This is a genomic window from Streptomyces sp. NPDC001816 (assembly GCF_042892235.1).
GTDB lineage: Bacteria > Actinomycetota > Actinomycetes > Streptomycetales > Streptomycetaceae > Streptomyces.
On sequence record NZ_JBIATY010000001.1, the window covers coordinates 853,483 to 909,319 of the forward strand.

51 protein-coding genes, 1 tRNA gene and 5 pseudogenes (2 of these 57 running past the window's edge) are annotated in these 55,837 nt (G+C 69.5%); 31 read left to right on the plus strand and 26 right to left on the minus strand.

Features of this window, described 5'->3' with window-relative positions; translation table 11 throughout:
- From ACFYZZ_RS03870 to ACFYZZ_RS03885, 4 genes and pseudogenes are all read left to right on the plus strand, one after another.
- A pseudogene (locus ACFYZZ_RS03870) lies at nt 1-950 on the plus strand (PP2C family protein-serine/threonine phosphatase); it begins 225 nt to the left of the window's first position.
- 133 nt (nt 951-1,083) lie between these two features.
- Nucleotides 1,084-1,497, plus strand: a complete 414-nt coding sequence (locus tag ACFYZZ_RS03875) for an ATP-binding protein (protein WP_389172002.1) — start codon at nt 1,084-1,086, stop codon at nt 1,495-1,497.
- 535 nt (nt 1,498-2,032) lie between these two features.
- Nucleotides 2,033-2,106 (plus strand) — tRNA-Met (locus ACFYZZ_RS03880).
- A gap of 692 nt (nt 2,107-2,798) precedes the next feature.
- Nucleotides 2,799-3,614, plus strand: a complete 816-nt coding sequence (locus ACFYZZ_RS03885; protein ID WP_389171162.1) for an IS5 family transposase — start codon at nt 2,799-2,801, stop codon at nt 3,612-3,614.
- 48 nt (nt 3,615-3,662) lie between these two features.
- Here ACFYZZ_RS03885 and ACFYZZ_RS03890 read toward each other — a convergent pair whose 3' ends face one another.
- A complete protein-coding gene (locus ACFYZZ_RS03890; RefSeq protein WP_389171165.1) occupies nt 3,663-4,346 on the minus strand; it encodes a GNAT family N-acetyltransferase in 684 nt (227 codons plus the stop codon).
- Nucleotides 4,347-4,653: 307 nt separating this feature from the next.
- Between ACFYZZ_RS03890 and ACFYZZ_RS03895 the strand changes: the two genes are divergently transcribed.
- Both ACFYZZ_RS03895 and ACFYZZ_RS03900 read left to right on the plus strand, forming a co-directional pair.
- The gene (locus tag ACFYZZ_RS03895) at nt 4,654-5,058 is read left to right on the plus strand and encodes an ATP-binding protein (RefSeq protein WP_389171168.1); all 405 of its coding nucleotides are present in this window, start codon (nt 4,654-4,656) and stop codon (nt 5,056-5,058) included.
- A 5-nt stretch (nt 5,059-5,063) separates the two neighbouring features.
- Nucleotides 5,064-5,312 carry a hypothetical protein gene (locus ACFYZZ_RS03900; RefSeq protein ID WP_389171171.1) on the plus strand — a complete coding sequence of 83 codons (249 nt, stop codon included), beginning with the start codon at nt 5,064-5,066 and terminating at the stop codon, nt 5,310-5,312.
- A 184-nt stretch (nt 5,313-5,496) separates the two neighbouring features.
- On the opposite strand, the gene ACFYZZ_RS03905 is transcribed toward ACFYZZ_RS03900, so the two are convergent.
- Nucleotides 5,497-7,182 carry a ribonuclease J gene (locus ACFYZZ_RS03905; protein WP_351607156.1) on the minus strand — a complete coding sequence of 562 codons (1,686 nt, stop codon included), beginning with the start codon at nt 7,180-7,182 and terminating at the stop codon, nt 5,497-5,499.
- A gap of 643 nt (nt 7,183-7,825) precedes the next feature.
- Between ACFYZZ_RS03905 and ACFYZZ_RS03910 the strand changes: the two are divergent.
- Nucleotides 7,826-8,053: pseudogene (locus ACFYZZ_RS03910) on the plus strand (transposase); the annotation flags it as partial.
- A 136-nt stretch (nt 8,054-8,189) separates the two neighbouring features.
- Nucleotides 8,190-8,461 (plus strand): annotated as a pseudogene (locus ACFYZZ_RS03915) (4-hydroxy-2-oxovalerate aldolase); the annotation flags it as partial.
- A gap of 81 nt (nt 8,462-8,542) precedes the next feature.
- On the opposite strand, the gene ACFYZZ_RS03920 reads toward ACFYZZ_RS03915, so the two are convergent.
- From ACFYZZ_RS03920 to ACFYZZ_RS03945, 6 genes are all read right to left on the minus strand, one after another.
- Nucleotides 8,543-9,247 carry a hypothetical protein gene (locus ACFYZZ_RS03920; protein WP_389171174.1) on the minus strand — a complete coding sequence of 235 codons (705 nt, stop codon included), beginning with the start codon at nt 9,245-9,247 and terminating at the stop codon, nt 8,543-8,545.
- A gap of 72 nt (nt 9,248-9,319) precedes the next feature.
- Nucleotides 9,320-9,667: a DoxX family protein gene (locus ACFYZZ_RS03925; RefSeq protein WP_389171176.1), complete on the minus strand. Its 348-nt coding sequence runs from the start codon at nt 9,665-9,667 to the stop codon at nt 9,320-9,322.
- The gene (locus ACFYZZ_RS03930; protein WP_389171178.1) at nt 9,664-11,697 is read right to left on the minus strand and encodes an acetoacetate--CoA ligase; all 2,034 of its coding nucleotides are present in this window, start codon (nt 11,695-11,697) and stop codon (nt 9,664-9,666) included. The genes ACFYZZ_RS03925 and ACFYZZ_RS03930 overlap by 4 nt, the downstream gene beginning before the upstream one ends.
- Nucleotides 11,698-11,713: 16 nt before the next feature.
- Nucleotides 11,714-13,315: a bifunctional 3-(3-hydroxy-phenyl)propionate/3-hydroxycinnamic acid hydroxylase gene (locus ACFYZZ_RS03935; protein WP_389171181.1), complete on the minus strand. Its 1,602-nt coding sequence runs from the start codon at nt 13,313-13,315 to the stop codon at nt 11,714-11,716.
- Nucleotides 13,312-14,250, minus strand: a complete 939-nt coding sequence (locus tag ACFYZZ_RS03940) for a fumarylacetoacetate hydrolase family protein (protein ID WP_389171184.1) — start codon at nt 14,248-14,250, stop codon at nt 13,312-13,314. Before ACFYZZ_RS03940 ends, ACFYZZ_RS03935 begins: the two co-directional genes overlap by 4 nt.
- On the minus strand, nt 14,247-15,392 hold the full coding sequence (locus ACFYZZ_RS03945) for a VOC family protein (RefSeq protein ID WP_389171187.1): 1,146 nt from the start codon (nt 15,390-15,392) through the stop codon (nt 14,247-14,249). The genes ACFYZZ_RS03940 and ACFYZZ_RS03945 overlap by 4 nt, the downstream gene beginning before the upstream one ends.
- A 138-nt stretch (nt 15,393-15,530) precedes the next feature.
- Here ACFYZZ_RS03945 and ACFYZZ_RS03950 point away from each other — a divergent pair, with 138 nt between their 5' ends.
- Nucleotides 15,531-16,169, plus strand: a complete 639-nt coding sequence (locus tag ACFYZZ_RS03950) for a TetR/AcrR family transcriptional regulator (RefSeq protein WP_389171190.1) — start codon at nt 15,531-15,533, stop codon at nt 16,167-16,169.
- Here the strand turns inward: ACFYZZ_RS03950 and ACFYZZ_RS03955 are convergent.
- The 3 genes from ACFYZZ_RS03955 to ACFYZZ_RS03965 all read right to left on the minus strand — a co-directional run bounded on the left by ACFYZZ_RS03955 (nt 16,135) and on the right by ACFYZZ_RS03965 (nt 21,321).
- Nucleotides 16,135-16,785 (minus strand): TetR/AcrR family transcriptional regulator, encoded by a 651-nt coding sequence (locus tag ACFYZZ_RS03955; protein ID WP_389171193.1) that lies wholly within the window; start codon nt 16,783-16,785, stop codon nt 16,135-16,137. The two genes, ACFYZZ_RS03950 and ACFYZZ_RS03955, sit on opposite strands and share 35 nt — an antisense overlap.
- A 108-nt stretch (nt 16,786-16,893) precedes the next feature.
- Complete coding sequence (locus ACFYZZ_RS03960; RefSeq protein ID WP_389171196.1) at nt 16,894-17,940, minus strand: zinc-binding dehydrogenase; 1,047 nt, start codon at nt 17,938-17,940, stop codon at nt 16,894-16,896.
- Nucleotides 17,941-18,099: 159 nt separating this feature from the next.
- Nucleotides 18,100-21,321 carry a cytochrome P450 gene (locus tag ACFYZZ_RS03965; protein ID WP_389171199.1) on the minus strand — a complete coding sequence of 1,074 codons (3,222 nt, stop codon included), beginning with the start codon at nt 21,319-21,321 and terminating at the stop codon, nt 18,100-18,102.
- Nucleotides 21,322-21,569: 248 nt separating this feature from the next.
- Here ACFYZZ_RS03965 and ACFYZZ_RS03970 point away from each other — a divergent pair, with 248 nt between their 5' ends.
- The 6 genes from ACFYZZ_RS03970 to ACFYZZ_RS03995 all read left to right on the plus strand — a co-directional run bounded on the left by ACFYZZ_RS03970 (nt 21,570) and on the right by ACFYZZ_RS03995 (nt 27,133).
- Nucleotides 21,570-22,223: a TetR/AcrR family transcriptional regulator gene (locus ACFYZZ_RS03970; RefSeq protein WP_389171201.1), complete on the plus strand. Its 654-nt coding sequence runs from the start codon at nt 21,570-21,572 to the stop codon at nt 22,221-22,223.
- A gap of 287 nt (nt 22,224-22,510) precedes the next feature.
- Entirely contained in the window at nt 22,511-24,019 is a 1,509-nt protein-coding gene (locus tag ACFYZZ_RS03975) for an MFS transporter (protein WP_389171204.1), read from the plus strand.
- Nucleotides 24,020-24,256: 237 nt separating this feature from the next.
- Nucleotides 24,257-24,541 (plus strand): hypothetical protein, encoded by a 285-nt coding sequence (locus ACFYZZ_RS03980; RefSeq protein WP_389172004.1) that lies wholly within the window; start codon nt 24,257-24,259, stop codon nt 24,539-24,541.
- Nucleotides 24,514-24,738, plus strand: coding sequence for a TetR-like C-terminal domain-containing protein (locus ACFYZZ_RS03985; protein ID WP_389171207.1), 225 nt, complete (start codon nt 24,514-24,516; stop codon nt 24,736-24,738). Before ACFYZZ_RS03980 ends, ACFYZZ_RS03985 begins: the two co-directional genes overlap by 28 nt.
- 957 nt (nt 24,739-25,695) lie before the next feature.
- Nucleotides 25,696-26,763 carry a S1 family peptidase gene (locus ACFYZZ_RS03990; RefSeq protein WP_389171209.1) on the plus strand — a complete coding sequence of 356 codons (1,068 nt, stop codon included), beginning with the start codon at nt 25,696-25,698 and terminating at the stop codon, nt 26,761-26,763.
- A gap of 34 nt (nt 26,764-26,797) precedes the next feature.
- Nucleotides 26,798-27,133, plus strand: coding sequence for a hypothetical protein (locus ACFYZZ_RS03995; RefSeq protein WP_389171212.1), 336 nt, complete (start codon nt 26,798-26,800; stop codon nt 27,131-27,133).
- Between the two features lie 382 nt (nt 27,134-27,515).
- Here ACFYZZ_RS03995 and ACFYZZ_RS04000 read toward each other — a convergent pair whose 3' ends face one another.
- From ACFYZZ_RS04000 to ACFYZZ_RS04015, 4 genes are all read right to left on the minus strand, one after another.
- Nucleotides 27,516-27,923 carry an SsgA family sporulation/cell division regulator gene (locus ACFYZZ_RS04000; protein ID WP_389171214.1) on the minus strand — a complete coding sequence of 136 codons (408 nt, stop codon included), beginning with the start codon at nt 27,921-27,923 and terminating at the stop codon, nt 27,516-27,518.
- A gap of 468 nt (nt 27,924-28,391) precedes the next feature.
- Nucleotides 28,392-28,721, minus strand: a complete 330-nt coding sequence (locus tag ACFYZZ_RS04005; RefSeq protein ID WP_389171217.1) for an NIPSNAP family protein — start codon at nt 28,719-28,721, stop codon at nt 28,392-28,394.
- A 40-nt stretch (nt 28,722-28,761) separates the two neighbouring features.
- The gene (locus ACFYZZ_RS04010; protein WP_389171219.1) at nt 28,762-29,184 is read right to left on the minus strand and encodes an SsgA family sporulation/cell division regulator; all 423 of its coding nucleotides are present in this window, start codon (nt 29,182-29,184) and stop codon (nt 28,762-28,764) included.
- A 244-nt stretch (nt 29,185-29,428) separates the two neighbouring features.
- Entirely contained in the window at nt 29,429-29,842 is a 414-nt protein-coding gene (locus tag ACFYZZ_RS04015; protein WP_389171222.1) for a hypothetical protein, read from the minus strand.
- A 635-nt stretch (nt 29,843-30,477) separates the two neighbouring features.
- Between ACFYZZ_RS04015 and ACFYZZ_RS04020 the strand changes: the two genes are divergently transcribed.
- The 4 genes from ACFYZZ_RS04020 to ACFYZZ_RS04035 all read left to right on the plus strand — a co-directional run bounded on the left by ACFYZZ_RS04020 (nt 30,478) and on the right by ACFYZZ_RS04035 (nt 34,501).
- Complete coding sequence (locus tag ACFYZZ_RS04020) at nt 30,478-30,696, plus strand: ferredoxin (protein ID WP_386576192.1); 219 nt, start codon at nt 30,478-30,480, stop codon at nt 30,694-30,696.
- Complete coding sequence (locus ACFYZZ_RS04025) at nt 30,693-32,096, plus strand: NAD(P)/FAD-dependent oxidoreductase (RefSeq protein WP_389171225.1); 1,404 nt, start codon at nt 30,693-30,695, stop codon at nt 32,094-32,096. Before ACFYZZ_RS04020 ends, ACFYZZ_RS04025 begins: the two co-directional genes overlap by 4 nt.
- A gap of 61 nt (nt 32,097-32,157) precedes the next feature.
- Nucleotides 32,158-33,432: a cytochrome P450 gene (locus tag ACFYZZ_RS04030; protein WP_389171227.1), complete on the plus strand. Its 1,275-nt coding sequence runs from the start codon at nt 32,158-32,160 to the stop codon at nt 33,430-33,432.
- A gap of 25 nt (nt 33,433-33,457) precedes the next feature.
- Nucleotides 33,458-34,501, plus strand: a complete 1,044-nt coding sequence (locus ACFYZZ_RS04035; RefSeq protein WP_389171229.1) for an NAD(P)-dependent alcohol dehydrogenase — start codon at nt 33,458-33,460, stop codon at nt 34,499-34,501.
- On the opposite strand, the gene ACFYZZ_RS04040 is transcribed toward ACFYZZ_RS04035, so the two are convergent.
- Nucleotides 34,485-35,258 carry an AI-2E family transporter gene (locus ACFYZZ_RS04040; protein ID WP_389171231.1) on the minus strand — a complete coding sequence of 258 codons (774 nt, stop codon included), beginning with the start codon at nt 35,256-35,258 and terminating at the stop codon, nt 34,485-34,487. The two genes, ACFYZZ_RS04035 and ACFYZZ_RS04040, sit on opposite strands and share 17 nt — an antisense overlap.
- A gap of 287 nt (nt 35,259-35,545) precedes the next feature.
- On the opposite strand from ACFYZZ_RS04040, the gene ACFYZZ_RS04045 reads away from it, so the two are divergent.
- The 8 genes and pseudogenes from ACFYZZ_RS04045 (at nt 35,546) to ACFYZZ_RS04080 (ending at nt 46,223) form a co-directional block, all read left to right on the plus strand.
- On the plus strand, nt 35,546-36,598 hold the full coding sequence (locus tag ACFYZZ_RS04045; protein ID WP_389171234.1) for a diacylglycerol/lipid kinase family protein: 1,053 nt from the start codon (nt 35,546-35,548) through the stop codon (nt 36,596-36,598).
- A gap of 293 nt (nt 36,599-36,891) precedes the next feature.
- Complete coding sequence (locus tag ACFYZZ_RS04050) at nt 36,892-39,354, plus strand: SpoIIE family protein phosphatase (protein ID WP_389171236.1); 2,463 nt, start codon at nt 36,892-36,894, stop codon at nt 39,352-39,354.
- A gap of 67 nt (nt 39,355-39,421) precedes the next feature.
- A complete protein-coding gene (locus ACFYZZ_RS04055) occupies nt 39,422-41,860 on the plus strand; it encodes a SpoIIE family protein phosphatase (protein ID WP_389171239.1) in 2,439 nt (812 codons plus the stop codon).
- A 758-nt stretch (nt 41,861-42,618) separates the two neighbouring features.
- A complete protein-coding gene (locus tag ACFYZZ_RS04060; RefSeq protein ID WP_389171242.1) occupies nt 42,619-43,521 on the plus strand; it encodes an IS110 family transposase in 903 nt (300 codons plus the stop codon).
- A gap of 411 nt (nt 43,522-43,932) precedes the next feature.
- Nucleotides 43,933-44,190, plus strand: a pseudogene (locus tag ACFYZZ_RS04065) (CorA family divalent cation transporter); the annotation flags it as partial.
- Nucleotides 44,191-44,383: 193 nt separating this feature from the next.
- Nucleotides 44,384-44,929 (plus strand): DUF5994 family protein, encoded by a 546-nt coding sequence (locus tag ACFYZZ_RS04070; protein WP_389171244.1) that lies wholly within the window; start codon nt 44,384-44,386, stop codon nt 44,927-44,929.
- Nucleotides 44,930-45,180: 251 nt separating this feature from the next.
- Nucleotides 45,181-45,453 (plus strand): hypothetical protein, encoded by a 273-nt coding sequence (locus ACFYZZ_RS04075; protein WP_389172006.1) that lies wholly within the window; start codon nt 45,181-45,183, stop codon nt 45,451-45,453.
- 284 nt (nt 45,454-45,737) lie between these two features.
- Nucleotides 45,738-46,223 carry a DUF5994 family protein gene (locus tag ACFYZZ_RS04080; RefSeq protein ID WP_389171245.1) on the plus strand — a complete coding sequence of 162 codons (486 nt, stop codon included), beginning with the start codon at nt 45,738-45,740 and terminating at the stop codon, nt 46,221-46,223.
- A gap of 38 nt (nt 46,224-46,261) precedes the next feature.
- Here ACFYZZ_RS04080 and ACFYZZ_RS04085 read toward each other — a convergent pair whose 3' ends face one another.
- From ACFYZZ_RS04085 to ACFYZZ_RS04095, 3 genes are all read right to left on the minus strand, one after another.
- On the minus strand, nt 46,262-47,530 hold the full coding sequence (locus ACFYZZ_RS04085; protein WP_389171248.1) for an ATP-binding protein: 1,269 nt from the start codon (nt 47,528-47,530) through the stop codon (nt 46,262-46,264).
- A 154-nt stretch (nt 47,531-47,684) separates the two neighbouring features.
- The gene (locus ACFYZZ_RS04090; RefSeq protein WP_389171251.1) at nt 47,685-48,536 is read right to left on the minus strand and encodes a slipin family protein; all 852 of its coding nucleotides are present in this window, start codon (nt 48,534-48,536) and stop codon (nt 47,685-47,687) included.
- Nucleotides 48,537-48,659: 123 nt separating this feature from the next.
- Nucleotides 48,660-49,241 carry a DUF5994 family protein gene (locus tag ACFYZZ_RS04095; RefSeq protein ID WP_389171254.1) on the minus strand — a complete coding sequence of 194 codons (582 nt, stop codon included), beginning with the start codon at nt 49,239-49,241 and terminating at the stop codon, nt 48,660-48,662.
- Nucleotides 49,242-49,702: 461 nt separating this feature from the next.
- On the opposite strand from ACFYZZ_RS04095, the gene ACFYZZ_RS04100 reads away from it, so the two are divergent.
- Entirely contained in the window at nt 49,703-50,305 is a 603-nt protein-coding gene (locus ACFYZZ_RS04100) for a DUF5994 family protein (RefSeq protein ID WP_389171257.1), read from the plus strand.
- 5 nt (nt 50,306-50,310) lie between these two features.
- A complete protein-coding gene (locus ACFYZZ_RS04105) occupies nt 50,311-50,472 on the plus strand; it encodes a hypothetical protein (RefSeq protein ID WP_389171259.1) in 162 nt (53 codons plus the stop codon).
- A 116-nt stretch (nt 50,473-50,588) separates the two neighbouring features.
- Here the strand turns inward: ACFYZZ_RS04105 and ACFYZZ_RS04110 are convergent.
- The 7 genes and pseudogenes from ACFYZZ_RS04110 to ACFYZZ_RS04140 all read right to left on the minus strand — a co-directional run bounded on the left by ACFYZZ_RS04110 (nt 50,589) and on the right by ACFYZZ_RS04140 (nt 54,525).
- Nucleotides 50,589-51,455, minus strand: a pseudogene (locus ACFYZZ_RS04110) (PP2C family protein-serine/threonine phosphatase).
- A 305-nt stretch (nt 51,456-51,760) separates the two neighbouring features.
- The gene (locus ACFYZZ_RS04115; protein WP_099054839.1) at nt 51,761-51,916 is read right to left on the minus strand and encodes a DUF6131 family protein; all 156 of its coding nucleotides are present in this window, start codon (nt 51,914-51,916) and stop codon (nt 51,761-51,763) included.
- A gap of 85 nt (nt 51,917-52,001) precedes the next feature.
- Complete coding sequence (locus tag ACFYZZ_RS04120; protein ID WP_389171261.1) at nt 52,002-52,610, minus strand: alkaline shock response membrane anchor protein AmaP; 609 nt, start codon at nt 52,608-52,610, stop codon at nt 52,002-52,004.
- A 28-nt stretch (nt 52,611-52,638) separates the two neighbouring features.
- A complete protein-coding gene (locus tag ACFYZZ_RS04125; RefSeq protein ID WP_389171264.1) occupies nt 52,639-53,265 on the minus strand; it encodes a DUF6286 domain-containing protein in 627 nt (208 codons plus the stop codon).
- 112 nt (nt 53,266-53,377) lie between these two features.
- Nucleotides 53,378-53,785 (minus strand): Asp23/Gls24 family envelope stress response protein, encoded by a 408-nt coding sequence (locus ACFYZZ_RS04130; protein ID WP_389171266.1) that lies wholly within the window; start codon nt 53,783-53,785, stop codon nt 53,378-53,380.
- Entirely contained in the window at nt 53,782-53,949 is a 168-nt protein-coding gene (locus ACFYZZ_RS04135; RefSeq protein WP_389171268.1) for a hypothetical protein, read from the minus strand. Before ACFYZZ_RS04135 ends, ACFYZZ_RS04130 begins: the two co-directional genes overlap by 4 nt.
- An 84-nt stretch (nt 53,950-54,033) precedes the next feature.
- Nucleotides 54,034-54,525 (minus strand): Asp23/Gls24 family envelope stress response protein, encoded by a 492-nt coding sequence (locus ACFYZZ_RS04140; RefSeq protein WP_389171271.1) that lies wholly within the window; start codon nt 54,523-54,525, stop codon nt 54,034-54,036.
- Between the two features lie 155 nt (nt 54,526-54,680).
- Between ACFYZZ_RS04140 and ACFYZZ_RS04145 the strand changes: the two genes are divergently transcribed.
- Both ACFYZZ_RS04145 and ACFYZZ_RS04150 read left to right on the plus strand, forming a co-directional pair.
- The gene (locus tag ACFYZZ_RS04145; protein ID WP_389171273.1) at nt 54,681-55,256 is read left to right on the plus strand and encodes an RNA polymerase sigma factor; all 576 of its coding nucleotides are present in this window, start codon (nt 54,681-54,683) and stop codon (nt 55,254-55,256) included.
- Nucleotides 55,247-55,837: the 5' portion of a hypothetical protein gene (locus tag ACFYZZ_RS04150; RefSeq protein WP_389171275.1), read on the plus strand. 81 nt of this gene lie beyond the right edge of the window; the window shows 591 of its 672 coding nt (coding positions 1-591); its start codon is at nt 55,247-55,249; its stop codon lies off the right edge, out of view. The genes ACFYZZ_RS04145 and ACFYZZ_RS04150 overlap by 10 nt, the downstream gene beginning before the upstream one ends.

A 55,837-nucleotide genomic window follows, 5' to 3' on the forward strand; every position in this document is an offset into this window, starting at 1 on the left:
CTACGACTCCGTCCTGCGCAGCCAGCGCCAGCAGGTGGAACCGGACGGCCTGGGCGGGCGGCGGGTGATCTCGCCGGTGACCAACCGCGGCGACTGCATCGGTCTGCTGGAGGCGACGCTGCAGAACGCCGACGACACCGTGCTCGCCCAGATCGAGGACGCGGCGCACGCACTGGCCTACATCATCGTGACCGACCGCCGCTTCACCGACCTGTGTCACGTGGGCCGGCGCACCACCCGGCCCAGCCTCGCCGCCGAGATCCAGCACCAGCTGCTTCCCTCGGCCTCCTGTTGCGAGGCCCCCAGTTCACCCTCGCCGCCGGCCTGGTCCCGCCGACGACATCGGCGGGGACACATACGACTACACGCTCGATCGCGACACACTGCACCTGTCCATCACCGACGCCATGGGCCACGACACCCACTCCGCGCTGCTCGCCACGCTCCTGGTCGACGCTCTGCGCGGCGCCCGCCGCAGCGGTTGTGACGCGCTCCAGCAGGCTCAACGCGCCCATGAGGCCCTGCTGACTCACAGCCGTGGCCTGGCCACCGGCCAATTGCTGTGCATCAGCCTCGCGACGGGTACCTGCGAACTGGTCAACGCCGGGCATCCCTGGCCGCTGCGCCTGCGCAAAGGCGCCACTGAGGTCGAAGAGGTCCAGCTCGCGCTGCCACTTCCCTTCGGCGTGGCAGCCCCCGCCTCCTACCGTGTCCAGCAACTCCAGCTTCTCCCCGGCGACCGTCTGGTCCTGCTCACTGACGGCATGCAGGAACGGGGTGCAGGAGCCGTCGACCTGGCATCCCTCATGTGGGACACCCGCGCCTCACACCCCAGGGAGGCCGTGCGCAGCCTGACCACCGCGGTGCTGGATGCCTGTCGGGGAAACCTCAAGGACGACGCCACCGTCCTCATCCTGGACTGGCATGGTCCGCAGCGCGAAGGCGGGTAGAGCGCCAACGCCCGGCACGTTCCCCCGCAGCCGAGGTTCACGCCTTGCCCGCCAAACAATGGCCGCTGTGAGGGGATCAGGCCCAGTAGGGGAGGACGACACCGCGCCTGACGCCCGTGTTCTGCAGACCGCCATGGCCCTGGAGGGGGACGGCACCTGCATCGCCCAGGCTCGCCACCTGGCCGCAGGTTTTCTCGTCCACTCCCGGAGCGGGCAAGGCATACCGGTCTCGCAGCGTGCCGTGGACCTCACCCAGCTGGTGGTCGGCGAACTGGTCACCAACGCCCGCACGTGCGCGCCCGGACCCGTACTGATGGAACTGCGGATCACGGGCGAAGTGGTGGAGGTCGTCGTGTGGGACTCCGACCCGGTGCTGCCGGTGGCGCGGGCCTCGGACGCCGGCCGCGTCGGACACCACGGCCTGGAGATCGTAATGGCCGTCGCACAGGGCGTGGAAGCCCGGCGCGGGCCGGTCGGCAAACGCATCACCGCCCGCGTTGCGCTCGCTGACGTCCCCGGCCTGGCCGGCACCCGCGACAAACCCTAGGAATGATGTCGGCTACCGCAGCCTCGCCGGCGTTCACCATCACGACCGTCCCGGCTGCCACCGCTCGCTCCCTGCGGCAGCCTGGTGCAGGGCGTACTGCTGTGCGAGCGTGAAACCACTGCAATACGTGCGCCAGCAGGTCCTTGCGAGCGGCGGCACGGCGGAAGCACGCGGCATACAGTCGGAGGGTCCCCAAGGGATGCCGGTCCGCATGCGGACGAAGATCCCATTGATGACCTGCCGGTGCTCCATCCACCGGCCGCCTCGACCGGCACGGTGAGCCTGCTCGCCTTTGACAACGGGGGAAGGGCGCATGGACGTTACACCTGTCCGGCCTGGACCAGCAGCGCCGACCAGCTCATGGAGACCTTTCCAAGTGTGCCCGTCCTCCAACGGCACCCGAACTCAGAATCCGGATCCAGACCGGGTGAGCAGTGGCCACGTCGGTCGATCATGAGCAATCGGGCCCGCTTCGAGCGCAGGCGAAAGTCGATTGGGCCGATTCCGATCGGTGCCGTACAGTTCACCGTACCGACGCGGGGTGGAGCAGCTCGGTAGCTCGCTGGGCTCATAACCCAGAGGTCGCAGGTTCAAATCCTGTCCCCGCTACTCAAATGTGAAGGCCCGGTATCCACCGGGCCTTCACTGCGTGTGTGCCGGTTAGGACCTGGCTCTCGGCGAACAGGGAACCGCGGTCGCAATAGGCGTCAACGCACTGGGCTGGACCGACGCCGTACGCCGCCTCAGCCACCGTGCTCACGGAATCGCCGATCTGACGCGAGGAGGCAATCCGTTTACACGGCGCAGCCTGCAGTCCTGTCGGCAGGCGCATCGACGGATCAGACCACGCCAACCATGGACAGACAGCAGGGCCATGGGCATGGCTGGTTCCCTGGCTGGTTTTCGGTCGACCCGATCAGTGCTGCGATCCCAGCACCTGGCCGCCTCGCGCCAGTGCGGTGCCCGCGCTCAGTAGCGGAGGACGGCAAGGGCGCCGTCAATAGTTGGTGAGGCGGAAGGAACAGCCGACGGCCTCGATGCGGTGCCAGACGGTCACGAGCACGGTGATGCCCAGAAGGAGTGCGCCTCGTGTCGGCGGGCCTCTCGCTCACAGCTGTGCTTCGCCGTCGGGGCGGGGTGCGGGAACGGCCAGGACGGCGGTGTCGTCGTCCATCCCGGTGCCTAAGACCGACCGGCAATAGGCTGCCGCTTCTACGCGATGGGGGTGAGGTAGATGCACCGCAGGCACGGGTCCAGGTGATCATGGAGTTTTCTACGCTCAGTGATCACGAAGGACGGCCGTGCCCGCGGTGCCATCTTGCTTGCTCGAACCCCTTTGGAACCAGTTCGCCGCACTCCTGCCCGCCCGGGGAGAGTTCGTCACGGACCACCCGCTGGGCTGTCATCGGCGCCGGATTGCCGACCGGACGGTCTTCGAGCACATCGTGCTCGCGCTGGTTCATGGCTCCGGCTACGAGCGCATCTCCACGCCCGGATGCTCCGACCGGACCATTCGACGTCGTGTCAAGGAGTGGTCTGACCAGGGGATTTCGGAACAGATTCACGCCCTCGCCTTGAAAGCGTACGATCGTATGGTCGGCCTCGGACTGTATGAGATCTCCGTGGATGGCTGCATCACGAAGGCCCCCTCCGGCGGGGAGAAGGCGGGGCGATCGCCGGTCGACCGGGGTAAGCAGGGACTGAAGCGCTCCGTCGCCTCCGACGCCTGCGGTGTTCCGCTCGGGATCGTCTCCGCCGGAGCCAACCGGAACGACTCGCCGCTGCTCGGGCCAACCCTGCAAGCGGCGAGGGCGCAGGTCGGCCCGCTGCCGGAAATGGTCAATGTCAACCTCGATCGCGGATACGACAGTGCTAAGACCCGTGCGCTGATAGCCGAGTTGGGATTCACGGCCGAGATCGCGCGTAAGGGAGTGCCAGCCCCGATTCAGTGGATGAACGGCTACGGCAAGCTCCGGCGCTGCACAGAGAAGAGGGGCAGCGTCGTGGACTTCTACCTCTATCTCGCCGCCGCTCTCATCACGCTCCGCATGCTGATCCGCCGGGCAACGAGCCGCTACCGCTGGGACGGCCGCCCCACCACCCGACGCCTCAAGTGATCCATTTCCGGTCGGTCATACCTGGGCCTCCGCACAACGAGACACGTCCTACCAGATGGAGGGAACCACCGGCCCCCGGGCTATCAGGACGTCGGCTTTGTGGTGCCAGCCGAGGGAGGAGTAGAGGCGCTGGCCTTCCTCGCTGGCAATGAGAAGACCAGTACGGGCACCCTGGGACACGGCGGCCTCCGCCAGAGCGCTCATCATGGCGCGGCCCAGGCCGCGTCGGCGGTGCGCTGCGTCCGTCTCGATGCGATCGGCGATCGCATCACCGCCGACCACGGCAATGGAGCCGCGCGCTGCCACCTCTCCGGAGGGGGCATAGAGGGAGACGACCGTGACTGGTCCCTCGGTGCGCACCTCGCGCTCGTACGGCGCGGCAGGCGCGTGCTGCGGGTGCTCGGTTAGATCAGTCGTCATGAACCACTCTGACCGGTGGAGCAACTCCAGTCCGGCGGCGCCGACGATGGCTTCGACTGTGCCTGGGCGCAGCGTAGGCACAGTGAGCCAGGTGATCTGCCGCGCGGTGGCGACGGCTGCCGCCAGCGCTGCCAAGGACTCGGGCTCCTCGTCCGCACGCAGCGCGAACACCTCGACCTCGCGGCCGGGTTGGTCGCACTTGGACCGCAGGCCGTCCCCGGCGGGCTCGACCGGCTCGGCCTCGGGCAGGGAGCGGGCGACGGTCCAGCCGTCCAGCCAACGTCGTATTAGCCCTGATTCGATCTTCGTCATCAGGCGATTAGAGCATGACCGCAACCGGTGGGCTGGCGAACAACCGTCCCCCGTTGTTCGCTGCCGCCAAACGACGCCGCCCTCCATTTGCCGGTCGGTCTAAGGCGTCGAGGGGTCTGGCAGCGCACTCACCCAGCACGTGCCGGCACTGTCGAACTCCCGACGGATGACTTTCGCGGGATCTGCCGGTCACCCGGCAGACACAGATGGTTCACCGGGCAGGCATGGGTAACCCGACAGATGGCTCCCACCGGCTGCACAGAGCACCGGTCGGCGGCGGTCCAGAGCCACCCTCTGGAGGAACCTCGTGAACGGCGAATCGACCATCCCATCCTGCGAGACGCGCTTCCCCGCAGTCACGGCGAGCATCACGGCCGCCCGGCACTGGGTCCGCGACTGCGTGGACGGTTTCGGCGGCCCGCTGCGCCAGCACCGGATGATCCAGACCACCGAACTGCTCGTCTCGGAACTGATCACCAATGCCATCCGCCACGGCTCCGGCCCGCCCCTGATCCAGCTCACCTGGAACGGGCGGTGGCTGCGCATAGCCGTCAGCGATTCCAGCGACCGCTGGCCCCGCAAACGCGCCACTGCGAACACCGAGCCCGGCGGTTTTGGCATGCAACTCCTCGACCGACTCGCCCGACGCTGGGGCGTCATCCCGGGTCACCCCGGCAAAACGGTCTGGGCCGAACTCAGCCTCGACTCCTGAGCGCGGTGGCGGAGCTGACCACCGACAGCGTCGTCCACGGCGCCGGTTCGGGCACGCTGCGGATCGGGGCCGAGAGCGACCGGATCGTCTGCGAGGTCCACGACGGCGGACAGCTGAACGATCCCTTGGTTGGTCGCCGCCCGCCCCATCCCACGCAGCCCGGTGGCAGGGGACTCCTACTCGTCCACACGGACCTCGTCCGCGTACACACCGGCCCCGACGGCGTCACCATTCGCTGCTACCTCCCCGGCTGACCACGACAACGTGGCGAGCCCCGCTCACTCACTCATGCGTTTCGCCTCCGGCGACGTGTGTTTGATGACTCCTCATGTGGAGTGCGTTGCCACCCCGGCCTGCAGGGTGGCTGCCGACCCCCGTGCCCGACCTCGATGCCGGCGGCGCCGCGGCCGGAACGGGACATTGCTGCCGGGCTGTGGCTCAGGCGTCGATGATGACGGGGATGATGAGAGGCTTGCGGCGGTGGGTGCGGAACGCCCAGTTCGCCACGGCGCGGGCGAGGAGCTGTTCGAGTTGGCGCGCGTCCCCGACGCCTTCCTCGGCCGCGGTGGCCAGGGTCTTCTCGATGACGGGGATGACCGGCTCGAAGGTGGCGTCGTCGTGGACGAAGCCGCGGGCCAGGAAGTCGGGGGCCTCGGCGAGGGCGCCGGTGTCCGCGTCGACGATCGCCACCACGGTGACCACGCCTTCGGCGGCGAGGGTGAGGCGGTCCTTGAGGGACGCTTCGGTGGCGCCGCCGACTTCCATGCCGTCCACGTAGACGTTGCCGGCGGGGACCTTGCCGGTGATGGACGCGCGTCCGTCGACCAGGTCGACGACGACGCCGTCCTCGGCGATGACGACCCGGTCGGGGTCGACACCGGTACGGATGGCGAGGTCGGCGTTGGCCCGCAGGTGGCGCCATTCGCCGTGCACGGGCATGACGTTGCGGGGTTTGACGATGTTGTAGCAGTAGACGAGTTCGCCGGCGCTGGCGTGCCCGGAGACGTGCACCTTGGCGTTGCCCTTGTGCACCACGTGGGCGCCCCACCGGGTGAGTCCGTTGATCACCCGGTAGATGGCGTTCTCGTTGCCGGGGATGAGGGAGCTGGCGAGCAGGACGGTGTCGTCCTTGCCGATGCGGATCATGTGGTCGCGGTTGGCCATCCGTGACAGCGCGGCCATCGGTTCGCCCTGGGAGCCGGTGCACACCAGAGTGATCTTGTGGTCCGGGAGCTTCTCCAGCTCCTTCGTGCTCACGACCAGACCGGAGGGGACCTTCAGATAGCCCAGGTCACGGGCGATGCCCATGTTGCGGACCATCGACCGGCCGACGAAGGCGACCTTGCGGCCGTGTTGGTGGGCGGCGTCGAGGACCTGCTGGATGCGGTGCACGTGGCTGGCGAAGCTGGAGACGATGACCCGGCGCGGCGCGGTGCGCATCACCTGCTCGATCGCCGGGTTCAGCTCTCGCTCGGAGGTGGTGAAGCCGGGTACTTCGGCGTTGGTGGAGTCCGTGAGGAACAGGTCCACGCCCTCCTCGCCGAGGCGGGCGAAGGCGCGCAGATCGGTGATGCGGTCGTCGAGAGGGAACTGGTCCATCTTGAAGTCGCCGGTGTGCAGCACCATCCCGGCCCGGGTGCGGATCGCGACCGCGAGGCTGTCGGGGATGGAGTGGTTGACCGCCACGAACTCGCAGTCGAAGGGCCCGAAACCACGCCGGTCGCCCTCCCGCACCCGCACCGTGCGCGGCCGGATGCCGTGTTCCTTGAGCTTGGCCTCCAGGAACGCCAGCGTCAGCTTGGAGCCGACGACGGGAATGTCGGACCGCTCGCGCAGCAGGTACGGCACGCCGCCGATGTGGTCCTCGTGGCCGTGGGTGAGTACCACGGCCACGATGTCGTCCAGCCGGTCCCGGATCGAGGTGAAGTCCGGCAGGATCACGTCCACGCCGGGCTGGGTCTCCTCGGGGAACAGTACGCCGCAGTCGACGATGAGCAGCTTGCCCGCGTGCTCGAAGACGGTCATGTTGCGGCCGATCTCACCCAGGCCGCCCAGGGCGATGACCCGCAGCCCTCCTTCGGGAAGGGGCGGGGCGGCTTTCAGCTCGGGGTGCGGATGACTCATACCCTGACGGTACCCGGAGAGCGGGACAGGGTGATCCATTGCCTGCGGGATCTGAGCGCTCGATACGACCCGCCGCCGACGACGTACTGCCGCTCGTCGACCGCTGGCCGGGGATGGTGCGTTGCAGATGCCGAGGGGTCTGTCTCGACATGGGCGTGCCGACCATGTGCCGTCACTGTTCTGACCGCCCGAGCGGGCCGGTGCCAACTACGTGATGAGCCGTCGGGTCGGAAGGTGGACGAGCGTGACCGGTACGTCCCTCGCCCCGTGTACCCGCCGACGTCGGCCGACGGGGAAGGTGGTCCTTGGAGTGGACACGCACCGGGACGCTCATGTGGCTGCCGCGCTCTTCGTGGTGGGGGAAGTGATCGGCACCGAGGTTTTCCCGGCCAGCCGGAGTGGAGGGGACCGGTTCCATCGGGGCGGCCCTGGCCCGCTGCACGCTGGCCCACGGTGTGGAACGACGTGAACCGGCCCTGCCCGACCGGACCGACCGTCGGCGGCGCGGCAAGTCGGATCCGCTCGATGCCCGGAAGGCGGCCCGGGCGGCGGTGCTCTGTTCCGCACCTGCGCACGCCTCGGGCAAGGCGACGACGAGGACGGCGAGGGCGCTGTGGCCCAGGCCACCCACATGACCCTGAGAATGCTCGCCGAGCGCATCGAACAGCTCACCGGGCAGATTGATGAGCTGAACCAACGCCTGACCCAGCTCGTCGAACACCATGCCCCACAGCTACTCGTACCGGTGGGCATCGGCCCGGACAGCGCCGTCACCCTGCTGATCACCATGGGGGACAACCCCGAGCGGCTGAATACCGAGGCGTCCTTCGCCGCCCTATGTGGGGTCAGCCCCGTCGAGTATTCGTCGGGTCGGCGGAGCACGCGCCGGCCAGTCATAGCCTTCGCCCCTGCAAAGTCGAACACCCTGGAGGTGTCTGAGGCGATGCCTGCCCCCGCCGAGGGGCGCACCGGCTTCTCGTCCGCGGGCTGTTCATGGTCGCGGAAGCTGCGACCTGTTCCGCCTGATGGACGCTGCCGACCGACATCGTCCGCCCCCGTGCAGGCCCGCGAGGTGCGGGTGGACCGCGAGACGCTCGCCCTCGGGTACGCGGGCGTGTACTCCGGTTTCCTCCGGCACACCGATGCCGCGGCGCGCCGTCACGGTTTGGACACCTGAGCGATCCTTGTCGAAGCCGGCCGGCGCAGGATGGTCGGCGGCCAGGCGGACATGATCACGGACATTGCGCTCGACCTCGCGGCGGCCGGTTACGTCGACTGACGCGAGCGATCGGTGCGGTGGCTGTGGCGGCCCGGCGGGGCCGGTGCCACCGCTGTCCACGTCAGAGGACGGACGGCGATATCAGCGGCTCGTGTCGGCGTCACCTTCGTCATTCGGAGGGTCTCCCTGTCTCCTGTCGCCTGGAGGGGAGCCGTTCCCATGCTCTTCCAGCAGTTCGAGGAGCGCGGCATCCGCTCTTTTCTGGTCTTCCTTCGTCAGCTCGACCGGTGCGTTGTTGTAGACGGTGTAGCGATCTGGATCGATGATGTTGGCGGCCCTCAAGCTGAACGTCAGCAGGGGGCGCCAACCCTTGCGATGGCCGACCCGAACTTGTAGCTGGGCCTTGTAGTCACGGGCCTCCGGGAGGAATCCGGAAAACGGTGCCTCGAACTCGAGGAAGAGCTGTTGCGCTTCTCTGCCGGGCACGACGAATCCGGCGGGCAGCTTCGCCTCCTCGTCCGGCCCCGGTTGGAGCCGGGACGGGGAGGACACCCACAGGAGTGGCAGATGAGAGGCCGACTCGTCGGGGAAGGTCAGGATGAGGTCCTGCACGACGATCGGTTTGGGACCGGTGTTGTGCAGGACGAGCGGCAGTCGTAGGCGTGCCGTGGAACCGTGGACGATCGCCGCGAAGGAATGAGGTTCCCACGCCTGCAGGCGTCCCTGTCGGGCGTTGAGCCACCAGAACGACGCGACGGTGAAGAGCAGTGCGCAGACTGACACCACACTGGCGCCGGTAAGCGATGAGGACGCGATCTGATCCGCCGCGACCATCAGCGGAACCACAGAGTCAGTCTGCCAGCCCCGCCGTGGGCTCGCTAACAGGACGAGTGGAGGCCGACAGTCTCCCGGAACGGGTCAGAGGCCGGCGAGGAGTACGAGATACCAGGCGACCAAAGCAGCGCATGTCACCGCGGGGAGGAGTTTGGTCAGCCCGTCGCCCTTGCGTACGTGCGTTGTCACGGCACCGGCGAGCAGCATCAGCAGTCCGATACCGGCCAGCCCGCCGCACAGCGGTACGACCGGGCCGAGGGCCACGCCGATGGCGCCCGCCAGCTCCAGGCCGCCGATGACCCGGTAGGCCGCGGTGGTGAAGCCGGCGTGGGCGCCGAGCTCGGGCATCGGACCCAGGGCCAGGATCTTGGCCGCGCCCAGCAGGGCGAAGATCAACGCGATGAGACAGGTCAGCGAGGCGGAGAGGATCACGAGGCGCCTTCGGGGGTGTGCGGACGACGGGCTTGGCGGCGTTCGGCTCCCAGGCCCGCGAAGCGGGCGATCAGGTCGGGGTTGTCGACCGCGGAGGGGTTGAGGACCTGCTCGGCGGGTGCGCCCTGGAGGAGGCGCTTGACCGGGACCTCGAGCTTCTTGCCGGTCTTCGTGTGCGGGATGGCCGGTACGGCGAGGATCTCGTCGGGGACGTGGCGGGGTGAGGCGCCGGTGCGGATCGCGTCGCGGATCTTCTCGCACAGGGACTCGTCCAGACCGACCCCGTCGGCGAGGACCACGAAGAGCGGCATCCAGTAGCCGCCGTCGGGTTCCTCCGCACCGATGACGAGGGCCTCGGCGATCTCGGGGAGGCGTTCGACGATGTCGTGGATGTCGGCGCTGCCCAGGCGTACGCCGTTGCGGTTGAGCGTGGCGTCGGAGCGTCCGTGCACGATCACCGAGCCGTGGGAGGTGAGAGTGATCCAGTCGCCGTGCCGCCACACGCCCGGGTAGGCGCCGAAGTAGGCGCCGCGGTAGCGGCTGCCGTCGGGGTCGTTCCAGAAGTACAGCGGCATCGACGGCATGGGCCGGGTGACGACCAGTTCGCCGACCTGGTCGACGACCGGCCGTCCCGCGCCGTCGTACGCCGCGAGCGCCACGCCGAGGTTGGGGGCCGACAGCTCACCCGCCCACACCGGGGTGGTGGGGGCGCTGCCGGCGAAGGCGGAGACGACGTCGGTGCCGCCGCTGGTGGAGGCCAACTGGATACCGGCGCCCACGTGGTCGCGGACCCAGCGGTAGGCGGAGGCGGGCAGGGTGGAGCCGGTGCTGCCGATGGCGCGGACGGCCGACAGGTCGTGCACGGAGGGTTCGATGCCCAGCTTGGCCATGGCCAGCAGGTACTGGGGGCTGGTACCGAAGACGGTGACCTTGTGGCGGGCCGCCAGCTCCCACAGGACGTCCGGGCGCGCCACCGGCGCGGGGCTGCCGTCGTAGGTGCAGGTGGTGGCGCCGGTCAGCAGGGTGGAGACGACGAGGTTCCACATCATCCAGTGGGTGGTGGTGTACCACAGCAGGCGGTCGCCGACGCCCAGGTCGCTGTGCAGGCCCAGGGTCTTGAGGTGCTCCAGCAGGACGCCGCCGTGGCCGTGGACAATGCCCTTGGGCAGGCCGGTGGTGCCGGAGGAGAACACGACCCACAGCGGGTGGTCGAACGGGACCGGCGTGATGGCGAGGTACTCGGTGCGGGTGGCCGCGTCCTCCCAGGGCACCGTCAGCGCCGAGTGTCCGCCCTCAGGCCACGCGAGGCCCACGTGGTCCACGAGCACCGTGGCCTTCAGCGTCGGCAGGGCGGCGGCCAGCTCGAGCGAGGCGGTACGACGGTCGTGCGTGGTCCCGTTGAAGAGGTAGCCGTCGGCCGTGACGAGCACCGTCGGTTCCAGCTGGGTGAAACGGTCGGCGGCAGCCTTGGGCGCGTAGTCCTGGCCGCACACCGACCACACCGCGCCCAGGCTGGCCGTGGCGAGGAAGGCGATGACGGCATGGGGGGTGTTGGGCAGGTAGCCGACCACCCGGTCGCCCTGTACGACGCCCAGGTCGCGCAGTGTGGCGGCGACCGAGGCGACCCGGGCGCGCAGCTGTCGTCCCGTGATCTCGTAGGCGGCTCCCGTCTCGTCCAACGCGGTGATCGCGGGCGCGTCCGGGTGCAGGTTGCGCAGGGCGTGGTGGGCGTAGTTGAGGGTGGCGCCGGGGAACCAGCGGGCGCCGGGCATGGTCTCCTCGGCCAGCACCCGCTCGTACGGTGTGGTGGCGTCGATGTCGAAGTACTCCCACACCGCGGCCCAGAAGCCTTCCAGGTCGGTGACGGACCAGTGGTGCAGGGCCTGGTAGTCGGTGGGGTCCTGGATGCCGTCGGCGCCCTGGTGACGGGCGGCCCAGCGGGCGAAGTCCGCGATGCGGCTGCCGGCGGCCGCTTGGGGGTCGGGCGGAAGGAAGGGCTCCGGACAAGGCGTGGCGTGCGGGGTGGTCATGGTGTGGTGTTCCTCGTCAGGGTGCGGGCGGGGCTTCGGCGGGGCGGCGGGCCGTGTGCAGCAGGGGAGCCCAGGCGGCGGCGTCGGTGAAGTGGCCGGTGCCGGTGGGGACGGTGTCCAGTACGACGCGGTCGGGGCGCAGCAGGGCGGCGTCGGCCCGGCCGCGTGCCATCCAGGCGGCCAGGGTGCCGTCGTCGTCCAGGTCGTCGACATGGATCACGGAGGCGTCCAGGGCCGTGGCCACGCCCGTCATGCGCGGGGTGGGCGGCACAGCGGTCAGGAGGGCGAAGGAGTCCCCGAGGGTGTCGTCGAGGCGCTCTCGCCTGCCGTCGTACAGCACCCAATGTTGTGGGCAGAAGGTGCCGGCCAGTGAACGGCCGGTCAGCCGGGGGCGGCGTCGTACCAGCGGATTGGCGGTCAGTGCGGGGCTGAGGTCGCGGCTCACCGCCGCGGTCACGCCGGGGATGCGGCATGCCGCGCCCACCACGGCCCGTCGGAGGGCCGCACCGCGGTCCTGTCCCCCGGTCATGGCCCAGCCGACGGCGACCGCTACACGGATCACGTGGCGGGCGTGCGGCTTGCGCTCCTGCTGGTAGGTGTCCAGCAGACGGTCGTCCGCGCCCTGCTGAAGGACGCGGGCGAGTTTCCAGGTGAGGTTGCGGGCGTCGCGCAGGCCCGCGCACAGGCCCTGCCCGATGAAGGGCGGGGTGAGGTGGGCCGCGTCGCCCAGCAGGAAGACGCGTCCCCGGCGCCACCGGTCGGCGAGGCGGGCCCGGAAGGTGTACCGCGCCTGCCGGATCACCTCGAAGTCGTCGCCCCCGTGGGCAGCGGACGGCAGGTCGACCCAGGGGGCGACCAGCTCGTGCAGCTGCTCCAGCCCCTCCGGGCCGTCCGTGGACTCGCCCTCGGCCAGCCGGAACTCCCAGCGGTAGCGGTCCTCGCCGACTCGCATGAAGGTGGCCGGCCGGGTGGGGCAGCAGATCTGCTCGGCGCCTTCCCAGGTGCGCACCGGGAGGCTGGTGCGTACGTCGATGACCCGCCAGCTCTCCTCGAAGTGCAGGTCCTCCCACACGGCACCGATGGTGTCGCGGGTGAGGCTGCCGGCGCCGTCGCAGCCGAGGACGGCGTCGGCCCACACGTGCTCGTCCTCGTCGCTGCCGTTGCTGCGGAAGGTGACCCGGACCGGAGCCGTTCCGTCGGTGTCCTGGTTGACGGACACGACCTCCACCCCGCCCCGCAGCTCGCACTCGGGGCGACGGGCCAGGGCGTCGCGCAGCAGCCGTTCCAGCTCCGGCTGGTCGAACATGCTGGTCTGGGGGAAGCCGTGGTGGCCGTGCAGGGACCGCGGGAACTCGGCGATCACGCGGCGCCGGGCGTCCAGCAGCCGCAACCCGGGCGCCGGCCGGGCGAGGGCGGCGAACTCCTCGTGGACACCTACGCTCTGCAGGATCCGGCGAACCTCGTCGTCCACGACGACGGCACGCGGCAGGGGGTAGACGTCCCGGTGACGTTCGAGGAGCAGGCTGCGCACCCCGTACCGGGCGAGCAGGAGCGCGGCCGTGACTCCGACGGGTCCCGCACCGATGATGACCACCGGCCTCCGGGATGCGGCGCTCACGTCGCGTCCGCCACAGCGGTCCGCTGCTCGCCCAGGTCGATGCGCCCGTCGGGGGTGGCGATGGTGGCGGTGACGAGGTCACCGTTCTGCAGGTAGTGGGGGTTCTTGGCCTGGCCCTTGAAGAACGCCTTCCACTTCAGTGCGGGCGGCAGCAGGGCAGCGATCTTCTCGACCGGCTTGGGCGGGGCCTTCAGGGCGGTGCCGCCGGGGGTGCCGGTGAGCAGCAGGTCGCCCGGGTCGAGGGTCTGGAAGCGGGCGAGCAGGGTGAGCGCCTGCGCCGGTCGTACGATCATGTCGGCGAGCGTGCGGTCCTGACGCGGAACGCCGTTGACGTTCAGCCGCAGCCGCAGGTTCAGCAGATGGGCGAAGTCCTCGGGCTCCAGCAGGGCCAGGTACGGGCCCGTCGGCGTGAAGGTCGGGTACGACTTGCTCTCGTAGAACTGGGTCTTGGTCAACTGGACGTCGCGGGCGCTGACGTCATTGGTCAGGACCAGGCCGGCGACGTAGCGCGGGAGGTCCTGCTCCTCGACGACGGTGCCCACCGGCAGGGGCGCGCCCATGACGAGGCCGAGTTCCACCTCGTAGTCGAGGAACCTCACGTGCGACGGGCGGACGATCGTGTCGTGGGAACCGCTGACCGAGCCGGACGCCTTGCGGAAGAAGGTGGGCGGGATGTCGCCGGTGAAACCGGAATCCTTGGCGTGGCTGCGGTAGTTGACCATCTGGGCGACCACCCGGCAGGGGGTGGTGACCGGGGGCAGCGCGACCAGGTCGACGACGGGCGTGCCGCTGTCGGTGGAGGCGGCGGCCTCGCGGACCGCGTCCCGGTCGGCGAGCAGCTCGGCGGTGGTGACGGCCTTGGTCTCGATGCGGACGGCGCGCTCGTCACGGACGACCCACCAGCCGTCGGAGGTGCGCAGAACGTTGGTGCTCATGAGCTCATCGCTTTCATCAGGCCCAGCAGGCGTGCGGGGTCGAGTTCGTTGTCGCCGCGCAGGGCCGACATGACCTCGCGCAGCTTGGCCGGGGACGGGTTCGTGCCCAGGAAGTCGCGGGTGACCGGCGGGCCCCACTGGGCCAGGCCGCTCGCCGACATCGGCGCCCACCCGGGTTCGAGGTCGCAGGAGAACAGGTCGCCGTCGGCGAAGTGCTCCAGCATGAAGTGATCGGGGTCGCGCCAGTAGTCGAAGAGCTGGCTGCCCTGGATGTGCCGGCCGATGCCCCAGCTGCGCTTGTAGCCGCGCTCGGCGAGGTACTCGCCGCCGGCCGCGATCGCGTCCAGGTCGGTGACCTGGTAGGCGGAGTGGACGTACCCGGTGCCGGGACCCAGGTGCAGGGCCAGCGTGTGGTGATCGACGGCCACACTCCCCTGGTCACAGCGGATGAACGCCATGGTGGGCCCGCGCTGGCGCTGCCCGTCCAGGAACAGGAAGTCGGACACGATCAGCCCGAGGGTGTCCAGGTACCAGTCCAGGGTTCGGATGAACGACCGGGTCTCCAGCACCACATGTCCGAGGCGTTGAATGCGCGACGGCTCGCGCGGGGGTCGCTGGGTGGTGTTCGTACGACGGTGGTCCGTGCCGAAGTTCAGGATCAGCGGCTCCTGCTCGGGCAGCGCGGGCAGCTGCTCGTTGCGGTACACGACGCGGACCGGGAGGCCGGAGGGGTCGAGCAGGGAGACCGACTTCCCTCCGCCGGGCACGTTGATGTCCCGGACGGTGTTGCCGGTGGCTGCGGCCAGCCGGTCGAGGTCGGTGCGCTCGGCCGCGCGGAACGCCGGTCCTACGAAGCGGGACGCATGCCCACGCCGGATGACCATGCAGGGTGGGCCGGCGAAAGTGCCGCGCAGCCACAGCGCCTCCTCGGTGCGGGCGGCGATCGCGAACCCGAAGTCACGGGCGAACACCTCGGCTCGATCCAGGTCGGGCTTCTCGAACTCCAACCAGGCCAGGTCCGCCACCTTGATCACGGGATTCCGGGCTCGTCCGGGGTGTTCACCGCGTAGGGCGCCCTGCTCACTGTGGAGGTCTTGGTGGGGCGTCAGAGGACCGCCCTTGTTAACGGGGATGTGGGACATGGTGTCCTCCAAGCAACACTGCCGTAATGAGGAAATCATCAACTCTGCCGTTTCCCTCCGTCAATAGGTGCAGCCCAAATAATTGAGGATCTCATCAGTAATGGCAGTGTCATCGTTGCGGTGGTTACACTGGGCCGTATGCCGACGTCAGCCCCGCCCAAGAACCGCTTCGAACGGCGCCGTGCCGAGACCCGCCAGGCGCTCGTCCGCGCGGCCCGGCAGATCCTCGCGGAAACCGGGGACACGAGCGCAAGCATCCAGGCCATCGCCGAGCGCGCCGATGTCGGATTCGGGTCCTTCTACAACCACTTCGAGTCGAAGACGGAGCTGTTCGACGCGGCGGTGACGGACGCCCTGGAGGAGTTCGGGCAGGTCATCGACGCGCGCGTGGAAGGCATCGACGACCCGGCCGAGCTGGTCGCGGCCGGCTTCCGGCTCACCGCGCGGATGGCCGACTCCCACCCGGAACTCATGCGAATCCTGCGCGACCGTGGTCTGGCCTACATCCACTCCGACAGCGGCCTCGCCCCACGCGCCCTGCGCGACCTGGAGATCGGCATCGCCTCAGGCCGTTTCACCTGCGGCAACGCGACCACCGCCCTGTCGGCCCTGGGCGGCACCCTGCTGTCCCTGGTGGCTCTCCGGCTGGACCGCCCGGACCTCGACGGCGACGAGGCCGCCTCCGACCTGGCCGAGATGGTCCTGCGCATGCTCGGCCTCGCTGCGGACGACGCCCACGAGGTCACCCGTCGCCCGCTGCCCGATCTCGCCCGATGACCTCCTGCACCTGAAGCGCGGCCCTCTGTGGTGCTACGCCGGCGGCGACGAGGAACGCGGTTGCCGCGGCCTCACCCGTGGGGTCGGTCCACGGGCGTGCGGCGTTCTCCTCGGCGAGGGCCAGCATGAGTGCCTCCAGTGCTTGGGCGAGCACGGGTGCTGGAAGGTGGTCCGCGAAGACGCCTTCGCGCTGACCACGTCGTAGGGTTGCGACGGCTTCTGCGCGGGCCGGTGCCAGGGTGGTGCGGATCTCGTCCTCTCCCAGATGGCGCCGTCCCAAGGTGATGAGCATGCGGTAGTGGTCGCCCACTGTCCATGTCGCCAGCACCATCCGTGTCATCGTTTCCATCGGGTCGGCATCCGTGGTCCGCGCCGCGGCGAACGCTTGCCGGAGCTCATGGCCTGCTTCCCGCGCCAGGTCGGCGATCAGCGCATGCCGGCTGGGGAAGTGTCCGTAGAGGGTGCGCCGGGCGACGCCGGCCGTCTGAGCGATGCTGTCGAGACTCGCGTCGGGGTCGTCGCGCAGTTTCTGCCGGGCGGTCGCGAGTATGCGCCTGTGGTTGGAGTGAGCGTCCTTGCGCTGCGGAGTATGGCCCAGGGCGTCGGGCGTCTGCATGGTTCTGTCTCTCCACGGTTGCCGGAAAGCCGTGGGCGCCGGTGCTCCCTCACGCACCGGCGCCCACTCACCCCTGCCCAGGGTGGCTTGTTGTCCTGCTGACGGGCGTCAGGGGACGAGGATGAGGCGGATGGGGTCGCCGATCTTGTTCTCCAGTCGGTGGACGGCGTCGGCGGCTTCGATGAGCGGGATGTGGTCGGTGATGGAGGGGGCCAGGTCGAGGCGGCCGGCTGCGGTCAGCTGCACCAGCTCGGAGACGGACTCGGGGAAGCCGCCGTAGTGGCCGCGCACCTGCTTCTGCAGGTAGTTGAAGGTCAGGCCCTCGGTGATGGTCAGTGGCCGGGGTGTGATGCCCACCAGGATGAGGGAGCCGCCCAGGCCGAGCACGGAGGCGGCCTGGTCGCGGACGGCGGGTACGCCGGCGCAGTCGAAGGCGAAGTCGAGGCCGCGTCCGTCGGTGGCTGCGCGTACCTGGTCGGCGAAGTCGGAGGCTGCCGGGTCGAGCGCGAGGTCCGCGCCGAAGGCCAGGGCGCGCTCGCGGGCGCTGGGCAGCGGGTCGACGGCGATGATCGGTGCGGCGCCGACCAGGCGGGCGAGGCGTACGTTGTGCGCGCCGACTCCGCCCACGCCCCAGATGCCGACGGACTGGGCGGCACGGACGCCCGCGGTGGCGACGACGGCGGCGTAGGGGGTGGAGACCGCGTCGGGGATGATCGCGGCCTGGTCGAAGGGGAGGCTGTCGGGGATGGGGATGAGGGTGTCCTCGCGGGCGATGACGTACTCGGCCCAGCCGCCGTCGTAGTCGATGCCGGCGGTGAGCATCTGGGTGCAGGGGCGGTGGCGCACGCATCCGGCGCACGTGCCGCAGGTCTTGCCGGCCTCCAGGGTGACGCGGGTGCCGACGGGCAGGCCGCGCTTGAGGTCGGGGCCGAGGGTGTGGATCACGCCGGAGACCTCGTGGCCGACGGTGATGGTGTCGGAGGTGGCGAACAGCGGGACGAGGGAGCCGTCGAGCAGGTGGACGTCGGAGAGGCAGACGCCTGCGGCCTTGACCTCGATGAGGACCTCGCCCGGGCCCGGCACGGGGATCGGGACCTCTTCCACGGCGAACTTCTTGCTGTCCAGGTGGAAGCGTCCGGCGAGCATGGTGTCCATGGTGATCTGCTTTCTGTGAGCGGCACGGCCCGGTGGTCGGGCCATGGGTGCCATGGCGTGTCTGAATGGCTGGTGGGGCCGGGAGGCGTGCGGGGGAGGCAGGACGTCCGCACGCCTCCCGGCGGCTGGGGGTCAGCGCGCCTTGACGGCGTGCGACGGTCAGGCGAAGACGTCCTGCTGGTAGCGCTCGTCCGCTTCGAGCTGGGCGAGCCACTGCTGGGCGGTCTCGTCGTCACTGCCGGTCTTCTGGCGGTGGATGGCGGCGAGTGCCTCGCGGACGGCGGGGGCCATGCGGCGGCCGTCACCGCAGACGTAGATGTACGCGCCGTCCTCGATGGCCTGCCACACCGTGTCGGCGGCACCCGCGATGGCGTTCTGCACGAACCGGGCCGGGTGGCCGGTCACCGCGGAGAAGGCGGTGTGCACCTGGGCGATGCCGGCCTGCTCCCAGTCCTGCATCTCCTGGCGGTAGAAGTAGTCGTGCTCCGGGTGGCGGCAGCCGACGAACACCTGAGACAGGCCCACCTGGGTGCCGTTCGTGTGCTGTGTCGCCCGCTCCTCCAGGAAGCCGCGTAGCGGCGCGATGCCGGTGCCGGGGCCGATGAGGATCAGTGGCGTGGCGGGGTCGGCGGGCGGGGCGAACGTGGGGGAGGGCACGCGGACGTAGCCGTAGATGGCGTCTCCGGGCTCGAGGCCGGCGATGTAGGAGGAGCAGGTGCCGCGGTACTGGCCGTCGCCGGACAGGGCCGGGCCCTCCAGCAGGCCGACGGTCAGGCGCACATGGCGCGGGTTGGCGGACGGGGCGGAGGAGATGGAGTAGAAGCGCGGACGGATGGGGCCCATCATCTCCAGGAACACCGCCAGCGGCAGCTCGACCGCCTCGAAGCGCTCCAGCAGGCCCAGCACCGAGATGCGCTTGCCGAGGATCTCCTTCTGGTAGTGCTCCTCGGCTTCCTGGGTGTCGGCGGTGTACGCCTGGAGCTGCGGCCGCGTCCACGGGCACTGGGTGTACTCGGCGAGCGTTTGGATCTGGGAGCGGGTGGCCACGTCCTGCAGCTCCAGGAACTCGGTGAGCAGGATGCCGGCGGTGACCGGGGTGCCGACCGGCAGATGCGTGCGGCCACCGGCCGGCTGGTCGAGCCGGAGCACCTGGTCGTACTCGACGCCGAGCCGCCTCAGCGCGCGCTCCACCAGGGCGAGTTCGTTCTTGGCGAAGACGGCCAGGTGGTTGCCGGTGTCGTAGGTGACGCCCTCGGGCAGCTCGAAGGTGATGGACTTCGCGGACGGGCGCGGCGGCTCGATGCTGAAGTCCCACAGGCCGGTCGCGTCGGCCACCAGTTCCTCGTTGGCGACCACGGTGAGCGGGTACGCCTGCTCGGAGACGATGGCGGGGCGCACGTCGGACTCGGTGAGCAGCTGGACCTGGTAGCGGGGGCCGCTCGCCTGGGAGGTGTCGGCGGCGTACTCCTCGGCCAGAGTGGACCACAGGGTGTTCATCCAGCGTGTGGCCATGCCGTCGAAGTCACCCGCGGCGTCCGCGATGCCGCGCTCGACGATCGGGGTGGCGCCGGCGGCCAGCAGACCTTCCTCGATCCGCTTGGGGAATGCCTGGTAGGTGGCCACCCACTGGGTGTTGCCGGCGCCCAGCAGCGCGAACCGCACGTTCGACAGGGAGCCCTCCGGCAGTCCGGCGGCGAGCAGGTCGTCGAAGCGCTGGGCGTTGTCGGGGGCCTTGCCGTTGTAGCTGGCGGCGACGACGGCGAGCAGGCCCTCGGTGGGCAGGTTGTCACCCAGCTCGTCCAGGCTCACCAGCGTGGTGCCGAACCCGGAGCGCTCACCGCGGTCGGCGATGGTGCGGGCCAGGTCCTCGCACGAGCCGAGGCTGGAGCCGTAGGCGACGGTCAGGTTCACGCCGACACCGCTGACCGCTGCCTGCGCCTGCGTGTCGCCGGTCTGCACGTCCGCAGCGCCGAAGACGGTCCGCTCGTGCTCCTGACGACGGCGGACGATCAGCTCGAAGTTGCCGGGCTTGCGCGTCAGCGCCTCCCGGGGGTCCATCTTGTAGTCGTTGGTGTCGGAGAACTTGAACTTCTGCAGCACCAGCGCGAGGGCCAGGCGGGCCTCGGTGAGCGCGAACTGGCGGCCGATGCAGGCACGTATGCCGTTGCCGAACGGCTTGTAGGCGTGCGGGTGGTGCTGGACGCGGTTCTCCGGCAGCCAGCGGTCGATGTCGAACTCGTCCGGCCGCTCCCACGCCTTGGGGTGTGTGTGCAGCGGGCCTTCCAGGATGAGGACCTTCGCACCCTTCTTCAGCTCGTAGTGGCCGCCGATGACGGTGTCCTCCCGCGCCGTCTTGCCGAACGACGGGATGGGAGCCCACAGGCGCAGGGTCTCGTCCAGGATCCGCGGGATGACGTCCAGCTGCATGATCGTGTCGTAGTCCGGGACCGTGTCACCCGGCATCAGCCGGTCCACCTCGGCGTACGCCTGGGCCAGCACGTGCGGGTTGCGCATCAGCGAGTACGTGGCGAAGGACAGCAGGCCGCTAGTGGTCTCGTGGCCGGCGATCAGGAATGTCAGAACCTGGTCGCGGACGTTGTCGTCGTACAGCCGCTTGCCGGTCTCCGGGTCGGTGGCCTCCAGCATCAGGCCCAGCAGGTCCTCCTCACCGCCGCCCTTCCCCTCGCGGCGCTCCTTGATCACGCTCTCGACCAGCTCCTGCATCAGCTGGACGTTCTCGCCGTACTTCTTGGCATCGGCCTTGCGGAGCTTGGTCATCATCGGCAGCTCCTGCGAGCGCCGCAGCGACTCCACCAGCGCGCCCAGCAGCGCGTTGAGGAAGGGGTGCAGCTCCTCCTTCTCGAAGGAGTCGAACCGGTAGCCGAACCCCGACAGGGCGATCGTGTCCAGCGTCAGCCGGGTGTAGTCGTCGGTGATGTTGACCGACTGACCCTCCTTGCGCTCCCACTTGCCCGCCAGGTTCTGGGCGATCTCCAGCATCTGCCCGAAGTACGCCTTCATGGCCCGCTGGCTGAACGCCGGCAGGAGGATCCGGTGCGCCATGCCCCATTCCTCCTCGTGCTGGTGGGCCGTGAACAGGCCCGCGCCCGCGAAGTCCCGGACATGCTGCAGCGGCGTCTTCTCGATCTGCTTGAAGAACCGCGTCTCGTCGGAGACCTCGGCTACCAGGTCCGGGTCGTAGACGAAGATCTGCTCGATACCGGCGATGTCCAGGCCGTAGATGCCCTCGGGGAACTGCTTGGACAGCTCGGCGAAGTACTCGACCGGGTTGGTGCCGGGGATCTGCGGCGTGTTGCCGAGCAGGGGGATCCCGCGCGGGGACCGGATGGGGCGAAGGTCGTTCGCGGAGTGCGTGGTCATGTCTTGCTCCTCTGCGGAGGGGGTGGAGGGGATGGGCAAGGGCGCGCTGCGCAGGTCGATGCCGTGCCGTACGAAAACATACGCCGTATGGAATTGGAACCATACGCGGTACGGAAAGTGGAGTGCAACCCCGGGAGCTCAGGTGGGGCTGTGGTGAAGCTCATTTCCATACCGTGTACGGAACTGGTACCGTACGAGGTATGGAAAAGAAAGTGAGACGTCCCCCGCGGGGAACGAGGAAGAGAGACGTGCCTCTGACGGAGGCCGGGATCTATGCCGCCGCCCTGCGGCTCATCGACGAGGACGGCGTCGAGGCGCTCACCATGCGCAAACTCGCCACCGCGCTCGACGCGAACCCGATGTCGCTGTACCACCACGTGCCGAACAAGGAAGCGGTGCTGCGTGGCGTGACAAGAATGGTCGGCGCTCAGTTTCGCACCGTGACGCTTGAGGACGCTCCCTGGCAGGAGCGCATCCGCCTGCTCGCAACAGACTTCCGGACCCTGGCGCACCGTCACCCGGAACTGATGGCCTACTCGTTCAGCCACCAGCCCGACTTCATCCAGGCCGACGACCCGTTCTGGACCGCGCTCACCGCGATCGTGGAGGCTGCCGGGGTTCCGCAGTCAGAGGTCTCGGAGATCGCGGCGCTGATGGTCGCCGTCGTCATCGGTGTCCTCGCCGCAGAACTCAACGGCGCACTCCACCAGTGGTCGACCCTCAAGCCCCACGGCCCTGAAGCCGACGAAGACGGGGCCGCGGACGCACGCCCTGGCTCTACGAGTGCGGCCCCTGAAGGCCCTGACCAGGACCACATGTTCCGCCTCGTGATGGACACGCTGATCACGGGCCTGGAAGGCCGCCTCACCGCCGGTCGTGACGGCCGGCACGCCGGCCATTGAGCCAGTCAGCTTGAGACGCTGCGCCCCAGGCACTGGCGCCTGAGGCGCGCCCGCAGTCGGGCGATCCCAGGCTGCGACACATGGGAGCCACCCCGTCACATCGGGTGAGACCGCCCGGCGGGGTGGTTCCACATCGAGCCTCTACACGGCAGCCGTATGCCGGCGCTGCACCGTGAAATGGCCATGGTCGTCGGCTTGTTCCTGGTCTCTCTCCTGAAGGGGGAGACCGTCGGCCGTTCTTTTCTCTCTTCCTCCGTCCCCCATCCGCTGTCCGGAGGGCTGCCCCCATGTCCCAGAACGCCACCGCCGCTGCTTGCGGCGCCGAGACCACACCTGAGAATGTGCCCGACCTGTCGCACCGGCGTCGCTGGTGGATTCTGTTGGTCATTTCCCTGTCGATGCTGATGGGTGTCCTCGACGGCACCATCGTGAACATCGCCCTGCCGTCCGCCCAGCACGACCTGGGCTTCTCGGACGCCGACCGGCAGTGGGTGGTCACCGCCTATGCGCTGGCCTTCGGCAGCCTGCTGCTGCTCGGCGGCCGGGTCGCGGACCTGGTCGGGCAGAAGGTGACCTTCCTGGTGGGTCTGGCCGGCTTCGCGACCGCTTCCATGGTGGGAGGCGCGGCGAACGGATTCCTCATGCTCGTCGTCGCGCGCGCAGTTCAGGGCCTGTTCGCCGCCCTGCTGGCCCCGTCGGCCCTGTCGCTCCTGATGACCACCTTCACCGAGCCGCGCGAGCGGGCGAAGGCCTTCACCGTCGCGGGCTCGATCGCCGGTGCAGGCGGAGCCATCGGCCTGATCCTGGGTGGGGTGCTGACCCAGTACCTGGACTGGCGCTGGACCATGTACGTCAACGTGATCTTCGCGGGGGTGGCGTTCGTCGGTGGCGCGGTTCTGCTGCACCGCACCCCGCGCGACACGTCCTCGAAGCTTGACGTCCTCGGCACCCTTCTCGTCTCCACCGGCCTGTTCTGCCTCGTCTACGGCTTCTCGAACGCCGAGACGCACGGCTGGGGTTCGGTTGCGACCTGGGGGATGCTGGCAGTCGGCGCCGTACTGGTGACTGTCTTCGTGTGGTGGCAGAACAGGGCGGCGTATCCGCTGCTGCCCCTGCGGGTCCTGCTGGACCGTGACCGCGGTGCCTCCTTCGCCGCCCTGTTCGTCACCGGCGCGGGCATGTTCGGCGTGTTCCTGTTCCTGACCTACTACCTGCAGCAGAGCCTCGGCTACAGCGCTCTGAACACCGGCTTCGCCTTCCTGCCCCTGATCGTGGCCTCGTCGTCCGCCTCCGCTGTGGCCAACAACGTCCTGGTGGCGCGCATAGGACCGAAGCCGGTGGTCCCGCTGGGCATGGCCATTGCGGCCGCCGGGCTGATCTGGATGACCACGCTGGACCTGAACAGCGAATACGTGACGCAGGTACTGCCCCAGCTGGTACTCGTCGGCATCGGGCTGGGCACGGTCATCGCGCCCGCGATGAGCCTGGCCACCTCCGGCGTGGCCGCGGCCGATGCCGGAGTCGCGTCCGCCGCCGTGAACACCGTCCAGCAGGTGGGTGGGTCCATCGGCGTCGCCCTGCTCAGCACGATGGCTTCCGACGCCGCCACCAACTACCTCTCCGGCCGTGACCCCGAGGACCCCGGCGTCCTGGCGCAGGCCGGTCTCGAGGGTTACTCCACTGCGTACTGGTGGTCGGCGGCCGTCTTCGTGGTGGGTCTGGTGGTGTCCGTGCTGCTGTACCGCCGGGGTGTACCCCAGCAGGACGAGAACGCTGCATCCGTCGTGCACATGTAGTGGGACAAGCAGTGCTTTGAGGGCCACCCACCTTCGAGGTGGGCGAACAGGGTCTTTGCGGCTCCCCTCCCTTGCTCAATGGATGCCCCATAGGGGCAGCGACTCGGGTTCTATCAGCGGAAGGTGTACAAGGTGGAAGATCGAACAGATCCGCGTCTATTGCGCAGTCGTGAGGCCATGGTCGCGGCGGCCACCGCGTTGCTCACGGAAGGTGGGCTGGAGGCCGTGACACATCAAATGGTTGCGACTCGTGCCGGCGTCGGCAGGGCAACCGTCTACCGGCACTGGCCGAGCCTTCTCGACCTCCGCCTGGCCGCGCTGGAGGCCGGCATGCCCCCTCTCCCTCCGGTACCCGAGGAGCTTCGGGCCGCTTCGGGCAACGATCCGCGAGCGGAGTTCATTTACCGTCTGAACGTGCTCGCCGAGCGTTGGGGCGACGAGCAATCGGGGGCCGTCCTTGCCGCGGTCCTCGGGGGCTCACGCACGACGAAGGTATGCGCCGCCTCCGGGAGTCACTGCTGAACCAGATCACCGACGCCCTGCGTCCCGCGGTTACCGCAGCCGTCGAGCGCGGCCAGCTCCGGCCCGACGTCACGCCCGAGACATTCGCCATGGCCACCGCCGGGCCGCTGTTCTTCGAGCGCTTCTTCGTCGGGAACCACCTGGGATGCGACACCGTGATCGCCGTCGTGGACGCCGCTTTGCGAGGTTGGTCCTAGGTGTAGCGGCTTGCGGCCGCGAAGCAAGCCAGGCCATCCGTCCGACAAGGTCTCCGCCCTTCAATTCTTCGCAGCGGGTTACGCCTTGGTTCCGCAGCGGCTTCGCCGACCATGTTTGCCGATGCTCTGCTCGCCTGGACGGTGTACATGGCCCCGGTCTCGTAGGGCTCCAGGAAACGCAGCGTCTGGCAGTGGCCAGGACCCTGGGCGCCAGCGTTCGGGTCGCTCGCTCCGGACCACGGACCCGCTCAGACCTCGGCGGCACCGCCTGGAACCAGTTCCTCCGCTGACCTGGGCCAGTGGCCCGTCAGGGTTCGGGGAGCGGGGCACAGCGAGCGCACGGTCGGCGTGGAAGCCGCTCACTCAAGCGAGATCTCTTCATCGGGCAGCCGCCCGTCCCAGTAGCCGTTGCCGTCCATGAGTCGAGCAGTTGAGCAGGCTCGGCCAGCACTCCGGCTGACCGCAACTCGGCCGTCGTCCACCAGCGGGCTTGCGGGGCGAGCGCGAAGCGGACAAACGGCGGCCAGACTTCTGTCGGTGGACTTCGAAAAGGCGTGAGATCAGAGCGCCGCGATGGCCTGCGGGGGCCGGCTGCGCATTCGACAGTCGACGCCAACGACCGAAAACGAGCACACGGTACCGTGGCCCGCCCCTGACCCCGGTCGTCGCCGCCACAGGACCACCGAGAGCCAGTTCCTCGGACTCGCCGTGTACGCGGCGCAGCTCTCCGACGGTTTCCTAACTGTGCCTCAACTACTGGTGGTAGCAGCTCATTTGCCGCTTCGACCGGCAGGTACGTACCAACGTGTTACGCGCGTAAATTCTGCCTCCGGCTTCTTGTTCGCCCACCGTGGGGGACGGAATACTCCCGTCCTGGAATTTGTCAGGGACACGTCGTTCGCGACGGCTCTTGTGCCGCCCTGACGGGTCTCCCCTGTCCCCACCCAGGAGGAACGAGTGAAGGTCAAGACCCCCCGCACCGCCAGACGCTCCGGGCTGATCGCCTTGGCGTCCGGGCTCCTCGCGGTGTCGCTCACCACGCCCACCGCCCAGGCCGCCCCCTCGGCCAAGGCCTCGCCCGAGGCCGCGGCCAAGCTCACCAAGACCCTCGGCACCACCTCGACGGCCGGCTCGTACTACGACGCCGAGACCAAGTCCGTGGTGGTCAACGTCACCACGCGGAAGGCCGCGGAGGCCGTCCGCGAGGCCGGTGCCGTGCCGAGGCTCGTCACCCACAACTCAGCGCAGCTGGCCAAGGCCGGCGCCGCCACCAAGGCTGCCGACATCCCCGGCACCGCCTGGGCCGTCGACCCCAGGAGCAACAAACTCGTGGTGAGCGCCGACAGCAACGTCTCGCGCGCCGACCTCGCCGAACTCAAGTCCGCCACCGCCTCCTACGGCGACGCGGTCACCGTCAGACGAGTCAGCGGCACCTTCAGGAAGCTGCTCAACGGCGGCACCGCCATCTACGCCGACGCCGGCTGGCGCTGCTCCGTCGGTTTCAACGTCCGGACCAGCAGCGGCGCCTACTACTTCCTGACCGCCGGTCACTGCACCGACGGTTACCCGAACTGGTACACCAACTCCGGCCTGAGCACCTACGTCGGCCCGACCATCGACTCCAGCTTCCCCACCAACGACTACGGTATCGTCCGCTACGACAACACCGGCGTCAGCCACCCCGGCACCGTCAACCTCTACAACGGCACCAGCCAGGACATCACGTCCGCCGCCAACGCCTACGTCGGCGAGTCGGTCAAGCGCAGCGGTTCCACCACCGGCGTGCACGGCGGGACCGTCCAAGCCCTCAACGCCACGGTCAACTACGGTGGCGGCGACGTCGTCTACGGCCTCATCCAGACCAACGTCTGCGCCGAGCCCGGCGACTCCGGCGGTTCGCTGTTCGACGGCACCAAGGCGATCGGTCTGACCTCCGGCGGCAGCGGCGACTGCACCTCCGGCGGTACGACCTTCTTCCAGCCGGTGACCGAGGCGCTGAGCGCGTACGGCGTCAGCGTGTACTAGGTCCCCCTCCCTCTCCCGAGCGTTGACGACGCACGTGACCGCCGCCCGGAAGGCGGCGGTCACACGCGGCCTGTGGGAGCGCCGTTCCGCCAACCCGCCCTACGCCTCCTGGGGGACGTCCGCGGGCGACAACGGTGAGGACAACGCCGCGCACACGCCCTGGGCCTGGGACGACGGGGACTACGGCAGCGATCTGCAGGACGGCTCGATCGCGCCTGACCCCGCGTACCCGATCTCGCAGTACTTCGCCAACACCGCGGCCCCGCACGACCACCGACTCCTCGCTGGCCACGACGTTTTCGGTCAGGACACCTTCGACCTGGTGGAACCACAGGTGTTGGAGGAGCACATCACCCACGGCCGTTCATGATCGCGGTTGTGGTGACCCTGCCTGGCCATGGCACGGAATGTGATCCAGAACCAGCTTTCGAAGACCGCCGACAGACTTCCGCTGCAGGTCGCACCACGACCACGTAAACGCCTTCAGGTGCGTCCCTGCGACAGAGCCTGCCGACGAGCGGCGAGCTACGGAGCGCGGGAAGGTGGGCAATGCGACCCAGGTAGCGGGTTGCATCCGCGCGGCTGGTCTCACCGGGGCGGGTCGGCCGCGGAGTCGCGGCGAAAATCCTGACCGAGGCCGGCTTCGGCCCGGCCGCCCTCGACGCCACGACTGCGGACATCCACTCACCATGGCGGTGAACGCCGAGGCGCAGACGTCCGTGTGCCTGCCTCAGGTCGCACCCTGACAGGACTCACCCTTCGGCGAGGAGGTGCTCCAGCAAGCGGTCGAAGTCGCTGTGGCCGAGCTCGGCCCCCCGGGGCACCACTGCCTCCGTTTCCTGCAGGAACGCCTTGAATTCCTGCGCTGGGGCCTTGAGCAGGGCCGTACCGGACGGCGGGTTGAGAAGGATGTACAAGTCGCGGCAGCCCTCCTCGCCGGTGGGCCATATGCGAACGTCTCCCTCGCCGGCGGGGCCCTCCAGGCCGTCGATCAGCAAATCGCGCCCGATGATCCATTCCACCGACTCGTCGCTGTCGACATCGGTGGTGAATGCGGCATGGACCACATAGGGATCACTCGGCTCGTACCGCAGATTCATGATCACGGGCAAGGATGTCGCCTGCACGCCGACAAGCTTCACAGGCAGCCCCTGGATCATAGTTCTCAATGACTTCATCGGGTCTTACTCCTGGTGCTTCGAGTCATCCGGGGAGGGCCATCGGAAGGGCTGTCGTCGGATTCAAAGAGGCTGCACAGAGACGCGGTTACTGCGAGGACCGGTGGCGGTCGGCACGAGGACACCCGCAGGAGCAGTTCTTCGTGCCGTCGCAAGGGCGCCCGGCCGATGGGAGCAGGCGAGGCCACTACTTTCGGCCGGGGCCATCACGGAGATGTGGCCAACGGTGGTTGCCGGACAAAGGGCGCCCGTGGTCTCAGCGATCGACGCTGTACACGCTGTCCGAGTCCGAGGAGACGCACATGACCACACAGGTGCCCCGCTCATGGGTCGGTATCGATGCCGGCAAGGGCCACCACTGCTGGGTCGCCATCGACGACACCGGAACCACCATCGCAGGGCCGCCGGATGCCGGCCCTTCTGGCCGCCTCACTCGTCGCAGGCCGACCGTCAGCGCAAGGGAGAGTCCACGGTGGGCGTCAGCACGGTCTCGTCGAGGCCGACGATCTGGCTGATGTCGAAGCCCTCCATGTCCGCGCGGAATTCAGGACTCGACAGGTATGCCTCCAGCCGCTCCTGCACGTCGTCGGTGTCCTTGTAGGAAACGAGGGCGTACAGCCGGGGAGTGTCGCTTCCGGGCGCCGCGGGCACCGTCCAGACGCCGTGGGCGGTGATCCGGTGCTTGGCCATACCGGGAATGTGCTGGGCCCAGATCTTCTCGTAGGCGGTGAGCGCGTCGGAGCTGCGCAGGGTGTAGACGCGAAGCTGGTACTGGGACATGACACTGGTTCCTTTACTTCTGAGCATGGATGGTCGGCGGTCAGCCTTGGGGGAGGAGGTGTGCCAGTTCGGCATCCCAGTCGATGAGTCCGGACTCGGTACCCCGTGGCACCAGGGCCTGGGTGTCCTGAAGGAAGGACGAGATGTCCTGCACGGGGACCTCGAGCAAGGCGGTGCCTGCGGAGGACCCGAGGGCGATGTAGATCGACTCGTCACCCCGCCCTGCGGCCGGCCAGATCCGTACGTCCGCGTGGCCTGCGGAACCCTCCAGACCGTCAGTCAGAAGATCTCGCCCCAGGACCCATTCGACCGGCTCGTCGCAGTCGACGAAGAAGGCGGCACGGACGACGTAGGGATCAGCGGGCTCGTAGCGCAGACGTACGCAGAGGGGCAATGAGTAGACGTGCGAGACGACCAGCTGCACGGCCACCTGCCGTTCTACGACCTTCAAGGACTTCTTCATCGGCTTCCGCTTCCGGGTATGGCTCGGCGGTGCCTCACACCGGCCTGTGGCGAAGAGGCAGCGCGGGCGGAGGCGGTACAGCAGGGTGCGGGCGCCGGACGGCACCGGGGCACCGCATGATGGGTGGCGCTGCACTCACTCGGCCGGCGGTCGGGGAGGCCGCCCCCCGACCGCCAGACGGGTCCCCGCCGCCGGCAGGGACAGGGCCGAGGGGAACTGCTTGTGCTCATGGCCGATACCCGTCTCACCGGTCGTCGCGGGTCAGGTCATGGTGGTGCCTGCCCCCGCGGTCGTGCTCGCAGCGGTTCCCGTCGTGGCGGTAGGACCTGTCGGACGTCCAGCCGTGTCCCTCGCCCTCCCAGCGGTAGAAGTGGCCATCGCGGTAGTAGAGACCGTCGCAGTCGTGCCGGGTCGCATCGGTGCCGTGGCGGTCCTGGTGCCAGCCGCGGGTCTCGTCGCAGGAGTAGCCCCGCTCGAGCAGGTAGCCGACACCGTGGTCCCAGCTGTAGTCAGCGGCCACGGTCCCGTCGGTCGAGTGCTGGGCGTGGGTGGATGCAAGGGGCGCGGCCGAAGCGGTGCCACCGGTACCGAGGACGGCGGCACCGGCGACCGCCACGGAGGAAACAGTGAGGGCGATGCGCTTCGCGAGCTTGTTCATGATCTTTCCTTTCCGAGGGGGTGATCTGCGCCAACGGCGGTTCTGCCAGGCGATGTATGACGCCCGGTGTGGTCCGGCCGAGCAGTTCCATACGTCGTATGGAAGCGCGTTTTCATTGTTACCATACGTCGTATGGAAATGTCGAAGTGACGAAGGTAACCGTTGATCTGCTGGCACGAGCGCCAGCAGATGTCGGGTTGGCGGGACGGCGGCCGGAGCGGACCTGGTGATCGGTGGCTTCAGCGGCCCGGAGATCGCCTCAGCCCGGGGAGTCAGGGCTCGAAGTCACGGATGCGTCCAGTTCGCCGCAGTGGCGGGTTTGCGATCACCGGAAGGCGGGACGAGCATTTTTTTAGGGCGTGATGACCGGGGCACACCCTGATGCCGAAACCGTCGATGCAGCGCCCCCTTCTGGTTACGCCCACGCTCACAGCCGACAAGCGTCACCGTGAAGGAAGCGGCGCAGCGCAGGACCGAACCTGCTCATTCGGCGGCCTGGCCGGGGCGGAGGGTGGGGCGTCCAGCCCCGTCGCCTTGACAGGACTTTAGAAACCGGCCGATGGCTTCATGACCGAGGCTGCATGACCGGGTCGATGGTCGCCGTGGGGCGGAGGCAGAACGGAAGGAGTCTGCCCATGCGGATCGTCGTGGACCTGAATCGCTGCCAGGGATACGCGCAGTGCGTGTATCTGGCGCACGAGGTCTTCAGGTTGAACGGTCAGGAAGCGCTCACCTATGAGCCGAACCCCGACGACGAGCGGCGCCTGCAGGTCGAGCGAGCCGCTGCGGCGTGCCCGGTGCAGGCGATCGTGATCGACCGCCTGGACGGCGCGGAGCGGGGCGAGACGTCATGACCTTGAGGGCAACGGTCGCAGAGCTGGTGCGCGAGTTCCGGGCCAACGGCCGGATCGTCATCGTGGGTGCCTCCCTGGCCGGCCTGCGGGCCGCGGAAACCCTGCGGGAAGAGGGCTTCACCGGTTCCCTGACCATCATCGGGGACGAGCCGTACGAGCCCTATGACCGTCCCCCGCTGTCCAAGCAGGTACTCAAGGGCTGGGTTCCGGCCGAACACACCAAGCTGCCCCGCATGCGAGAAGTGGATGCGGACTGGCGGCTCGGGGTGGCCGCCATCGGCCTGGACCGGGCCACCAAGCAGGTACGTCTGGCGAATGGGGAGCAGGTCCCGTACGACCGGTTGCTGATCGCCACGGGCACCCGCGCGCGACAGTGGCCCAACCCGGACGAGGCAGCCCTGCACGGGGTCCACACGATCCGCTCGCGTGATGATGCCGAACAGTTGCAGAAGGAGCTGGCCGAGCCGCCATCGCGAGTGGTGGTCATCGGCGCCGGGTTCATCGGCTCGGAAGTGGCCTCTGTCTGCCGGGAACTCGACATTCCGGTGACCGTCGTCGAGCGGGGTTCGGCGCCGCTGGTCGGCGCGCTCGGCGGGGTGATCGGGGAGATCGCCGCGCAGATGCAGCGCGATCACGGCGTGGACCTGCGCTGCGGGCTGGGCGTGTCGTCACTGGAGGGCGACTCCGGCGGGCATGTGCGGCGTGTGCATCTGTCCGACGGAGCCACCGTCGACGCCGACGTGGTGGTGGCCTCCCTGGGGTCCATCCGTAACGTGGAGTGGCTGGAAGGCTCAGGACTGGCAGCCGGTTTCTGGGGCGTCGGGTGCGACGCCGGTGGTCGGGCCTTCGACATCAATGGCGTGGTCACCGACAGCATCTACGTGGCTGGTGACGTGGCGCGTGCGCCGCATGTGCTGTACGAGTACCAGTTCCTGGCGATGGAGCACTGGGACAACGCCGTTTTCGGCGCCGAGGTCGCGGCGCACAACATGGTGAACCTCGAGCCCCACTATCGTCCGCATCTGCTGCTTCCCGGTTTCTGGTCCGGTCAGTTCGGCGTGAACATCAAGTCCGTCGGGGTGCCGCCGTTCGGTGACGAGATCGTCTTCACCCAAGGGTCCGTCGCGGAGCGCCGTTTCGCCGCCGCCTACGGTCACCGGGGCCGCATCGTCGCGGCCGTCACCTTCGATCACGGCAAGTGGCTGGAGTACTACGGGAAGTTGATCGAGCAATCCGGTCCGTTCCCGCCTCCGCCGCCGGGCTGGGACCAGCCGCCCGACATGAAGCCGGTGCCGGCCGAGTTCCCGGACCCACGGGTCCCGACGGCGATCCCCGACGTCGTCCTGACCGGACACGCCCCGAGCGAGCGGACGGCCGAGTTCCGGCCGCGGCGTCACTGACGCGCGCCTCGGGGCAAGCCCGTAGGCCGGCAGCATCGACAGGAAGAAGGAGGGGAGCCTCGTGGTCGAGGAAACGCCCTGGCAGCAGGCCCTCCGCTACGCCAACCGCGCCAATCCGTACCCGTTCTACGAGGAACTGCGCAAGACACCGGTGGCGCGGCAGCCGGACGGCACCTATGTCGTCAGCACCTACCGGGAGATCGTCGCGCTGCTGCACGACCCCCGGGTCAGTTCGGATCCACGGAAGTGCCCCGGCCCGGCCGCGGCCCCGGCCGACGGCGCGGCGGAGGCGGAGGCCGAGCCGATCACGGAGGCGGTCATCTCCTTGGAGCCGAACATCATCACCCAGGATCCACCCGAGCACGACCGGGATCGCCGGATGATGACGCCGCATTTCGTCGGCCCTCCCCATTCCCCTCACCTGATCTCCGACCTCGAACCCGAGATCCATCGCATCGTGGCCGGGCTCCTGGACGACATGCGGGGCAAGACCCGGATCGACGCCGTCGACGACTTCGCCTACCCCCTGCCTGTGACGGTGATCTGCAAGGTCCTGGGCGTGCCACTGGAGGACGAGTCACGCTTCCACCACTGGATCGAAACGGCCCTGGACGCTTTGGACTTCGGCCCCGAGGCCGCCTCTGAGGAAATGCAGAGCCGGCTGGCCGGGGGTCGGCAGGCCGTGCAGGAGTTCGGGCAGTTCGCAGCGGATCTGCTCGACCGGTACGCCCGGCAGCCCGGCCCGGGCATGCTTTCGGCCATGGTGAACGAGGACGGCCCGGAGGAACGGATGTCCAAGGGTGTGCTCGTGAGCAACGCCCTGCTCCTGATCTTCGCGGGACACGAAACCACGGTCAACCTCATCGCCCACAGCGTGCTCACCCTGCTGCGGCACCCCGACGCGCTGGAGAAGCTGCGGCGCCGGCCCGACCTGATCGTGCCCGCGGTGGAGGAACTGCTGCGCTTCGAGTCGTCGGTGCAGTTCTGGCACACCCGCTCCGCCGTGGAGGACATCGACATCGCCGGCACCACCATCCCGAAGGGGGCGCCGATCTTCCTGGCGTACGGCTCGGCCAACCGCGACCCGGAACGGTTCACCGACCCCGACGAACTCGACCTTGAGCGCCGCGACAACGAGCACCTGGGATTCAGCCAGGGCATCCACTTCTGCTTCGGCGCTCCGCTCGCGCGACTCGAGGTCCAGATCGCGGTCGGCGAGTTCGTCCGCCGGGTGCAGAACCCCCGGCTGGTCGAGGACCCGCCGCCGTACCGGCACAACCAGATCTTCCGCGGCCCGCGCCACGTCCTCGTCGACATCGACGGCATCCGCGACTGAACCGGCGTGTGCCTGAAGGATCGCTATGCGGGCTTTTCAACTCGTCGGATGGCTGCAATCGCCCGAGCTGCGCGAGGTGCCGGTGCCCGAGCCCGGACCGGGGCAGGTCCTGGTCAAGGTCGCAGGTGCCGGTGCCTGCCACTCCGATCTGCACATCATGCAGGCACCCGCACCGCTACCCGGCTTCACGACCCCTCCCTTCACACTCGGCCATGAGAACGCGGGATGGGTGGAACGGCTGGGACCGGGCGTCACCGGGTTCGAGCCCGGGGACCCTGTGATCGTCTACGGCTCCTGGGGTTGTGGCATCTGCGCCAACTGCCGTCAGGGCCAGGAGAACTACTGCCAGAAGCGCGCGGGTGAGGGACCGGGCCTGGGCGGTGGGCACGACGGCGGCATGGCCGAGTACCTGCTGGTCCCGGCGGCGCGCTACCTGATTCCGCTCGGCGCCCTCGATCCCCGCCAGGCCGCCCCCCTCAGCGACGCCGGACTGACCAGCTATCACGCCGTGAAGCGGTCGCTGCACCTGCTGGGACCGGGCTCGACGGCGGTCGTGATCGGGGCCGGCGGTCTGGGCCAGATGACCATCCAGATTCTGCGCGCGCTCAGCGCTGCGACCACCGTCGTCGCCGTGGACACCGACGCCGGCAAGCTGGAGACCGCCACGCGCATGGGCGCCGACGAGGCCCTGCTCTCGGGCGACGAGGCGATCGCGCGCATCAAGGACATGACGGGGCAACAGGGCGCTCAGCTCGTGCTGGACATGGTCGGCATCGACCCGACGCTGCGGATGGCCGCTCAGGTGGCCAGGATGCTCGGCCACCTGACCATTGTCGGACTCGGCGGCGGAGCCCTGCCCGTCGACTTCTCCAGCCCGCCGCACGAGTGCTCGGTCGCCTCGCCCTACTGGGGCTCCCTCGCCGAACTGATGGATGTGATCACCCTCGCCCAGCAGGACAAGATCAGGATGCTGGTCGAGCACTTTCCCCTGCAATGTGCCAACGAGGCTTACCAGCTCCTCCACGACGGCAGGATCCAAGGACGCGCCGTCATCACCCCTCACCCGTGAACGCCGTCGCCAACCCGAACGGGACCCCCACGACTGTGCCTGGCCGCCGGCATCGGACGTCCGGCGGAAACGCATCGCGGCTCCTGCAGGACGCAGGAGCTTGCCCGGAACACCTCATGCGCCACGGTCCCCTGCCCTTTCCGCCGAGCGACATGAGGCTGATCGGGCGACGATGGACATCATGCGGACCGCGGGCGCCTCGTCCACGAGGGCCAGGGACCGGTCTATGGCCTTGGGGCCCCAGCACCATCAGATAGGCCAGCACGAAAATAGTGAGAGCGCCCGCCGCGGTGCTCGCTGCACCGCGGAGGAACTTTGCGACGGGCGTGCTCAGTCCGGTGGCGAACGCGTGGATCTGCGCCTGATGGTGCTGGACATGCTGCAGAGCGTGCGTCCGTTCCAGCAGGTTGCCGACTGGCCCGCGGCCGGCCTGGGCGTCCCTGATCATCGCGGGCAGGCGACCGGCGAACCGGCTTCCCTCCTGGGCCAGGGGGATGACGAACAGGGCGACCACCGCGCCGACGGCCGCGGCCGCGGCCAGGAAGACCAGCAAGGCGGCCACCGACCGTCGGCACCGCGGCACCCGTCGCTGCAGGGCCTCTACCGCCGGATGAAGGGAGACGGCCAGGAACAACGCGATGACCGCCCAGATCAGCACCCGGCGAGCCTGGACCACCAACTTGAGTATGACGTAGGTGGCGAGTACCAGACCGATGGTGGCGAGGATGGTTCGCACCGGAACCGGACGCGTCGCCATGGGCATCGGGTGCCCAGCCCGGTCACGGGAAAACGAGGAGATCTCTTCGCGTCCGTCACGTGCTGGACGTACTCGCTCGGTGCGGCTGGCGCTGGAGAAGGGCCCCGGTCGGACTCTCAACCGGGGAGACGGCGTTGGCTCGGGGGTGGTGAAGGCGTTCGGGGCACCGCCGTATCCCAGGTGCGGATCCCCAGGCCGAGCTGCAAGCTGATGCCGTAGGCCGCAACTGTCGAAGGAAGTGTCATCGTGGCGGTGGCCGCAGGCGCAATCGCCGGACCGTCGGCCCGGTGGGGGACGGAGCCGTCAGCTGCGGGCGTGATCGCGGCAGTCCTGATGTCGCCAGTGAGGTGCGCCCGGCTGATGCGTGCGGCTTTCGGGTACGCGCCGTGAGCGAGAACGCGTCGCGGCCGACGACAGGCGCGCGGCGGCCCTGTCTGATCGTGAATCCGCGTTCGGGGGGAGGGAAGGCGAGCCGGTTCCGGATCGCGGAACGCGCCCGCACGCTCGGAGCCCAGGTGGTCCTGATCGATCGTTCCCTCCCCCAGGACCTGGCGACGGTAGCCCGACGCGCAGTGGACGACGGTGCGGATCTGCTGGGCGTGGCAGGCGGAGACGGTACCCAGGCGCTTGTCGCCGAGGTGGCCGCGGAGAGCGGCCTGCCCTTCGTGGTCATTCCGGCGGGTACCCGCAACCACTTCGCCATGGATCTCGGCCTGGACCGTGGGGACCCCTCGGCCGCGCTGGATGCCCTCACGGACGGCGTCGAGTTGCGCGTGGATCTGGGGTACGCAGGCGAGCGGGCGTTCGTCAACAACGTCTCGTTCGGTGCTTATGCCGCCCTGGTGCAGGACCCGGCTTATCGGGACGACAAGCTTGGCACGGCAGTGCGCATCCTTCCGGAATTCCTGGCCCGCCACGAAGGCCCGGATCTGGTGGTGCGCGCCGGGCCGCTCACCGTGGACGGGCCGGATGCCGTACTGGTGAGCAACAACCCGTACCAAGTGGATGACCCTGCCGGACTCGGCAGGCGTGCGCACCTGGACTCCGGCCTGCTGGGAGTACTGACCGCCAGGGCAGAGACGCCCGCCGAGACGGCCGCGAGGCTGCACAGTGGACAACCGCACGGCCTCGCCTGTCTCGCCACGCCCGACGACGTCGTCGTCTACGCCGCCGCCCCGGCCCTCCCCGCCGGGCTGGACGGCGAAGCCGTCAGCCTGCCGACTCCCGTGCGGTGCCGCATCAGCCCTCGGGCACTCCGGGTATGGGTTCCCCGGCATCGTCCCGGCGCCCAGCCTGCCGAGCGATCGCGAGGGTGGGCCGCCATCCGGCGGGTGGTCTGAGCCTCGGGCCGCTCCCGCCCGCCGCGCATGCTCGGCGGAACCCGCTACCCGTCCGTTCACCTGCGAAGTCGTGACCTGGAGCCCCCGCATCTGACCTTTCGATCACTTATGAGGGTCTTGACGTCCAAGCCATTACATCTGATGATTTCATCAGAAAGGGGCGAATTGCTCTGATATGACACATACCGCACCGTGTGCCGCTCACCGGGACATCGCTGTTCACCACCGCTGCACACAGGGTCGCCGGACCACAGGCCGACGCTCCTACTTCCGCACCGATGGGATGGACCGCGATGACCAACATTGACCACACCCTCCTCGCCGAGCCGGTGAGCCTCCCCGAGGTGCCCGATGCCGCGATAGCGATGATCGATGCCGAGGGCATCGTCGTGGGGTGGACGCACGCCGCTCAGCAGCTCGTCGGTTATGCGGCCGGGGAGGTGGTGGGCCGGTCCGCCGCACACGTGCTGCCGCCTCCCGAGGACGCCCGGAGGGCGTTGGCGTTCGCCGAGCAGTGCCGTGCGCGGGGCGGCTGGTCCGGCACCGTCGCGATACGCCACCGCGACGGCCACACGCTCAGGATGACGCTGCGGGTCTCCCTGCTACGGGGACAGGGCGACGACACCCGGTGGCTGGCGTCCGTGACGGACATAGGTTCCCTGTCCTCGGCGGCGACCGGGGGACCGGTGCGGGAGTCGCTCCTTGCCCGAGCCCCGATCGGCATCGTCGTTTATGACGCGCAGCTGCGCTGTATCTGGGTGAACGACGCCATGGAGCGGCACGACGGCGTGCCTCGTCACCGACGCTTCGGGCGCGGCCTGAAGGACTCGCTGCCCGCCGTCGAGGCCGAAGCGCTCAAGGTGGTGATGCGGCAGGTGCTGCAGAGCGGCACGACGACGGTGCACGAGTACCGTGCGTGGCCGCCTGCGGACCGCCCCCGCGAGCACGCGTTCTCCGCCTCCTTCTTCTGTCTCCAGGGCGCGGACGGCACGCCGCTGGGCGTGTGCTCCATGACCGTGGACGTCACCGGAAACAAGCGGGCGCGCGAGCGCCTCGCCATCCTCAGCGAGGCCAGCACGCACATCGGCAGCACCCTCGACGTGATGCAGACCGCCCAGGAACTGGCAGAGCTCACCGTGCCCCTGCTGGCCGACCACGCCGTCGTCGACCTGGTGGAGTCGGTTCCGTTCGGACTCGAGCCCGCCGCACGGATCGGCACGACGAGCGGACGCCGCCCTGTGTTGCGCCGTGCGGGGGTGTCCTCCGTCGACCAGGGTGTCCTGGAGATGCCAGCGGTGCGTGAAGAGGTGATCCACGTCCCCCCGACCTCGTCGTTCGCCGCCGTCCTGCGCACGGGCAGGTCTCACCTGGAACCGGTGCTGGACACCCATGTCGGCCCCTGGGTCGACCATGATCCGACGCGTGCGCAGAAGGTACGCGACAGCGGCGTCCACTCCTTGATGGTCGTACCCATCCGTGCCCGGCGCTGCGTGCTGGGACTGGCGCTGTTCGGCCGTTCCACGGAACAGACGCCGTTCCAGGAGGACGACCTGCTCCTCGCCGAGGAGCTGGTCACCAGGGCCGCGCTCTGTTTGGACAACGCGCTCCAGTACGCGCGCGAGCGCACTGCCGCCCTCACGCTGCAACGCGATCTGCTCCCTCACCGGGTGCAGGGCGGTGCTGCCGTCGAGGTCGCCACGCGCTATGTGCCCGCCGACTTGGACCACGGAGTGGGGGGCGACTGGTTCGACGTGATCGAGCTGTCCGGTGCCCGGGTGGCCCTGGTCGTCGGCGATGTGGTGGGACACGGCATCAACGCTGCGGCGACCATGGGCAGGCTGCGCACCGCCGTGCGCACGCTCGCGGACCTCGACCTGCCCCCGGACGAACTGCTGACGCACCTCGACGACACGGTCCGGCGACTGAACGACGAGGACGCCGACGACTCCGACCAGGTCCCCGCGGTGGTCGGTGCCACCTGTCTGTACGCCGTCTACGACCCGGTCTCCCGACGGTGCACGCTGGCACGGGCCGGGCATCCGCCGCCCCTGGTCGTCGACGCACGGGGCGGTGTCACCGTCCCCGACCTGCCGGCCGGAGCCCCGCTGGGCCTCGGTCTCGGCCTGGTGCCTTTCGAGTCCGTGGAACTGGAACTGCCCGAAGGAAGCGTGCTCGCCCTCTACTCCGACGGCCTGGTGGAGTCCCGCGGCGAGGACATCGACGTCGGCCTGCGGCGTCTGGGCGCCGCCCTGGCACAGCCCGGTGCCGCCCTGGAGGACCTGTGCTCGCGGGCGATGGAGACCTTGTCGGCGCAGGCACCGGCCGACGACGTCACCCTGCTCCTTGCGCGGACTCGCGCCCTGCCACCCGCCCAATTCGCGTCCTGGGATCTGCCGAACGAACTCGTCACCGTCCCGACGGCCCGGCGTCTGGCCGCCCGTCAACTCCATGATTGGGGTCTGGAGCCGCTGGTGACGGCCATGGAGTCGCTCGTCAGTGAACTGGTCACCAATGCGATCCGCCACGGCGACGGCCCGATCCGCCTACGGCTCATCCAGCACCGGGTGCTTACCTGCGAAGTCTCCGACACCAACACCGGTCGGCCACGCCCGCGCCATCCCGGCAATCTCGACGAGCACGGCCGCGGCCTTCACCTGGTCGGTCGGCTGTCGCGCAGGTGCGGTTCCCGCTCCGTAACAGACGGCAAGGTCGTCTGGGCCGAACAGGACCTGCCATCCCCAACAGGCGCCCGCTGAGCGCCGACAGCCGCCACAGGGTTCCCATCTCCCGTAGCCGCGGAACCTCGTAATGAAAGCCAGAGACATGCACACATCGGATGTTGAAAACACCGACCCGGCAGGCGCCTTTCGAGGTGCGACGAGCGTCTCCGGCGACGGCCCCGGCGGCCGGCCGCCCGCCTTCGACGGTCTGGCCGCGGCAGTGCTCGACGATCGGGGCACGGTGGTGGGGTGGACCGGCACAGCACAGGACCTGACCGGGTTCCGCGCCGACGAGGTCCACGGCCGCCCCGTGCGGGAGCTCGTGGCCGACCTCCCGCACGACCCGCGCAGGGCCGCACACGTGCCGGCGACCGGCCGGGTACGACTGCGTCACCAGTGCGGCAACACGATCGACGTCACATTTCGGACCACACGGGTGCGCGGCTCGGCGAACTTCCTCGTGCTCGCGGCCCCCACTCCTCACGTCGCCGACCACCGGCACGGCGCAGCCCTCCTGCGCGCACTGTCCGCACAGAACGGGGTCACGATCGCCCTGCACGACACGGATCTCACCACCGTGCAGACGAACGCCATGCCGGACACTCCCGACGGCCGTCCCATACCGCCCGGCGCCCGACTGAGCGACGTGCTGTGCGCCGAGGACGCCGAGACCATCGAGGCGGTACTGCGGCAGGTGCTCGAGACGGGCGTCCCGGTGATCCACAGAAACCAGCGAGTGAGCTGGCGACACCATCCGGCGCGGCGGCACGCGCTGTCGCTGTCCGCCTTCCGACTGGAGGACGCGCGAGGACGCCCCACAGGAGTCGCAGCCCTGTACACAGACGACACCGACCAACTGCGTGCCCGCCGACAGCTGGATCTTGCCCACGCGGTCGCCGAGCGGGTGGGGGGCTCCCTGGATGTCGTGCGGACCGCCCAGGATCTCGCGGACGCCCTCGTACCCACCTTCGGTGATCTCGCAGCAGTCGAACTTGCGGACGCCGTCTTCGACGGTGACGAACCCGCAGAGCGGCTGGGCGGAGGAGATCCGCATCTGCGCAACGCTGCCCTGGCGCCGGCCACCGCGGACTGGCCGCCCGGCATCCAGCGCGGCAACCTCGTCCCATCCCTGTCCGACCACCCCCTCCTGCGCCGTTTCCAGCACGGCGAGACGGTCGTCTACGACCGGGACGACTACATCGCCCTGATCGGCGGCCCACATCCGGCCGAGCAGTTCCTCCCGCACGACATCCAGGCAGTGATGGTGGCACCGCTGCACGCCCGGGGCCTCACCCTCGGAGCGATCGTGGTCTGGCGAACCCGCCCCTCCGAACCGTTCACCGCGGACGAGGTGGATCTCATGAGGCAGATCGCCTCACGGGAAGCACTCGCCATCGACAACGCCCGCCGCTACACGCGCGAGCACAGAGCGGCCATGGCCCTGCAGCAAAGACTCCTTCCCCCGGCCACGACCGACACTCCGGCAGCCGAGACCGCCAGCGTCTACCTGCCCACAAACCGTGGGGGCGGCACCAGCGGCGACTGGTACGACGCCATACCCCTGCCCGCTCTCCGGCTGGCCCTCGTCGCCGGAGACGTGATCGGCCGCGGCATACCCGCCAGTGCCACCATGGGCCGTCTGCGCGCTGCCATCCAGACCCTCGCCGACCTCGAACTGGAGCCGGACGAGTTGCTCACGCGTCTCGCTGACCTGGTCCAGCGCCTCGCGGCGGAAGCACCCCCTGGTGACCACGACGTCACGGGCGCCACCTGTCTGTACGCGGTCTACGACCCGGTCACCCGACGCTGCGCCATGGCCAGTGCCGGGCACCCGCCGCCCGTGCTCGTGCGGCCCGACGGGAGTGCCGAAGCCGTCGGCATACTCCCGGGGCCGCCCCTCGCCGTCTGCGGCATGCCGTACGAGACAACCACGATCGACCTCGAGCCGGGCAGCGTCCTCGCGCTCTACACCGACGGCCTGGTCCACCAAGGCGCGCACGACGCCGGCGACGGACTCCAGCGGCTGACCGATGCGCTCGCCACCTCCTGCCGCCCGGACCGCGCGCTGGAGGAGACCGGCAGGGCCCTCCTCGACCATCTGGTGGACGCAGCACCGCGTGACGACGCGACCCTGCTGCTGGCACGTACCCGCGCCGTACCGGCCGAGGACACCGCTCACTGGGAGATACCGGCCGATCCGGCCGCTGTCTCGGACGCCCGGGGATGGGCGACCCGCCAACTCACCGCGTGGGGGTTGGACGACCTCCTCTTCCCCACCGAGCTCATCGTCAGTGAACTGGTCACCAACGCGATCCGCTACGGTCGTCCGCCGGCGGAACTGCGACTGATCCGGCACCACGTTCTGGTCTGCGAGGTCACCGACTCCAACACCGCCCAACCCCGTCTGCGCCGCGCTCGCACCACCGACGAGGGTGGACGCGGCCTGTTCCTCGTTGCCCAACTCGCCGAGCGCTGGGGCTGCCGCCACAGCCAGAACCACAAGACCATCTGGTCCGAACAGCCCATCGCGCGCGCCCACTGATCACACCCGGAGCCGGCTGATGTGGCTGCAAGCCGGATAGACAGAGAACACCAGGTGGGTGCTGTCCTACGGTGGGGTCTGACTCCTGAGATCGCCGGTCCAGTGGAGCCTTCCTTTCAGCGCGGTCCGTGGAAGTGCGGGCAGGCCGGACCGTGACGCTCGTTTGACGCTCCGAGAGATGGTCGATGGAGGGCGACCGTAAGGCGGCCCAGACGGCTGTCCGCCATTGCCGGTCACGAGTGGGCGGGGAGTCAACGCATTCTCAGCCTGCTCCGGCCAGGTTGGGCATTGGTTCGGGCGAAGCCATCCGGCTGTGGTCGGGACGTGCCGATGCGCCGGGATCGATGGGACGGTTGCGCGATGCCGTCCCGGACGGGGGTCTGACTCTTGAGATCTTTGATCGAAGTGTCCAGTCACAGGCTTGTCGACCGTCGTTGCGGGATGGCTTCTGCTGTCACCGAGCCACAGGGCGTGTCCCAATAGGGGCCTTGCCGAGTTCCAGGCGCCATCACGGTTCAGACCGCCCGAGCGGGCCGGTGCCATCCACCCAGCACGTCACCACGTGGGAGGCGAACCACCATGACGACCAGAGAGCGCAGTACCTCTTCCAGCATGGATCCGCCCAATCGGGGTGAGGTCGTCCTGGGTGTGGACACGCACGGCGAGGTTCACGTCGCCGCCGTGGTCTCCCCGCTGGGGAAGGTCCTGAGCACAGAGTCCTTTCCAGCGACGGCCGTTGGCTACCGTCGGCTGCTCGTGTGGGCCCGCAAGCGGGGGCGGTGCGCCGGGCCGGTGTGGAGGGCACCGGTACCTTCGGCGCGGGCCTGTCCCGCTACCTGCTGACCCAGCAGATCCAGGTGTTCGAAGTGAACCGGCCCGACCGCACGGCCCGCCGTCTGCTCGGCAAGTCGGACCCGCTCGATGCGCAGGCCGCCGCGCGAGCCGTGCTCAGCGGTCGCACCCGGGCCCAGGCCAAATCCGGCGACGGACCCGTGCACAGCGCCCGGATCTTCAAACTCGCCAAGGATTCCGCGGTCAAGGCTCGCACCCAGGCGATCAACCAGCTCAAGGCCGTCCTAGTGATCGCCGATCCCGTCCTGCGGGAACGGCTGTCCAGCCTGGGCAATGCCGAGCTGTTCCGCACCTGCGCGGCCCTCAGCCCACCCGACGGTGGGGGAGACGAGGACGCGGTGGCCCAGGCCACCCAAATGACATTACGCATGCTTGCCGAACGCATTGAGCAGCTCACTGGACAGATTAATGAGCTGAACCAGCGACTGACCCAGCTCATCGAACGCCACGCGCCGCAACTGCTCGTACCGGTGGGCATCGGCCCGGACAGTGCCGTCACCCTGCTGATCACCATGGGGGACAACCCCGAGCGGCTGAACACTGAGGCGTCCTTTGCTGCCCTTTGCGGAGTCAGCCCCATCGAGTACTCCTCCGGCCGGCGGCGCACGCGTCGACTCAACTACGGCGGCGACCGCCAGGCCAACGCCGCCCTGCACCGCATCGTGTTCACCCGCCTGCGCCACGACCCGCGCACCCAGGCGTACTACGAACGCCGCACCCAGGAGGGCAAGACCCGACGCGAGATCATCCGATGCCTCAAGCGATATGCCGCCAGAGACAGACCGGTTTCCCGCGCCCCCGCGTTATAGGGGCGTCTACGGGGTTGGTGACACGCGTGTGATGGCTCGTGACATGTGAGGAACCTCCGTCGGCTTGCTCAGGCGGGGGTTCTGCGCAGACGGGGACCGAGTCGGCACGCTGATGGCAGGCGAGCCACGGGCATGCGCGCATGGTCTCGTCCCGCGGGTTCCAGGAAGGCAACGGTACCGCGAGACGAGGGTGCTCTTCAGGCGGACGAACGCGATCGCCATGCCGGGCGGGAGGACGAGGAATACTGCGGTCATATGGGTCGCGATATGCCCGTAGAGCAGCGCGCCGCCCAGGGGCGATTCTTCAGGGCGCGGTTGCCCAGTGCCCGCGCGCTGGAGACGTGAGGCTTGTGGTGGCGGGTGTGTTTGTCCTGCCACCAGCCGCCGGCGTAGGCGACGGCCACGGCCACGGAATCACTGCGGGACCTGGTGGCCTCGGTCATGGAGACGAACCTCTCGGTCCAGGCCAACAGCATGAACCTGATCATGAAGAAGGTGACGAGTTGGGCCGCGATCATCGCCGTACCCACCGCGATCACCGGATACTACGGCCAGAACCTCCCCTACCCCGGTTTCGGCCGCGAGTCCGGATTCATCACCTCGGCAGCCGTCATCGTGGTCCTGTCCGCCGTGCTGCATTTGACGTTCAAGGGCAAGGACTGGCTCTGACAAGGTGCGCCTCGGGTACCCGGGATCAGGTCCCGAAGGCTGGAAAATGCCAGGTCATCCGCGGCCTCTTGGGTCAGCGGGCGGAGTAGTGTGGAGGCACCGGGAGTTCTTCGCGCACCGGCTCCGCTGCGGGTGCCGTTTCCGGCGATCGACAACGCCGGGCCGCTCACGAGCCCGGGGGCAGGTTCGCGCCATGTCCGTGAGCATCGACCGTACGACATCGAGCAGGCGCGCGTTGCTGCCCGCTCGCCTGTCCCTGACGCCCGCGCCGGGCGGGCTGGACGGCACGTGGTGGCCTCGCTCCCGTGCCCTCACCCGTGAGCTGCCCCCCTTGACAGCCGCCCTGGGTGATCTCTGGGGCCGCATCACAGGTATCGCGGTGAACCCTGCCCACTGGCCCGTCATCCCGTGTCGGGTGTCCGTCGCCGGGCGCACGGTGCACGTGGGCTGGTCCACCGAGGAGCAGGATCCGCACAGACTGACCTTCTTCTCCGCTGATGGCCGCCGGGATGTGCTGGTGATTCCGCCGGAAACCGGTGCGGATGCCGCTGCGCAGCTGATGGCGGGCGACGGCATCGATGCCCCGGCCCGGGAGGAAGCAGCAGACAGGATCGGCGCCCGGATCAGGGAAGAAGCGTGGGAGACCGACGGCGGAGCAGGTCGGGCCGTCGTGCCTGCCCCGGCACATCGGTTCGGCAGGGCCTTCGCCGGCCGGTCGACGGAGGTGAGAGAACCATGACTGTCATCGCCGTGGCCGCGCTGCTCCTTCTGATCGCTGTCGGAGTCGTTCTGATCCACCGGCTCAACACTCAGCACGACGAACGGATCGCTGCCTTCCACTACAGCGATGTTCTGCCGGGGGTCGGGCGTCGGCCCCGGAGGCACCGGCGGTCGGCGGTGGACGCGACCGTCCCGACGCGCCCCACCGCGACGGCGACCGCGGATGACATCGACTTCGGCCCGGCCGTGGGCAGTAGAGGAAGGCGCGTCATGGCGATATTGCGAGACCGGAAGACGTACCGCGAGAGGATCATGCAGGCTCTGTACCAAGCCGCCGAAGGCAATCGCCTCCTGGGCGTCGATGGGGCGAAGCTCCGTGACGACCTCGGTATCCCTGAGCAGGACATGGCCGCTGCCTGTATGTACCTGGCGGGCGAAGGCTGGGTCGTCGTGGACTGGGCGAGAGGCAACACGCCCGCGATGATCACGCTGACGCACCAGGGGATCCGGCAGATGGAGACGGAAGAGGAAGGGCGTGGCTGAGCCGCCGCGTCGGTTTCTCGGACCGAAGTGAACCTTCGCAAGGATTGCTGATGTCGGATTGATCCCTTTGGCGTAGTGTGGAAAGCGGGTCGGCGCACGCTCACGTGCAATGACCCGGAAGGGCGGCTCCGGCGCGTATGCGCCGGAGCCGTTGCCTGTTTCCGTAACCGCGCTCTGCGGCGAAGCGCTCGCGCGAGTGTCGTGCGGAGTACCGTGAGGGGGCAGGGCCGTATCGCGGTCGCACGCCCTGCGGTCGCACTGCTCTCCACGGACGGGCGGACACCATGGCCGACTCCGACACCCCCGACCTCCCCAGGCTCCTGCCGGACGCCGTCCACCGGTCGGTGAAACCCGGGACGGCCCTGCTGAGGCTGGAGACGACACACACACGCGAGGGAATCCTGGACGGCGCATGGTGGCCGCGGTCCCAGGACATCGGCGCCGAGCTCCCCTCGCTGATCTCCGCGTTGACCGAGCACCTCGGACCTGTCACCCGGGTCGGTCTGGACGGCAGCGCCTGGGACGAACTGCCGACCCGGGTGATGGTCGACGACCGAGTCGTCCACATCGATTCCTTCCCGGTCGGTGACGACACCGTCCTCATCACCCGCGGCGACCGGGACCATTTCTCCCTGATGCTGGTCCCTCCGGACACGTCGCCCGACGCGGCACGCGCCGCGATGGCCAGGGCCGTACGGGCCGACAACGTCACCGAGGCCAAACAGATCCTCATCGATACGGGCGGCGGCATGCCTCCTACGCCGGCCTGACACGTCCGTCGCAGATCGACTCCCCGTCAGCCTGGACGCTAGACGCGGGCGAACTTCTCCGTTTGCTGGGCGAATTCCTGGGCCATGGCGGCGCTGACCGTGGGCTTGGTGTCGCGGATCGTGTCCAGATAGTCGTCCGTGGTGGGGGCGGCCCGGGTTCCGGTGTCGAAGGTGCGCTCGAACTGGGCCTGGGAGACGGTGCGCGCCGCGTGGGCGATGTCGGCGGGGGTGAACCCCTCGCTGGCGGACGCGAGTACCGTGCTGTCGGCCCGCGCGCCCGCTCGGGCCAGGTAGCTCTCCCACAGTGCGGTCCTGGCGGTGTGGTCGGGAGGGCCGATCGGCAGCACGTAGTCGAAGCGGCCGTGCCGCAGGAACGCGGAGTCGAGCGTGGTCACGTTGTTCGTGGCGCAGACGAGCAGCCGTCCGTCCCGGCTTCGGAACCGGACGATCGCCTTGAGCAGTTCGTTGACGACGCCGACAGCGGTCGCGTCCGCGCCGCCGCGTTCGCCGGCGATCTCCTCGACCTCGTCGATGAAGACGAGGACGTGGTCGAGCCGGGCGATCTCGTCGAAGCGCCGGTTCAGCCCGGTCGCCAGGCCGTACTCGGCGGCCAGACGGGCGGGGAACAGTTCGAGGAAGGGCCATCCCAGGCGGCTGGCGATCGCGTGCGCGAACGTGCTCTTGCCGGTCCCGGGCGGGCCGAACAGCATCACCGCCCGTGGCAGTTCCACTCCGTGCTGGGCGGCCAGTTCGGGGTGGGCCAGCGGCAGGACCAGGCGCCGCTCGATGAGCTGCTTCTCCCGTTGCATGCCCGCGACCTTCTGCCACAGTCCCCCTGGCGGCAGCTCCGCTCCGAGCGAGGACAGCGTGCCGGCCGACTGCGGGGTCACCGGCCCGCGCTTTTCGAAGAAGACCAGCCCGGGGCGGGCGCCGAAGTCGCAGTTGCGCAGGGCGGTGGCACCGGTCTCGCCCTCGGGCAGGACGGCGTGCACCGCTCGGACGCCGACGGCGAAGAGCCGTTGCTCAAGGGCGGTGATCAGGGCACTGCCCAACCCCCGCTGTCGCCAGCCGGGCGCCATGCAGATGCGAAGGACCCATGCCCGTTCGCCCTCCACCCTGCTCACCGCGGCGCCGATCAGCACGTCGTCGGCCGTGGCCACCACAGCCGGTTGGCGGGCCTGGAGGGCCGTCACGGCGTCCGAGAGCGGGAAGAGCGGCGGCTCCTCGGTCGTGCCGCTCTCCATGTCGACACGGATCAGCGCTTCGAGATCGTCCTGGGTGTAGTCCCTGACCCGCCAACCCGTCATGATCAGCTCCGCGTGTTCGGCCCTACTCCCATCATCAGCCGGTGCCCGGATGGACGCGCGCGACAGGCGTCGTTCACGAGTCCGCCCTGGTGGCACGGAACGCTCGCCCGCACCGCCACCGCGGTACGCGGTGGCGGTGCGGGCCGTAGTCGGGTCATGCTGCGGTGTCGGCCGGGCTGAGGGACTTGTCGGTTCGGCCGGTGCCGGCCGGTGGCGCTGCCGCGGCGGGTGCAGCGGCCGCGGTTTCCCGGGCGAGGAAGGAGCCGAGCTCGCCGATCGTGCTCATGAGGGGGGCCGGGAAGACGACGGTGGTGTTCTGGTCGACACCGATCTCCACCAGGCTCTGGAGATTGCGCAGTTGAAGCGCCAGGGGGTGGGCCATCATGGTGTCCGAGGCGTCGCCGAGCGCGGCTGCGGCCAGGGACTCGCCCTCCGCGTTGATGATCTTCGCTCGCTTCTCCCGCTCGGCCTCGGCCTGGCGGGCCATGGCGCGCTTCATGGTGTCGGGCAGCTGGATGTCCTTGAGTTCGACCAGCGTGACCTGAACACCCCAGTCGACGGTGGTGACGTCGAGGATCTGGCGGATGTCCAGGTTGATACGGTCCGTCTCCGAAAGCGTCTCGTCGAGCGTGTGCCGGCCGACGACCTTCCGCAGGGTCGTCTGGGCGATCTGGTTGATCGCCGCGTTGACGTTCTCCACGGCGACGACCGACTTCACGGCGTCGACGACCCGGAAGTAGGCGACCGCCGACACGTCCACGCTCACGTTGTCCCGGGTGATGATGCCCTGGGACTGGATCGGCATGGTGACGACCCGCAGCGACACCCGGTGCAGGACGTCGACGAACGGGATGATGAACCGCAGCCCCGGGGAGCGTGTTCCGACGAGTCGGCCGAAGCGGAACAGCACTCCCTTCTCGTACTGCTTGACGACCTTCACGGACAGGGCGAGGACCAGGACGGCCAGGAGGCCGATCACGACGATGAGAACGATCAGGGCTTGCATGTGCTGCTCCTCGGGACGAGGACCACGTGGGGCGGGGACCCGCCGGTCGAACCCCCTGCATGTGCCTGCGTCGGTTCGTGAGGCAGGGCCGAAACCCGGGAGGCACCGGTCGTGGCGGCTGTCTCACATGCCGATGATCAGGCGACTGGTGCGATCGGTCTGCGCCGGAACGGCCGCAGGGGCGGGGCCGTCCTCGTACTTCCCTGCCTCGTCCGGTTCGAGTGGCCGGTCGGCGGCGGAGACGGCATGCCGGGTCTCGTCCGCGGCGATGAGAGCACTTGCGGTCAGCGGTGGGCCGTCGTAGTCGGACGCGGCCGCCATCAGGCGGGCCGCCGACTCCGCCCCGGTCTCGGGTGGGATGACCAGCAGATCCCAGCGGCCGGTGCCGTAGGAAAGCAGCAGCAGCTTGTGCGGGTCGATCTCCGGGGTGAACCATCCGACCTTGACGACATGACCGCCCACGGGGATCTCGTGCGGGATGACCGGCCAGTACTTCGGGTTGACGGCGATGCGGGTGATGCGGCCCCACAGAGGGTCCAGCACATCGGTCAGTGCGGGCAGCTCGCTCAGCAGGTCCCGGGAGCGGGGCCACCAGGCACCGTCCAGGAGGCCGCGCGACGGGCCGTCGGTCTTCAGCGCGAGACGCGCGGCCGGGGCTGCGACGGGCTCGTGGTGTGGCAGGAGTTGGTGCAAGGTCGCCGACATGGTGCGGACCCGTCTCCGGGCCGCCTTCGCGGCGACCCGGGTTTCGTCTCTCGCCGAGAACGACCCGGCGTGGAAGCCGGTGTGCGAAATGCCCTCGGTGCTTCCACGGTACTCCGCACACGCCGGGGCGGTTGCGGAGACGCCGCCGCATTCCGTGAAACGGCTGTCGATACCGGCGCCAGTGGGCCGAGGGCGCCGGGGCACTTCGTATGCCGGCTCCCGGACCGGTCTCACGCCTGACGGCCCGCATGCCCTGGCCCAGCACTCCTTGGCTGTGTTATGTGGAAGGTGTTCCTCGTGTTCCGTTCAGCCCGTCGCTCCCCGTCAGTCCGCCGGGCGTCGGCGAGGAGTATCCTGGTGATTACCGAGAGCATCTCGTACACCGGCTTCCACGCCGGGTCGTTCTCGGCGATTCATGACAACCGGGCCGGCCGTGACCGGCCCGGGGTTGGGTCCGCGCCATGACCGCGACCATTCCGTTCACACCCGCAGTCGGAGGCCGGGCCCCTTCTTCGTCGCCGCTTCGACTCGCGCTGGCGCCGGCCGGCGCCCATCCGGCCCTGATCGACGGTGCCTGGTGGCCCCGTTCCCGCAACCTGACGGAGCAGCTCCCGGCGCTCGTCGAATGTCTCGACCCGCTGTGGGGGCGGATCACCCGGATAGCGGTGAGCCGCACGTTCTGGCCGGTCATCCCGGGAGAAGTGCCCGCGCACGGCCACATGGTGCGCGTCGGCTGGTCCAACGCCGGGCAAGACCCGCACAAGCTGTTGCTGCTGTCCTACACCTTCGGCCGCTGGGACCTGCTGGTGATCCCACCGGAGACGGAGCCGGCCACCGCGGCCCGGCTCATGGCCGCGGCCACCGACCCGTCGCGGAGCCTCACGGCGACCGGCCTGATCCATGAGGCCGAACGTTTCCGCGCTGCGGCAGAGGCAGCGGCCGACTCGGACTCGCTCCGGGAGGCGGTCTGGGACTCCGAAGGCGGACATGACGCCCGCCACCTCTCACGCACTCCTGACGGACCGGTCACCGGTCACGTGCCCACCGCGGCAGTAGGAGTGTGAGAGACATGGGCACCTTCGTGACGGTGAGTGTGCTCCTCGCGATGATCGTCTTTGGTGTGATCGTGATTCAGCTGTTCACCGCGAGCCACGATGATCGCATGCAGACCCTGGCCTGCGGCCGTTCCCGGCGGTGGCGGTTCTCGCCATGGCACCGCACGGAGAAGTGAACCCGCTCCAAGGAGGATCGCGGAGCCGACTCCGCCGGTAGGACGTTCGCAAACAGCGGCGGGAGTGGAACCTTCAGCGTGCCGTCGGCCGTGTCCATGGTGGTGCGGCTGTCGGCTCACTCCAGGAGGGCGAGGTGGTCCGTGGCGCTCCCGCGCCATTCGATCAGCAGGAGCGTCGCATCCTCCGTCGTGATCCCGCCCCGCGCCCGTTGCAGCGTGTGGGAGGGGGAGCGCGCCACCGTTCACCGACGGACAGATCGAGGAGCCTGATGTCGGCGGTAAGGAATTCGGTGAGGAGCAGCTCATCGGGTGGGTGAACCGCCTTGAGCTCGCGGCGCAGCAGATCCGGACGCCTGCCCGTGGCCGTGTTGAGCCGCATCATCTGAGCGGTCACGAAGTGGTCGGGGCCGAACTGCACGGCGACAGCCCGGTCCATGAACGCATAGATCTCCGACAGGCCGACGCTGATGCGCCGGGCATGCCGGTAGGCTCCGATGACCACCGTGGCCATCGTGGCGGCGTCCAGTCCGTGGCCCATCGCGTCGACCATGGCCACATGCGGGACATCGCCGTTGAGGGCGTAGTCGAAGCTGTCCCGGCCACGTCGTAGGCGGGTTCCAGCATCCCGGCCAGCTCGACCCGGGGCGTGGACATCGCCAGCGGTGGCAGCAGCGACCACTGGATCTCCGACGGCCATGACGGCCACATGGTCGGAGCAGGGGAAGGTAGACCCGCACACCGTCGGCCTGCGAAACCTCGACGGGACGCGCTTCCCGGAAGGCACGGCCGACGTCGGAGCCGTCGATCGGCTGCGGTTCCCCAGCCGCCAGCCCGTCACCCAGCAGGGGGACGAGCCACACCTGGCCGTAGTCCTGCAAGAAGAGCGAGGTCTCGCGGCCGTCGAGCCTGCCGATCTGTCGTGCGACGAGCGGACCGAGCTGGTGCGGCGGCAACTCGTGCCCCTGGTCCAGCAGGACTCCCAGAAACTCCTCCCCGAAGCGCTCCGACCGGTCGGAGCCTTCCCGGGGCTCTGCCGCTCACCGCCCGTCATAGCCGTGGCCCGGGCGGACGTTCTGGCGGATCTTGCGCTCGTGCGGCGAGGACCGGCACAACGGCCACCGGGCGCGCCGCGTCCGGGCCGCGGCGGCTGGTCGGCACCGGCGGCAGCCTCGGCCGGATCGACCTCTCCGCCGCCGTCGTCCGCCGCCGCAAACGTCTTGGTGGGGTCCGCGCCGTCTGCCGGCCTGCCCGCAGCCTGGATCACTGCCCTGCAGGGCAACGATCCCGGCTACCAGTAGTGGCGTCGACCGGCGACAGCGTGTCCCATCGCGCCGAGGATCCACAGGATGGCTCCGACGACCAGCAGGATGATCCCGATGGTCCACAGGATGGACAGGCCGGTGAGGAAGCCGACGACGAGCAGAATGACGCCCAGGATGATCATGATCTCTCCTTCGGGGAGTGGTGCCGGCGCGCCCGCCAACTGCTATGGGTCGCAAGGGCGTCGGCGGGAAAGGCCGACCTTCTCCTTACTCCACGCGGTGTGGTCCGTGGCGGCTGACCTGTAGGCGGACCTCGGTGGGCATGTCGATGAGGCCGGTGGACCGACGCGCGGTGCTGAGCGGGCCTTCGCACAGGGCACCGAGAGTGGCGCCGGGCGTGCCCTCGGGGGTGAGGGTGAGCTTGATGCGGGTGCGGTGGTGGGCCGGCCGGCCGGTGATGAGTACGGCCGCATGGCCCACCCCTGGCAGGGCACCGGCTTCGTTCGCGATCGCGTCACTGAGTGCGCGGTCGCGCAGTTCGACGCCTTCCTGCGGGGGTGTGCCGCCGACGGGCAGGGAGCCGGGGCGGCGTCGGCTCAGCTGGGCGAGCAGCCACCACAGGGCGAGCAGGGCGGTAAGGGCGAGGGCGGCGATGACCGCGGGCCACCACCACCAGCCCTGGCTGCTCCAGCGTGCCCGGTCGGCGGAGCCGAGCAGGACGTCGGCCGGGGTGGTCAGGGGCCAGCCGGCGGGCGGGGCCAGATCGTGCCGCCGGTAGAGGTCGAGTCCGGCGAAGAGGATGAGCAGTCCGCCGCCGAGGAGGACCAGTCCGGCGAGGGCCAGCAGACTGCGGTTGAGCGCGGATCGCGGCGTCATGGCGGGCTCCGGTGCTGCGGGTCTTGTGTCAGTGGGTGCGTCGCCGCACCCGTACGGCGATGCGGGGAGGACGGGCGAGGGCCAGCCGGTCGCGTTCCTCGTCGAGGACGGCGGTGAGGTCGTCCTTCACCTGTCGGGGGTCGCGGAAGCGGACGTCCGCGCGGACTTTGATGCGGTGGCGGCCCACCAGGACGTGCGCCGCGCCGACTCCGGGGACCCGCATGGCGGCGTCGCGCAGCAGGACGGCGGCGCCGTCGCGGTCCACAAAGGCCCGCAATCGCGGGCAGCCGGCGGGTGAGCGCAGGGGCAGCCAACGGCGCTGACCAGGGGTGAGGGCCAGGACGATCAACCAGACGCCGATGGCGGCGGCCACGGCGGCCCCCGTCAGCATCCACACGTCGTCCACCGGCCGGGTGGCCAGTTCGTCGGCCAGGTTCCGTCGCCAGGCGGCCGCCGGGCGTCCCGCCCGTACGGCGATGACGTCGACGAGCGTCGCGACCGCGGCCACGAGGATCACCGCGGCGACCGCCGCCGCCGTGATGCGGCGCGCGGACCACTTGCGACGGGTTCGGTGCCCTCCGTCGCGCTCACCGGCCGTGAGGTCCGAGGCGGACGCGTCGCGTTCGGGCGGGTCGGGCTCCTTCGTCAGCGGCACTGCGGCACGGTGCGTGGACGACGCGGAGCCGCGGCCCGGAGGACGTGGATCGGATGTCATCGCGATCACCTTTCCTCCACGGCGTGCCCGGTGACCCGGGCCGTGTGGCCGCTCACCGGACCCGCCCCCGGCTCGAGTCGGCGGCGGTCACCAGCCGCCGGACGGTGAGGAGGACCTCTCCCACCCGCAGCCCGGTCAGCTGGGCGACACGTTCGGCGACGTCCTGCTGGATCCGCTCGCAGACACGGGGGATGTCGGTGGGGTAGGGCAGGTCCATGGCCAGATGCAGGCGCACCGATCCGGTACGGACGGCGGCGGAGGCGTGGGGTGCCGCAGGTCCGCCCCGATCGGGCGGTACGGCGGCGCGCCGCGACTGCGCCGCGCGCGCGGCCTGCGCGGCGATACGGGCGACCACCCTGTCCGGGATGACGGTGGCGCCCCGCTCGGCCGGGGGCGGCAGCCCGGCGGCCGGCGCCGGCGGGCCCGACCCCTCGCCGGGGGAACCGGGCCGGGTCTTCACCGCTGCCTCCGTGTCCGCAGGTCGAGGTCGCCCTGTACGGCGAGGCCGACGATCAGCCCCGCCGCGCCCAGGACCAGCACCAGCAGAAATGCCCAGAAGCCGCCGAAGTAGCCGGCGAAGCCGAGGGCCATACCGGCCGCGAGTCCCGTCGTTGCTGTGTTCATCTTGCACTCACCCATCTCGCGAGCGTCCCTCTCGCCGTGATCATCCGCTCATGCCCGAGGACACGGCGGTGGTCCCGACAGCGGTCACCTCACGCGGCCCTCGTCCGGTTCGGTCTGATCCTCCTCGTCGTCGGGCAGGTGGACGTCGTCGACGGCGATGTTCACCTCGACGACCTCCAGGCCCGTCATCCGCTCCACGGCGCTGATGACATTGGTGCGTACGCCGCCCGCGACGTCGACGATGGAGACGCCGTACTCGACGACGACGTCCAGGTCCACCGCGGCCTGCCGTTCCCCGACCTCGACCTTGACGCCGCGGGTGACCGCTCCGCCTCCGCCTGCGCCGGGGACGCGTTCCCGCATGGCGCCGAAGGCGCGGGCCATCCCCGCGCCCAGGCTGTGGATGCCTGGTACCTCGCGGGCGGCCATGCCCGCGATCTTGGCCACCACAGCGTCCGCGATGGTGGTCTTGCCCCGTGTCTCGGCCGGAGCCCCGGCCCCGGTGCGGCCCTTGAGCGCGCTCATGCCTGTTTCGGGCCGGCTGCCCCCGCCGACGCTGGTGATGTTGTCCGTCATGGCGGTCGCCTCGATCGGTCGGCCGGACACCGGAATGGTGCCCGTCGAAAGTTGGATGCATCGGGCGGCGTGTTCCTCACGCGCCTGACGTGTGACATGCATCACACCTCTATTTCAGGGGTACACGCACGCTCCAAGGCCTGCGTGGGAGCGCCATGATCGAACGCACTGCTTCCCCACGACGGGGATGCGACCTGCCCGACCGCCTGCTGGCCGTACGGGCGGCCGAGGGGGACGAGGACTCCTTCGCCGTTCTCGTCCAGCGGCACAGCCGGTCCCTCCTGACCCTGGCCCGCTGCATGCTGGGCAATCCTCAGGACGCCGAAGAGGCCGTTCAGGACGCCTTCATCAGTGCCTGGCGCCATCTGCCGGAATACCGCCACAGGGGGGAGTTCCACACCTGGATGTACCGGATCACCGTCAACCGCTGTCAGACCATGCGCCACCGCCGACCGCCGCCCCTCCCCCTGGACACCGTCGCCGAACCCACGGCGGGCGACGCGTGGAGCCAGCCCGCCCGGACCGCCGAGCAGCACGCGGCCACGGCCGCCCTGTCCCGCGCACTCGCCGAGCTGGACGCCGGACAGCGGGTCTGCTGGATCCTGCGGGAGGTGCAGGGCCTGCCCTACAAGGAGATAGCGCACGTGACGCGTACCGGCGAGCAGACGGTACGCGGCAGACTGTTCAGGGCACGCCGATCCCTGCAGGAGGCGATGGGCCCATGGCGCTAGACGACCCGCACACGCGGCCTCCCGAACCGCCCGGAGCCGACGGGCCCCGCAACGGCTCAGCCGCCGCCGACGTGCCCCCGTTCGCAGGCGATGAGGTACTGCCCTGCGGCCGCCTGCTCAGCCGGGTCTGGGAACAGGCGCAGGACGCACCGCCGGCCGCGGACCCGCACCCGGTGTCCTGTCCTCACTGCCGAGAGGCCGTCGAGGGACTGGCCACGGTGAACGCGGCCGCCCGGGCGCTGCGCGACGAGGACCCTCCGGGCCTGCACGCACTCGCGGACCGGGTCATGGACGTCGTCAGGGCAGAGGTCCGGTTCGGGCGGCTACTGCCCCTGGCCGACCCCGACCGGGACCTACGGATCGCCGAGAGCGCCGCGGCGAGGGTGCTGAGGCAGGCCGCGGACACGGTCCCCGGTGCCAGGGCCGCGACCTGCCGGCTCGTACCCGAGGGCAACGGCACCGACGTGCGGGTGACCATGACCCTGGCCGCCGCCCTCGACCGCCCGCTGCCCGGCCGGGTCCACCAGGTACGCCGATCGGTCCTCCACTCGGCCGGACAGGACCTGGGGCTCACGGTGACA

Excerpts from the sequence above, each read along its gene's own strand:
- ACFYZZ_RS04120 (WP_389171261.1), bottom strand. The coding sequence starts at position 52,610 with ATGACGCCGCGATCCGCGCTCAACCGCAGTCTGCTGGCCCTCGCCGGA.
- ACFYZZ_RS03950 (WP_389171190.1), top strand. The coding sequence starts at position 15,531 with ATGCCGACGTCAGCCCCGCCCAAGAACCGCTTCGAACGGCGCCGTGCC.
- ACFYZZ_RS03980 (WP_389172004.1), top strand. The coding sequence starts at position 24,257 with ATGGTTGCGACTCGTGCCGGCGTCGGCAGGGCAACCGTCTACCGGCAC.
- ACFYZZ_RS04000 (WP_389171214.1), bottom strand. The coding sequence starts at position 27,923 with ATGATCCAGGGGCTGCCTGTGAAGCTTGTCGGCGTGCAGGCGACATCC.
- ACFYZZ_RS03960 (WP_389171196.1), bottom strand. The coding sequence starts at position 17,940 with ATGGACACCATGCTCGCCGGACGCTTCCACCTGGACAGCAAGAAGTTC.
- ACFYZZ_RS04050 (WP_389171236.1), top strand. The coding sequence starts at position 36,892 with ATGACCAACATTGACCACACCCTCCTCGCCGAGCCGGTGAGCCTCCCC.
- ACFYZZ_RS04055 (WP_389171239.1), top strand. The coding sequence starts at position 39,422 with ATGCACACATCGGATGTTGAAAACACCGACCCGGCAGGCGCCTTTCGA.
- ACFYZZ_RS04010 (WP_389171219.1), bottom strand. The coding sequence starts at position 29,184 with ATGAAGAAGTCCTTGAAGGTCGTAGAACGGCAGGTGGCCGTGCAGCTG.
- ACFYZZ_RS04015 (WP_389171222.1), bottom strand. The coding sequence starts at position 29,842 with ATGAACAAGCTCGCGAAGCGCATCGCCCTCACTGTTTCCTCCGTGGCG.
- ACFYZZ_RS03945 (WP_389171187.1), bottom strand. The coding sequence starts at position 15,392 with ATGTCCCACATCCCCGTTAACAAGGGCGGTCCTCTGACGCCCCACCAA.
- ACFYZZ_RS03975 (WP_389171204.1), top strand. The coding sequence starts at position 22,511 with ATGTCCCAGAACGCCACCGCCGCTGCTTGCGGCGCCGAGACCACACCT.
- ACFYZZ_RS03955 (WP_389171193.1), bottom strand. The coding sequence starts at position 16,785 with ATGCAGACGCCCGACGCCCTGGGCCATACTCCGCAGCGCAAGGACGCT.
- ACFYZZ_RS04035 (WP_389171229.1), top strand. The coding sequence starts at position 33,458 with ATGCGGGCTTTTCAACTCGTCGGATGGCTGCAATCGCCCGAGCTGCGC.
- ACFYZZ_RS03890 (WP_389171165.1), bottom strand. The coding sequence starts at position 4,346 with ATGACGAAGATCGAATCAGGGCTAATACGACGTTGGCTGGACGGCTGG.
- ACFYZZ_RS04080 (WP_389171245.1), top strand. The coding sequence starts at position 45,738 with ATGGCCGACTCCGACACCCCCGACCTCCCCAGGCTCCTGCCGGACGCC.
- ACFYZZ_RS04085 (WP_389171248.1), bottom strand. The coding sequence starts at position 47,530 with ATGACGGGTTGGCGGGTCAGGGACTACACCCAGGACGATCTCGAAGCG.
- ACFYZZ_RS04005 (WP_389171217.1), bottom strand. The coding sequence starts at position 28,721 with ATGTCCCAGTACCAGCTTCGCGTCTACACCCTGCGCAGCTCCGACGCG.
- ACFYZZ_RS04140 (WP_389171271.1), bottom strand. The coding sequence starts at position 54,525 with ATGACGGACAACATCACCAGCGTCGGCGGGGGCAGCCGGCCCGAAACA.
- ACFYZZ_RS04095 (WP_389171254.1), bottom strand. The coding sequence starts at position 49,241 with ATGTCGGCGACCTTGCACCAACTCCTGCCACACCACGAGCCCGTCGCA.
- ACFYZZ_RS03905 (WP_351607156.1), bottom strand. The coding sequence starts at position 7,182 with ATGAGTCATCCGCACCCCGAGCTGAAAGCCGCCCCGCCCCTTCCCGAA.
- ACFYZZ_RS04040 (WP_389171231.1), bottom strand. The coding sequence starts at position 35,258 with ATGGCGACGCGTCCGGTTCCGGTGCGAACCATCCTCGCCACCATCGGT.
- ACFYZZ_RS04090 (WP_389171251.1), bottom strand. The coding sequence starts at position 48,536 with ATGCAAGCCCTGATCGTTCTCATCGTCGTGATCGGCCTCCTGGCCGTC.
- ACFYZZ_RS04100 (WP_389171257.1), top strand. The coding sequence starts at position 49,703 with ATGACCGCGACCATTCCGTTCACACCCGCAGTCGGAGGCCGGGCCCCT.
- ACFYZZ_RS04115 (WP_099054839.1), bottom strand. The coding sequence starts at position 51,916 with ATGATCATCCTGGGCGTCATTCTGCTCGTCGTCGGCTTCCTCACCGGC.
- ACFYZZ_RS03965 (WP_389171199.1), bottom strand. The coding sequence starts at position 21,321 with ATGACCACGCACTCCGCGAACGACCTTCGCCCCATCCGGTCCCCGCGC.
- ACFYZZ_RS03875 (WP_389172002.1), top strand. The coding sequence starts at position 1,084 with ATGGCCCTGGAGGGGGACGGCACCTGCATCGCCCAGGCTCGCCACCTG.
- ACFYZZ_RS04145 (WP_389171273.1), top strand. The coding sequence starts at position 54,681 with ATGATCGAACGCACTGCTTCCCCACGACGGGGATGCGACCTGCCCGAC.
- ACFYZZ_RS04105 (WP_389171259.1), top strand. The coding sequence starts at position 50,311 with ATGGGCACCTTCGTGACGGTGAGTGTGCTCCTCGCGATGATCGTCTTT.
- ACFYZZ_RS04075 (WP_389172006.1), top strand. The coding sequence starts at position 45,181 with ATGGCGATATTGCGAGACCGGAAGACGTACCGCGAGAGGATCATGCAG.
- ACFYZZ_RS04020 (WP_386576192.1), top strand. The coding sequence starts at position 30,478 with ATGCGGATCGTCGTGGACCTGAATCGCTGCCAGGGATACGCGCAGTGC.
- ACFYZZ_RS03985 (WP_389171207.1), top strand. The coding sequence starts at position 24,514 with ATGCGCCGCCTCCGGGAGTCACTGCTGAACCAGATCACCGACGCCCTG.
- ACFYZZ_RS03930 (WP_389171178.1), bottom strand. The coding sequence starts at position 11,697 with ATGACCACCCCGCACGCCACGCCTTGTCCGGAGCCCTTCCTTCCGCCC.
- ACFYZZ_RS04135 (WP_389171268.1), bottom strand. The coding sequence starts at position 53,949 with ATGAACACAGCAACGACGGGACTCGCGGCCGGTATGGCCCTCGGCTTC.
- ACFYZZ_RS04070 (WP_389171244.1), top strand. The coding sequence starts at position 44,384 with ATGTCCGTGAGCATCGACCGTACGACATCGAGCAGGCGCGCGTTGCTG.
- ACFYZZ_RS03940 (WP_389171184.1), bottom strand. The coding sequence starts at position 14,250 with ATGAGCACCAACGTTCTGCGCACCTCCGACGGCTGGTGGGTCGTCCGT.
- ACFYZZ_RS04025 (WP_389171225.1), top strand. The coding sequence starts at position 30,693 with ATGACCTTGAGGGCAACGGTCGCAGAGCTGGTGCGCGAGTTCCGGGCC.